The organism is Paenibacillus sp. FSL H8-0283 (assembly GCF_045040675.1).
GTDB classification, from domain to species: domain Bacteria; phylum Bacillota; class Bacilli; order Paenibacillales; family Paenibacillaceae; genus Paenibacillus; species Paenibacillus amylolyticus.
The window spans coordinates 922,742-980,412 of sequence record NZ_CP150295.1 but is presented as its reverse complement, the minus strand read 5'-3'; the positions used below and the strand labels follow the sequence as shown (position 1 = coordinate 980,412).

39 protein-coding genes (2 of these 39 running past the window's edge) are annotated in these 57,671 nt (G+C 46.2%); 14 read left to right on the top strand and 25 right to left on the bottom strand.

The window, feature by feature from the left end; all coding sequences use genetic code 11:
- The 4 genes from MHI52_RS04485 to MHI52_RS04470 form a co-directional block, all read right to left on the bottom strand.
- Positions 1-572 carry the beginning of a sensor histidine kinase gene (locus MHI52_RS04485; RefSeq protein ID WP_339285529.1) on the bottom strand. 1,231 nt of this gene lie to the left of the window's left edge, so only the first 572 of its 1,803 coding nucleotides appear in the window; the start codon lies at positions 570-572; its stop codon lies off the left edge, out of view.
- Between the two features lie 199 nt (positions 573-771).
- Entirely contained in the window at positions 772-1,620 is an 849-nt protein-coding gene (locus tag MHI52_RS04480; RefSeq protein WP_339285527.1) for a GNAT family N-acetyltransferase, read from the bottom strand.
- A gap of 210 nt (positions 1,621-1,830) precedes the next feature.
- Complete coding sequence (gene gnpA / locus MHI52_RS04475; RefSeq protein ID WP_339285526.1) at positions 1,831-4,011, bottom strand: 1,3-beta-galactosyl-N-acetylhexosamine phosphorylase; 2,181 nt, start codon at positions 4,009-4,011, stop codon at positions 1,831-1,833.
- A gap of 13 nt (positions 4,012-4,024) precedes the next feature.
- Positions 4,025-5,044 (bottom strand): glycoside hydrolase family 105 protein, encoded by a 1,020-nt coding sequence (locus MHI52_RS04470; RefSeq protein ID WP_101314774.1) that lies wholly within the window; start codon positions 5,042-5,044, stop codon positions 4,025-4,027.
- Between the two features lie 171 nt (positions 5,045-5,215).
- Between MHI52_RS04470 and MHI52_RS04465 the strand changes: the two genes are divergently transcribed.
- Entirely contained in the window at positions 5,216-6,163 is a 948-nt protein-coding gene (locus MHI52_RS04465) for an AraC family transcriptional regulator (protein ID WP_101314773.1), read from the top strand.
- 107 nt (positions 6,164-6,270) lie between these two features.
- Here MHI52_RS04465 and MHI52_RS04460 read toward each other — a convergent pair whose 3' ends face one another.
- The 3 genes from MHI52_RS04460 to MHI52_RS04450 are packed head-to-tail and all read right to left on the bottom strand — an operon-like array spanning position 6,271 to position 19,903.
- A complete protein-coding gene (locus MHI52_RS04460) occupies positions 6,271-13,962 on the bottom strand; it encodes an S-layer homology domain-containing protein (RefSeq protein WP_405158545.1) in 7,692 nt (2,563 codons plus the stop codon).
- 21 nt (positions 13,963-13,983) lie between these two features.
- Positions 13,984-19,170 carry a hypothetical protein gene (locus MHI52_RS04455; RefSeq protein ID WP_340983458.1) on the bottom strand — a complete coding sequence of 1,729 codons (5,187 nt, stop codon included), beginning with the start codon at positions 19,168-19,170 and terminating at the stop codon, positions 13,984-13,986.
- A gap of 22 nt (positions 19,171-19,192) precedes the next feature.
- A complete protein-coding gene (locus tag MHI52_RS04450) occupies positions 19,193-19,903 on the bottom strand; it encodes a serine protease (protein ID WP_340983459.1) in 711 nt (236 codons plus the stop codon).
- Positions 19,904-20,146: 243 nt separating this feature from the next.
- Between MHI52_RS04450 and MHI52_RS04445 the strand changes: the two genes are divergently transcribed.
- The gene (locus MHI52_RS04445; RefSeq protein ID WP_340983460.1) at positions 20,147-23,278 is read left to right on the top strand and encodes an ATP-binding protein; all 3,132 of its coding nucleotides are present in this window, start codon (positions 20,147-20,149) and stop codon (positions 23,276-23,278) included.
- Positions 23,275-24,396 carry a response regulator gene (locus tag MHI52_RS04440; protein WP_053061355.1) on the top strand — a complete coding sequence of 374 codons (1,122 nt, stop codon included), beginning with the start codon at positions 23,275-23,277 and terminating at the stop codon, positions 24,394-24,396. Before MHI52_RS04445 ends, MHI52_RS04440 begins: the two co-directional genes overlap by 4 nt.
- 175 nt (positions 24,397-24,571) lie before the next feature.
- Here the strand turns inward: MHI52_RS04440 and MHI52_RS04435 are convergent, their stop codons facing one another.
- The 4 genes from MHI52_RS04435 to lpdA all read right to left on the bottom strand — a co-directional run bounded on the left by MHI52_RS04435 (position 24,572) and on the right by lpdA (position 29,340).
- Positions 24,572-25,753, bottom strand: a complete 1,182-nt coding sequence (locus MHI52_RS04435) for a DUF4317 domain-containing protein (protein ID WP_036668338.1) — start codon at positions 25,751-25,753, stop codon at positions 24,572-24,574.
- 363 nt (positions 25,754-26,116) lie between these two features.
- Positions 26,117-27,289 carry an ABC transporter permease gene (locus tag MHI52_RS04430; protein WP_405158544.1) on the bottom strand — a complete coding sequence of 391 codons (1,173 nt, stop codon included), beginning with the start codon at positions 27,287-27,289 and terminating at the stop codon, positions 26,117-26,119.
- Positions 27,273-27,905: an HlyD family efflux transporter periplasmic adaptor subunit gene (locus MHI52_RS04425; RefSeq protein WP_405158543.1), complete on the bottom strand. Its 633-nt coding sequence runs from the start codon at positions 27,903-27,905 to the stop codon at positions 27,273-27,275. The genes MHI52_RS04430 and MHI52_RS04425 overlap by 17 nt, the downstream gene beginning before the upstream one ends.
- Positions 27,906-27,954: 49 nt before the next feature.
- Positions 27,955-29,340 (bottom strand): dihydrolipoyl dehydrogenase, encoded by a 1,386-nt coding sequence (gene lpdA / locus MHI52_RS04420; RefSeq protein ID WP_405158542.1) that lies wholly within the window; start codon positions 29,338-29,340, stop codon positions 27,955-27,957.
- Positions 29,341-29,540: 200 nt separating this feature from the next.
- Between lpdA and MHI52_RS04415 the strand changes: the two genes are divergently transcribed.
- Both MHI52_RS04415 and MHI52_RS04410 read left to right on the top strand, forming a co-directional pair.
- Positions 29,541-30,116, top strand: coding sequence for a TetR/AcrR family transcriptional regulator (locus MHI52_RS04415; RefSeq protein WP_315370434.1), 576 nt, complete (start codon positions 29,541-29,543; stop codon positions 30,114-30,116).
- A 277-nt stretch (positions 30,117-30,393) separates the two neighbouring features.
- The gene (locus MHI52_RS04410) at positions 30,394-30,474 is read left to right on the top strand and encodes a putative holin-like toxin (protein ID WP_353957565.1); all 81 of its coding nucleotides are present in this window, start codon (positions 30,394-30,396) and stop codon (positions 30,472-30,474) included.
- Between the two features lie 220 nt (positions 30,475-30,694).
- Here MHI52_RS04410 and MHI52_RS04405 read toward each other — a convergent pair whose 3' ends face one another.
- Positions 30,695-31,402, bottom strand: coding sequence for a DNA alkylation repair protein (locus MHI52_RS04405; RefSeq protein ID WP_315370435.1), 708 nt, complete (start codon positions 31,400-31,402; stop codon positions 30,695-30,697).
- Between the two features lie 32 nt (positions 31,403-31,434).
- Positions 31,435-32,250 (bottom strand): AAA family ATPase, encoded by an 816-nt coding sequence (locus MHI52_RS04400; protein ID WP_315370436.1) that lies wholly within the window; start codon positions 32,248-32,250, stop codon positions 31,435-31,437.
- 271 nt (positions 32,251-32,521) lie between these two features.
- Between MHI52_RS04400 and MHI52_RS04395 the strand changes: the two genes are divergently transcribed.
- Complete coding sequence (locus MHI52_RS04395) at positions 32,522-33,685, top strand: glycoside hydrolase family 27 protein (protein ID WP_036606020.1); 1,164 nt, start codon at positions 32,522-32,524, stop codon at positions 33,683-33,685.
- A gap of 206 nt (positions 33,686-33,891) precedes the next feature.
- On the opposite strand, the gene MHI52_RS04390 is transcribed toward MHI52_RS04395, so the two are convergent.
- Positions 33,892-34,701 carry an AraC family transcriptional regulator gene (locus MHI52_RS04390; RefSeq protein WP_405158541.1) on the bottom strand — a complete coding sequence of 270 codons (810 nt, stop codon included), beginning with the start codon at positions 34,699-34,701 and terminating at the stop codon, positions 33,892-33,894.
- 112 nt (positions 34,702-34,813) lie between these two features.
- On the opposite strand from MHI52_RS04390, the gene MHI52_RS04385 reads away from it, so the two are divergent.
- On the top strand, positions 34,814-36,349 hold the full coding sequence (locus MHI52_RS04385; protein ID WP_405158540.1) for a carboxylesterase/lipase family protein: 1,536 nt from the start codon (positions 34,814-34,816) through the stop codon (positions 36,347-36,349).
- A 211-nt stretch (positions 36,350-36,560) separates the two neighbouring features.
- On the opposite strand, the gene MHI52_RS04380 is transcribed toward MHI52_RS04385, so the two are convergent.
- The gene (locus tag MHI52_RS04380) at positions 36,561-38,378 is read right to left on the bottom strand and encodes an ABC transporter ATP-binding protein (RefSeq protein WP_405158539.1); all 1,818 of its coding nucleotides are present in this window, start codon (positions 38,376-38,378) and stop codon (positions 36,561-36,563) included.
- A complete protein-coding gene (locus MHI52_RS04375; protein WP_405158538.1) occupies positions 38,371-40,107 on the bottom strand; it encodes an ABC transporter ATP-binding protein in 1,737 nt (578 codons plus the stop codon). The genes MHI52_RS04380 and MHI52_RS04375 overlap by 8 nt, the downstream gene beginning before the upstream one ends.
- Before the next feature lie 131 nt (positions 40,108-40,238).
- Here MHI52_RS04375 and MHI52_RS04370 point away from each other — a divergent pair, with 131 nt between their 5' ends.
- Positions 40,239-41,075 (top strand): MerR family transcriptional regulator, encoded by an 837-nt coding sequence (locus MHI52_RS04370; RefSeq protein WP_405158537.1) that lies wholly within the window; start codon positions 40,239-40,241, stop codon positions 41,073-41,075.
- A gap of 343 nt (positions 41,076-41,418) precedes the next feature.
- Here MHI52_RS04370 and MHI52_RS04365 read toward each other — a convergent pair whose 3' ends face one another.
- Positions 41,419-42,765, bottom strand: coding sequence for a histidine kinase dimerization/phospho-acceptor domain-containing protein (locus MHI52_RS04365; RefSeq protein ID WP_405158536.1), 1,347 nt, complete (start codon positions 42,763-42,765; stop codon positions 41,419-41,421).
- Positions 42,758-43,450 (bottom strand): response regulator transcription factor, encoded by a 693-nt coding sequence (locus MHI52_RS04360; protein WP_339285503.1) that lies wholly within the window; start codon positions 43,448-43,450, stop codon positions 42,758-42,760. Before MHI52_RS04360 ends, MHI52_RS04365 begins: the two co-directional genes overlap by 8 nt.
- A gap of 159 nt (positions 43,451-43,609) precedes the next feature.
- On the opposite strand from MHI52_RS04360, the gene MHI52_RS04355 reads away from it, so the two are divergent.
- On the top strand, positions 43,610-44,377 hold the full coding sequence (locus MHI52_RS04355) for a TVP38/TMEM64 family protein (RefSeq protein ID WP_076253799.1): 768 nt from the start codon (positions 43,610-43,612) through the stop codon (positions 44,375-44,377).
- A 44-nt stretch (positions 44,378-44,421) separates the two neighbouring features.
- The gene (locus MHI52_RS04350) at positions 44,422-45,000 is read left to right on the top strand and encodes a GNAT family N-acetyltransferase (RefSeq protein WP_339285499.1); all 579 of its coding nucleotides are present in this window, start codon (positions 44,422-44,424) and stop codon (positions 44,998-45,000) included.
- 197 nt (positions 45,001-45,197) lie between these two features.
- Here the strand turns inward: MHI52_RS04350 and MHI52_RS04345 are convergent, their stop codons facing one another.
- A complete protein-coding gene (locus tag MHI52_RS04345) occupies positions 45,198-46,364 on the bottom strand; it encodes a cobalamin-independent methionine synthase II family protein (protein ID WP_076253801.1) in 1,167 nt (388 codons plus the stop codon).
- Between the two features lie 170 nt (positions 46,365-46,534).
- A complete protein-coding gene (locus tag MHI52_RS04340; protein WP_036668348.1) occupies positions 46,535-47,104 on the bottom strand; it encodes a hypothetical protein in 570 nt (189 codons plus the stop codon).
- A gap of 252 nt (positions 47,105-47,356) precedes the next feature.
- Here MHI52_RS04340 and MHI52_RS04335 point away from each other — a divergent pair, with 252 nt between their 5' ends.
- Positions 47,357-48,412, top strand: coding sequence for an ankyrin repeat domain-containing protein (locus MHI52_RS04335; RefSeq protein WP_405158535.1), 1,056 nt, complete (start codon positions 47,357-47,359; stop codon positions 48,410-48,412).
- 93 nt (positions 48,413-48,505) lie between these two features.
- Here MHI52_RS04335 and MHI52_RS04330 read toward each other — a convergent pair whose 3' ends face one another.
- Positions 48,506-49,480 (bottom strand): tRNA dihydrouridine synthase, encoded by a 975-nt coding sequence (locus tag MHI52_RS04330; protein WP_405158534.1) that lies wholly within the window; start codon positions 49,478-49,480, stop codon positions 48,506-48,508.
- Between the two features lie 387 nt (positions 49,481-49,867).
- Between MHI52_RS04330 and MHI52_RS04325 the strand changes: the two genes are divergently transcribed.
- From MHI52_RS04325 to MHI52_RS04315, 3 genes are all read left to right on the top strand, one after another.
- Positions 49,868-50,074: a DUF2536 family protein gene (locus MHI52_RS04325; RefSeq protein WP_405158533.1), complete on the top strand. Its 207-nt coding sequence runs from the start codon at positions 49,868-49,870 to the stop codon at positions 50,072-50,074.
- Positions 50,075-50,358: 284 nt separating this feature from the next.
- Entirely contained in the window at positions 50,359-51,240 is an 882-nt protein-coding gene (locus MHI52_RS04320) for a GNAT family N-acetyltransferase (protein WP_405158532.1), read from the top strand.
- Positions 51,241-51,622: 382 nt separating this feature from the next.
- On the top strand, positions 51,623-53,290 hold the full coding sequence (locus MHI52_RS04315) for a leucine-rich repeat domain-containing protein (RefSeq protein ID WP_405158531.1): 1,668 nt from the start codon (positions 51,623-51,625) through the stop codon (positions 53,288-53,290).
- A 250-nt stretch (positions 53,291-53,540) separates the two neighbouring features.
- Here the strand turns inward: MHI52_RS04315 and MHI52_RS04310 are convergent, their stop codons facing one another.
- From MHI52_RS04310 to MHI52_RS04295, 4 genes are all read right to left on the bottom strand, one after another.
- Positions 53,541-53,861, bottom strand: a complete 321-nt coding sequence (locus MHI52_RS04310; protein WP_405158530.1) for a hypothetical protein — start codon at positions 53,859-53,861, stop codon at positions 53,541-53,543.
- Between the two features lie 187 nt (positions 53,862-54,048).
- On the bottom strand, positions 54,049-54,333 hold the full coding sequence (locus MHI52_RS04305) for a hypothetical protein (protein WP_405158529.1): 285 nt from the start codon (positions 54,331-54,333) through the stop codon (positions 54,049-54,051).
- A 604-nt stretch (positions 54,334-54,937) separates the two neighbouring features.
- On the bottom strand, positions 54,938-55,726 hold the full coding sequence (locus tag MHI52_RS04300; RefSeq protein WP_405158528.1) for a hypothetical protein: 789 nt from the start codon (positions 55,724-55,726) through the stop codon (positions 54,938-54,940).
- Between the two features lie 1,424 nt (positions 55,727-57,150).
- A protein-coding gene (locus MHI52_RS04295; protein ID WP_405158527.1) for a hypothetical protein crosses the window boundary here: on the bottom strand, positions 57,151-57,671 show its 3' portion. 514 nt of this gene lie beyond the right edge of the window; 521 of the gene's 1,035 nt are visible here — the last part of the coding sequence; its start codon lies off the right edge, out of view; the stop codon is at positions 57,151-57,153.

The following is a 57,671-nucleotide window of genomic DNA, read 5'->3' as shown; positions in this document are numbered from 1 at the left end:
ATAATGCTTACTTTGCGTCCTCCCTGACTTTGCGACATCTCCGCCTGCTGTTTGTCAAAATACGAATAGATCATGATATGGTCGCTCGTTTTCATCAGCGCTTGATACCAATCACTTTTCTTCACCTCTTCATCCAGCTTAATAAAGTTTCCTCCATTGACGAAGGTATCATTGCCAACATAAAACGTAATTTGATTCACCTGCTGGTAGCTGTAATAGTACCTGACCAGATTGTTGTTGCTAAGCATATCATAGTAGGCAGAGTAATAGTCTTCCTGATCGCGATACTTGAACTCCATGAACCGGTTCAGCGTTCCATCGGTATAGAGAAAATTGGACACATACAAGCTATTGTCTATACTGTTCCGCAGGTTAAACTTGATCCTTTGCTGCATTTCATTGAATCGGCTATGCTCCTTCTCTTCAATGTTACCTTTGATGCTTTGGTAAAACACGGTATTTGTGACCAGGACCGGGACCAGCACACAAAAAATGAACAATATGTACAACTTGGTTTTGAGACTCCAATCATCCAAAAACTGAATACGCTTACAGTATTTCTTGCGGCTCATGTTATGTCTTTGTCTCCTCTAACCATGTCATATATCAACATTATTATAACGAGTACAGGATGGGTTGGATACTGCAATCCAGGATTTCCGGGAAGCCTTTAATCAACCTCCCGTTCAACTGGCCCAACAAGACAGACACTAACACCCCACATATTTTCGTATGAACCCGATCTGATCTTAAGTCGAAACGGGTATCTCGTTATAATTTCAAGAGCATTTCGTACTGGCCCACATGATATGCAAAACCTGATTTGACCAGGAGGAAATCTTGCATCGGTTTCAGATGAGACTCCACATTGAGGACACTGATTCTAGGCGATTCTGTGCGTTGGACCATCTCTGTCAGGATGCTGCTTGCAATACCTTTGCCCCGGTAATTTTGGTTCACTGCAAGCTGTGGAACATCACCTGTTTTTTGATCTATAATGCCATAACCAACAATGCTGTGATCCTGACGTGCTACCACATAGATAAAAGCCTCCGGTACAGCGTAGATGGAATCAATTGAATTTTGCCAGGAGGGCTCCACATCCCAAAATTCCTTAAACTGCTCTACATCGATTCTCTCCACACATTCCACCGTGCAGGTTGATTGCGGTATGAATTGATCTTTTTGCAACTGGAAACATGAAAATTCCCTTTGAATTTTAAAGTTTTGTTTACTGTACAGCTGAACTGCAGATTCGTTGGATTGGATGACTTCCAGCAAATATTGCTCTACATTTTTTTCTTTTAACAGCTTTTGAATATTCAAGAGCAGATCGCTTGTAATGCCTTGCCGCCTGCAATCTTTTACAACGCCTGTACCAAGGTCATATGCAGTTTTCTTTCCATTCCAGCTTCGAAGTCCATTGATAACAAATCCGACCATTCTCTCATCTTTAAAGGCTCCCATAGATATTTCGGGGTGATAGCCCCTTCGTTGGAGCATTTGTTGAAACTTCCAAAAAGGCAAATCCATTTTAACCTGGTAGTCGGAGAACGCATCCACAAACGCCTCGTGAAGTGTCTCCATGCTTATTGTGTCCAACAATTTATAACTGTACATTAGGGCACTCTCTCCTTTAAAAAGATGAAAACAATAATATATTAGGGCTCATGATCCCTATCCTTATTTAAATATTCTACTAAATAGTGTTAACACTATAAAGTAATATCCGTACGATAAAATCTGCTTTCTTCAGAGTTTTCAGACACGTCCTAATAACTAAAATAGACCGCTCCCTGGTTAAGGAATACGGTCTATCGAGTCATTATTCTATGGGGATACCGATTTTGTTAAACCAATTTTGGTGATCACCGTATCGTACGGGTCCAATTCCACGGTCTGTTTTCCATGCTCTGTATTGATCGTCGTGGACTGAACCTGATCGCTATTATTGATCACAACCAATATGTTGCTTTCAGGATAGTAAGCGCACTCGGTATACAAGTTATCCGTGATGTACTTTGTTTCATGGAATTCATTGCCCGCAAATCGAATCAAATTCAGAAGTAGTCTTGTATTTTCCCAGCTGAATTCGAAGGAAGGCAGGTAGATCCCTTTTCCTTTTCCAAAAGCATGTGTGGACAGTGTGATCTGACCATCCGTTTCATTCACTACAGCTGCTGATCCATCAGTAAGATAAATGTTATCTTTCGGAAGTATGCTGGCCCCCTCAGGCACCAAACCATACTCATCATTAACTTCATACGACCATTTTCCATGAACAACCCTTGCACCTGTATCCTCATCTACCCCAAGCACATGAGCCATTCTAAAATAGCTGTCGTACCCGTCCATTGCCGAAGGCTGGTTAATGCCAATAAAGGTACCACCCTCATACACCCATTGTGTCAATAAGTCCACAGACTTGTGGTCACTCCATTGCGCTCCACCGCTCCATGCTGAACCTGCAGAGCCGGCATTGATGACGACATCTATATCCTTCAATGCGCCCTGACGAATATCATCAAAATCAATAAACTGCACGTCAACAGGCAACCCGGCTAATGCCTCATTCACATGAATCAGATCATGCATATGCGTTTCATGAAAATGACCAGACAAGGTCCACGATCTTAACTTGCCCCAGCTATGCAGCACGGCTACCTTTGTCTTGATCTGATAAGGCTTTCCAGCCTGATGTAGCTCTTTCATTTCTCTGAATTCATGGGCAATTTTCTCGATATAATCCACAAAGTCCGGGTAAGGCTCAACCAGATGCAAATATCCACCCAGTCCAATCCGGTCAATCGACTCACGCAGCAGCGCACGCCGGATATTAATCCAGTATTTCTTCGCATCCAGGGTAGGATCTCCTCCCTCTTTGAAGGTAGGAAGCCCGCCTAAGCCAACTGGGAACAAGTAGGGATGCAAGCGAATCTCATGGGTATCAGCCTTAACGCCGGAGCACATTCTTGCCTCGTAACCGGAGAACACACATTTGATCATGCCGTCGAATCCAAATTCCTCAAAGCGATCATTATACGGCTCCATGCCCACCCAGCTGTCATCATAAAAGACATACGCCAGCTTGTCATGTTTGTGTACAATATCAATTAACTTTTTACCGAATTCAATGACAAAATCATTGATAAATGCCATCCAGTCCAGTTTGCGCTGATCCGCAGGCATATGAGTGACCTGATATTTACCGCCATTTACAAAGTCCTCGGCGGAGAGTGAATACCCATATTTTTGAGCAAACAGATCCAGCGCTCTCGAACTTACCGTGAAATCGTATGAACCCCAATCCGAGAACAGATGGCGATTCCGCTCATCACTGCCCCAGATCCAGGCGAAGTTATAAAATAGGGACGTAAAACGTACAACGGTTGTTTCCGGGTGGCCTTGGCACCACTTTTCCATCCAATCCAGCAAATAGGTTTGGGTGTCTGTATAGATCGGGTCAATCTGCATCAGATGCTCTTTGTCCCAATTATTCGTCGTGTGATTGTACATGGAAATCTCTTCCCATATCCGATAAACCATGAAACTCACCGTGTATTTATGCCAAGGAGCAACGCCGGTAATGACAACATTGCCAGATTCCCTTTCATAATTCCACTGTCCTCTAGGAACTTCTTCCCCAGTCGTTCGGTCGTACACCTGCCAATACTTAAACGCTTCTTTCGAATCATTCACCCTGAATTGTTCAGCGAAGAAGTCCTCCATCAGATAGATGGATACATAATCTTGCACAGCAACCTTCGGATTCGTAATGAGAAAACATTGCTGCAACTTATCCAGATTACGGGATGCCCACTCATTATGATCCCGAATAATGCAAATGGTTGAATAGATGCCGTATCCGGCATTGATAATCTCATCGGACAACTTTGTACCGTCACTGTCACGGATCACATCGGCACCCCAGCGGTTGGCAAGTTCAAGCGTCAGTGCTTCATAACCGGATTCTCCCGGTAGTGTAAAGGAGCCTTTGGTTAATTTGGACATTTGGGTTCCCTCCCTATCTCAACATATCGGACAGAAAAGCGAGTGCCAGGCCCTGACCCCAGCCCTGAATCCAGTCTTTTGGAATATTGCGATAGCCATCCCGATCCTTCATTACCGCCGTACCGCCAGATACACCAAGCACGCGCCCATCTTCGCTAATGTTGTTCAGGATGCCTTCCAATGCCTTTTGCACGTATTTGGTATGCAGTGGATTGCCGTTGTTGATCATCGCTGCTGCAATACCCGCGGAAGCTGACACCTCTTCATACGATTCTTCGTCATCCAGAACCGTACGCCACAAGCCATTCTCGGTCTGTACCAGCTTGAGAGCCGCCAATTGATCACGAAGGGCACACTCTACATCCATACATTGCGGATACAAGTACCAGTCGTTCAATTGCGGTTTCACTTGAGACATCGTATAGGCTCCCCAAGCGTTCGCTCTGCCCCAATAAAATCCGGACATGTGGTCCTTGTTGATATTGTTATAACCGTGATACCACAGACTGCTGCTCGGATCTTGCAGGTATTTGATATGCCAGTAATACTGATTCAGCGCATCCTGAATCATGGCTTCGTCTTTTAATTTGCTACCTACGCGAAGCAGGAAAAATGCCGCCATAAACAAGGTATCTGCCCAAGCCTGTTCCGGAAAATCATTGGAAACCGATACCGTATGCTGAAGCACATTGTCTCCAAAACGAAGCGCATGATTCTGGAGATAATCAACCTTGCTGAGGACAATGTCCCAATATTTCTGATCCCCGGTTTCTTCATATAAAGTGATGAGCACATGGCCCATGGCACATGTATTCACCGTCCAACTTGGCAGACCCAGCTCGATATATTCGTCTGCCCATTTCACCAGCCTGTCCAGAATCTCTTGGTTGCCTGTCGTTTGATAGGCTCTGGATACACCATAATAAGCCACTCCACCGGGCCAATCCCATGTCAGATCCATATCCAGTGTTTTCTTGGTAACGTTCTCGATTACGTGTAGAATCTGATCCCTGTCATATTTCACTTGAAGCATTGTTATTCCCCTCTCCCTGTGCACACGCCCCCAAGTGCGCCCTGAGAGGTGTCCGTCCATTTTTGTAAACGCTTTACTTATTCCATTGTACGCAGTAAAATAGTCTCAATCTAAGCATATTCATAACAAAACTGCGCAATTTCAATCATTTATACATAGGAGTCCTCGAAAATGCCCAAACCGAAGAAACCTGTCATTGAATATCGTCACTATAGCCTGCCCATTGATTTCCCTGTCCTGTTACTCAGTGGAGACCGCTGGAGAATATCCGATATCAAGAGTGAGCATCTTCATTTCCATAACCACATGGAGATTGGCATCTGTTATTCAGATGGAGGCATCATGGAGATTAAGGGAGAATCTGTGCCTTTTCGAGCAGGCGACATCTCGTTCATTCCCCGATATCTTCCGCATACCACATACAGTTCACCTAATAACGCCAGCCTGTGGGCTTATATCTTTTTTTCACCGGAAGAACTCTTCCGTCATTCGCTCAAAACAGCACAAACTCACATTGAACCGAATCTATGGGCGATTCAGGGAACCAATTGCATTCTGAATAAGGAACAGCATCCCAAAATTCATATGCTCGCAACTTCAATCGTTGAAGAAATGAAGCAGCAGTCCCCCTACTATCGGGAGAGCGCGTACGGCTTGTTGATGTCTCTATATATCGAACTGCTTCGAATTCATGCGAGCAGCGAACGCTTGTCATCTCAGGATCACGAACGGGAAAGAGACCTCCAAGGTGACTTGGTCATCTCACCCGTGCTGGAGTTTATCACCAAAAACTATATGATGCCTGTGACCATAGATTACCTCGCTGATCTGTGTCATCTGAGTACAACGCATTTTCGCCGCAAGTTCCATGAAATTATGGGAACCACGCCGCTTGATTTTCTGAACAGTACCCGGATTGAAGAGGCATGCAAACGATTAAAAAGCACCGAGGCCTCCATTCTGTCCATCTCTGAGCAGGTCGGCTTCCGATCCATCTCCAGCTTTAACCGCTGCTTCGCCAAACTGATGGGCGAATCGCCTAAAGCCTGGCGCAAAGGCGCTCATACAGAAGCACAGTCTGCAAAAGCCTCAATATTGGAATTCACGGGGTGGGTATGAATTCACGTTAGTATATTGAGATAACCCTGCTCATAAAAAAGATACAAAAAATCCCGAAAGTCATGATGACTCTCGGGATTTTCCAGTTCAAATCAACAACTTCATGTTTACAGCAAATCCAGTTCCACAAGTAATCTGCGGATAAGCGTTGCCATCTCGGCACGAGTTACCGGAGCTTTTGGCTCAAGTGTCGTTGCCGATTTGCCTTGAATCAGACCCAGCTTCACCGCCTGCGCGGCACTATCTTTGGCCCAATCAGACAATGTTGATGTATCGGTATAACCCTCAAGGCTATTAGCTGCACTACTCACAGCTGGTGCAGTATGTCCTGCCATCTCGTATGCACGGATCAGCATGACCATCACTTGCTCACGTGTCATGGCATCCTGTGGACCGAAACGGTTACCGCTGTAGCCCGTCATGAGGCCATAGGCAGTTGCCGTTTGCACCACATCGTTGTACCAATCTGCTGCCTTAACGTCTGTGAATGTTGAACTTGCGCCTGTATCTGGTTTGAGTCCAAAGGCCCTCACCATCAGTGCAGCAAGCTCTGCCCGAGTCATACTACGCGAAGGCTCATAACGAGCAGACGACACGCCATTCACAACCAGACGTGATGCCAGATCATGAACTGCTTCGCTTGCCCAGTGGCCCTTCATGTCGCTAAACGCAGTGTCATATCGAATCGGCAAGTATACGCTGTTGGTCAGACTGCTTGCGATGGCAACCATCCGGCCTTCCCACACTTCGAAGCGAGTAGGCACATGCCGCAAGCTGCCGTCAGACTCAAGAACGACCACGGTCGATACGGAGCGCTCGTCCTCTCCGACCGGCAGGTACAGTTCTTTGGTTGTCATTTTCAAAAGTTTATCAATCTCGATTGACTTGGTACCGTCACTTGCCGTCATGTTGAAGGCAACCGGGGTTCCTCTTGGAATCGTACGTCCCTCACTGGCAAGCTTCGCAGCAAGCCGTTCGTATGCCTGATCCGGTTTACCTACATTTAAGCTTACTTTGATATCCTCGCCCTTTTGCGTCGGGAAAGCTGCTTCAAGTGCGTTCAGATCGATGGCATTCCAATCCAAACGGTAGCTGCCCCAATCGCTTTCCAGATCCATCGAAATGTCTTTGGCAGCGAGTTGTTTAATCAGATCCGCATCCAGTTCGAAGCGTAGTTGCTCCAGTTGGCCTGCAACGTGAAAACGAATTCGCTGACCTTGCTTGACTGCATCCAGCAGCGCTTCTCGCACAGGATGAGCAACCACGGTTGGGCCACTTACGCCTGGCGTAACATCGACCAGCAACAATCCATCCTTCTGCACTGAGTCCAGTTCCAGAGGTACCTTCATGTCTTTACCTCCAACGGCACTATCGATGGCTACGCCACCCACCGTCAACGGACCAACAGGCACATTGGATGCCGGTGGTTTACTGCCACCCGAGCTTGGCGCGCTTGGCTCCACGCTTGAAGAGATCCGCTCATTCACCTTCACCGCAGCAGAGGATGCTGTCGTGAGTTTTGGCTCACTCGTTGTTCGTTTGGCGATAACAACCCACTCGCCTGGTTTTGCTTTGATGACTTTATCGGAAGGCAGCGTGTTCCATCCACTGATATCCTGTTCAAATGTTGGCAGCATCACTTGCAATTGTTCCGTGAAAATCCGGTATGCCAGTTCACTGCCAACCATGTTGCCTTTGTGTCCGGCAGCACTGATCGAGACACGTGTCTCTCCCTTTTTGCCCGTTCCGATCGTGGATGCTTTGATCGTATCCATGTAATCCGGTGGTGCAGCTCCCGTCTTCGGTGCAACAACAGATACAATATCCGTTGTGCTGAGCTCCGTACCTTGCCATGTATAATCGGCCTGGATTAGAGCAGCTCCAACACGTTTTCCGTCGAGAAGGCCATCATCTTGAACGGCTGCGTTCGCTTCACCCATAACCACACTGTAGGTGATGCTGTCGTTGTCTGCGAGTTCACGAGTTCCATCCGTATACTCCACATAAGTCTGAACCGTAGCTCGCTCTCCACCAGCAACAAGTTCTTCCGGCATAACCAGTTTCAGTCTGCGCGGCAGCTTGAAGTCGCCGTTCAGCACCTCAACAATGGCAGAGTTCACATTGCCTGCCGCGTCCTCGGTTTTAATTCGGAGACGGGTCTTCATGCGGTTTGCATCAATCGGCACCTCATATTTAAAGACTCCGTTCTCGTCCGGTTTGAACTGTGCCAATTCTTGATCACTATCGGCATCCGTTACCGTCACTTGGGCGTCGGTCATCGTTGTACCCTGTACGAGCGCAACGCCTCCCTGTGACCGTTCGCCTTGTGAAGGTGAATCCAGATAGATCATCGGAGCCGTCGTATCCATCGTCACGTACAGCATTGTGACTGACGTATCCCCTGTGCTGGTATTACGAGCTTTGAGCTGGACTGCGTATACACCATCTACCTCAAAGTTGAACTTCAGCTTGTCTGTTGTTGCAAGGTTAGTGGTGCCGAGCGAACCATCGTCCGTCGAAGCCTCTACAACCACGTTTGGCTGATTCGAAGCCACGTTCACGGTTACCTGATTCGAACTTGTAACAACCTCGTATTTGTTGTTGACCACTTGTTTGTTATCAAGCGAAAGCACTGGCCCTGTAGGGGCAGGAAGCAGCTTCGACCCGCTATACGTCGTTGTGGATAGACGAAGATTCGCTTGCTCGTCGGAAGTCGGTTTGCGTGCGACCGTAACGCCCATACGATACGATTTGCCCGGCTCCAGTCCGGAATGGCGTACCTCTTTATCCTCCATGGCAATGGTGCCGTCTGCATTGCGCAGTACTTTGCCGTCCGCACCCAGCTTAGGCGTTCCTAGTACATTCCATCCACCTACGGTGACATGATACTTGCCATCCTTGAGCGTGGTTTTCAAGTCGGATTCACTGTATCCTTCTTCGCCGAACGGATCATACAGATGTCCTTGCTCATCCGATGCGGTCAGGATGTAAGTGAACTCCTCCGCTTCTTCTTCGGCTGTTTTGGTGATTGCCGGGAAAGCGACCTCGAACTGCCCGTTACCGATGCTTCTCGTTTCCACCACTGGCACGGCGTTCGGAGCAAACGGATCTACGAGCGTGTACCCTTCTTGTGAAGACAAGACAGAGAATGCCATATTCGTTTTCAGTTCCGTACGCAGATAATATGTCCCTTGTTGCAGCAAACCACGAAGGTCTGCTCCGCCGAGGTACGCAATCTGCTTCACGTCAAAGGTCATCTCGCCTGATGCACGACCGTCAGCACCAATATCGGCACTTTCGATCTCGATGCCTTTGGCAATCATGATCCCTGGATCAATGGATTCGTCCGGTGTAGGTGTGGCCTGCAAACGGTCCGAAGACAGATACAGATCAACCGTATCTCCAGGCGAAGCGTTATCCACGGTCCAGGTTGCTATGAATTGGTCCGCATCCTGTGTATCTATCGCAAGTTCCGTCGAAGACAGTTCCGGAAGTACCGGAATGTTCATCAGCTTGGACTTGACCGATTGACTGGACGTCAGCGTCCAACTTCCCGTTTTTGCGTCTTCCTGTGGAATCGCGACATAGATCCGACGAATATCGGTGCCCTGAAGCTCTTCTTTTTTGGTCACTGTTGTACCGTCGCTCTTCAGATCACCCTCTTTAGGTGCTTTGATAATCTGTTCAAACGCCGTTGCGTTACGATCCGTTGCTTCTCCGTACATGATATCATACGTGCTTCCGTCGTCACGTTTCAGCGTCAGAGTAGGTCTGGTTGTTGTGAAATACTCCAATTCAAGGAGCGCATCCCCTGTCAATCCACTCATCGGGATCACATGTGTTTTCCCTCCATTGGACGTGCGAATGCCGCCAATGCCGAGATTTTGCGAACTATCCTCGATCATATCGATACCGTCCCCAACGGCGGTATATCTAATCTCGTAACGCTCAGGCTCCTCATTTTCCCATGATGTCGCAAGCGTCTCTATACCTGTTCCGATCTGTAACAGGCGCGGTCCCTGCTCCGGATCATTAATTGCCAGATGTGCGAGCGCATCATCGTCCAATGCCGATCCATCCGTCAAGAATGAGATGCCGCCGCCCCAGTAATATTTGATGCCCAGGGTGAGGAATAACAAGGAGATTCCTGCCCACAGTTCATCGTTATTAACGCCTGCACGAGTTCCAAATCCTAAACCGCCGACAACCGGCACTGAACTTGGTATCTGTATTTTGGAGCTGACCATGCCTTCAAAATCGACTCGGCCCTTCTCCAGGTTCTCGCCGATAAACAGGCTGGCACTGCCCACAATGATATCCCAACCACCAACATCAATCTGTGCCCTGGCTCGGATAAACATTGGACTGGCCCATTGAGTTTGAACCAGTGCTTCCGTCAGCATCGGAATGACTTTGCTGCCTTCGCCGAAGCCGAGTTTGCCCACCACTTTGAAGCCGGTAGCTTTGAGTGTCAGGTCTACACCTCCTGAGAAAACAGCTGGCTTCTGTCCCAGCTCCATATCGATGCCTGCCTCCAGCGTCAGTGGCAAGCGCTCGGTACCACCCGCAATTGTCATCGCAAGTTCACGGATTGCGCCGCGAATACTTGAGATTTTGGTAGCTGGATTGATCATGATGCCCGGATCAGGAAGGTCCGATCCAAAAGCAATGACGTCTGGAATAATCCGTCCGTCGGGAACGCGTTTAAAGGCAAGTTCCGCACTAATGGAGAACAAGTTTTCCAGTTTCGCCTCAAAGTTAACGCCGTACGAATTCATGACGCCGTACTTGTTCGGGTCTTTATAGTGCGTAACATTGATACCACCTTTTACGCTATCCTCAGAGTCCGGTTTGAACAAACCAATTCTATTATCCAGTTCAAACGCCAGTGAGGAATCAATACCTATAAAGCCCGATTGGTTGAACATAACGTTGCTTACTTCCCCGTTTACAATAAACATCTTCATTGCACCACCGAAGGACACCCCATCCTGCCGCAGTACAAAGTCATTGAGTTTCAACCCAAAGCCATTCAGCGAGAAGGTAGGTGTTGAAAACAACGTGTGTTTATTAAAGTACACATAGGAGACAAGCAGATTGCGATATGGATTGAGCGCATCGCCCAGCATACCGTTAGCCCAAGTCAGGGTTCCGTTCAGGGTAGGGTCTTCCGGATTGCGTCCTTCCTCCCATGCCTGCTCTTCATCCGTCAGCTTTGATTCCGTTCCGAGTGACTTATCGAATCCGTTGTAGAAATCAACGGTCCATTCGCCGGAATGGAATACGAACCCGCTGTTCGCCACACTTAGGGTACCGTCGCCACCCACAAAGAGGGTTTGCAAAAACGGCGTGTCCGTATTGGCTCTCAAATCTTTGGCGAGCGGGAAGTTCCCTGTTGAAATGGTGAGGTCTTTCCCGCTGTAAGCTACACTCTTGTTGAGAATCGCAGGTTCTGTATCCGATTGAACCGTGTACTGGGCGTTTGCCCCCGTACCGGACTGCACGATCTTACCGCGCACTTCCAGAACAACCTCCTGCTCGGTATCATCATCAAGTCCTTTTTTGAACGTTTCGAATGCCGCTTCATTTTCAAACGTCTGGACCGCATATACCGGCGAAGCCGATGCATCGATGGCTCCAGCTACATCCAGAGCAGGGTCCAGTTTGCGTGATGCTGCTACCATTTCCTGCTTGGCAGCAGTTAGTCTCGCCCGATCCTGATCCAACTTCGTTTTGAACTGCGCGTCCGTCAGGTTACCGTACGTCCATGGCAGCACGCTGGCAAATGTCGCTTTCTCACCAGCACCTGCATTTAGGTCCAGTTTGGTTTTATATACAGCGAGAATGCCGGCTTTGCGAATCCGGTTCTCTTCGTTCTCGGTTATAGAAAAGGTCTGGTCTGTCTTGAAGCTCAGCGCTTCAGCCATCTCGGGAATTGACTTGTCCCGATAGTCCACTTGCACAGCATATTCACCAAGTGGCAAGATCGCGTCGTTCAGCACTTCAAGCGTTGTGCCGTCCGCCTTCACCTTTTCCCCGCCACGATATACCAGCTTCAAATCTCCCGCGAACCCGTTTCCAAGCGGCTGGGATGTTACAGATCGGGTCACCGGCACTTTGTAACGATCCCCGTTCTTCACATTCTCCAGATACATGTCAAAGTTGGCAGCGGTAGACGTTGCTTCATTGCCGACATTGTAGGCAGCGATATTGGACACGTTCAGCGTGATGTACTTCTCGTCCGTGCTGTACGCTTCCTCGGGTGACATGGCGTAGATCAACGTCTCTCTTAATTCACCAACCGGTGGCAGGAAAATAAAACCTGCTCTCGACGATTCATAGATTGCACGAATCTCCGATTCCGGAAGCCCCTCACTCTCTTGAGCAGCCGTCTCCAGCTTTTTCTCTGTCTCCGGGCTGCTCACCGTTACCATATACTGGCGCGTTGAAGGCCAGGCTTTGCCTGTACCCTTCACTCGCCATTTGGCTGCGACGACCTCGCCCGGTTTATACGGAATAAATTCAATGCCCTGTGCAGCTTGTTCCGGCGGAACATCCTTGCGGAAGGTAAGCTTCTGGCTTGTTGCATTGAGTTCCTTCCCATTCTCATCCACAAAGCTCAGACCTTTCTCCAGTGTCAGAGTCACATCGATCTGGCTATGGTTCGTGTTGAACATCTCCAGGTTCTCGATCTCCGTGTTCACTTCGAACACGCCGTCATTAACGTAACCCGTCTCTTCCTCATTGGTCTCCAGCTTCTGCGTTGGATCCAGGAAACGAACATCGAATACCTTCTCCGGGGATACAATCTCGCCCAAACCGTACACCAGTTCATACGAGTGCTGGGCGCCAGCCTGAACCGTATCAGGCTCCCAATAGAAAGCCACGGCCGTATCGGCTGTACCGTAATCATTTGTATCCTGCGTAAAATCAAGATTCTCGTCCGGTTCATATTCCCATTTCGTTCCAGCAAGATTGGCCCAATGGCCTACCACCATTTCATCAACAATGTTAATACCGCCCTCGAACAAGTTGTTGAATCCATAGGCAACGACATTTGTCGCCAGCGGGTTGCTCAGATCAAGCTTGTCCCGCATCACCCAGTAAGGTGGCAGCTTATGCAGATTGTACGCCTGCTCGTCCACGTTTTTGTCATAACCGAGCTTCTCTGGTTCGTGAACCAGTTTGCGCTCCACCGTAAGTGGAACGGAATAATTCTGCCCGATCTGGAAGGCTGGGCCATCATTGCCACCAACCGACGTGTCCAGCAACACACGTGACCCGATCTCTACCTTGGCATTTGTCGTATTTTCCACTACATATTGAACACGCGCATTGCCGCCTTGATCCTTGTCTTCCTTCAACAGCAAAGTGATCACTTGGCTAATGCGAATGCCTTGAACGGTCCATACGGTCACAAGACTTTGGGTGCCGTCATTACCCGTAACGACCTTCGGAGGTGTAACCTCCGAGGTCCAGTTCGGTGCCATTTTGTACGGATTACCAAAGATCAGATCCGTTCCGTTAATACGGAATGTTGTGAACGACGTCTCCGGGTTATCTCCACCAAAGATCATATCCACACCGTTATCCTTTTTGCGGATTGGCTGGCCATCTTCTGTACGAATACTGAAGCGCCCACTTGCATTGTCCACTGTTACCTTGATAAACCCGTTCTTAATGGATGTCGTCCCCGCTGAGGAAACGGCCGCTACCGCGATGTGAATTGGCAAGACGCTGATCAGCATGACCATGGCCATCAACGTTGCGATTATCCGAATGATTTTGTTCCGTCGCATGGGTGAACCCCTTCCGTTTCTCTAATTGGCCCGATTAATAAGCAGCGTGGAGTATACGCGTTCGCGCTCCTGATTTTGCACAATGATGGTGTACCATCCTGCTTTGGGCAGTGTAACCTTGAAGTCTTTGCTGATCAGTTCCGTATAGGTCACTCGGGTGGCGATGTATTTCATCTGTCCTTCGCGCACCAGACCCGGGAAATAATAAATGTCGTACGTGCCGAGTTCGTTCTCCAGCTTGGTTCCGCCAGCGGTCTCGATCGTACGGAAGTTGTTCACATTGAACGTGACCGTACCTGTATTCACGATTGCTGTTTCGGATTCGGTATCCGACAACGGAATGCCATTGGCCGTAACAAACATGCCATCTGTCGAACGAACAAACACCGTTTGGAGCGCGTAGCCTGCATTACCGAGCTGGTCCTTCGCGGTGTAACGAATGGTGTGTTTACCCGTCACCGTCAGGTTCAGAGGTTTCTCCACGTATTGTCCGCCTTCCAGAACATATTCCGCAGCCGTCACCTGAATCTGCTCCGCAGATGTGAGATTGTCACTCACTGTGTATCCACCCAGATCGGTGACCAGATCGAAGCCTGGTTTGTTTTGCAGAACCGTGGTGGAAGCTTTGTTCAGACGGATCGTTGGTGCCGTGTTATCCAGACCCGCAATCGTAAAGTTGACCTGTTTCTTGTTACCAAGTACGTCTGAAAGTAAAATCGAATGCTCGCCATTGCTGGCGTAGTCGGCGCTAAAGTTTGCTACCGGGGTTGCCCCCGCATAGATCGTATTGCCTTCCACTACAGATGATGGCATCACAAGACCTACACGCACTTTGCCTTTGGAGTATGCTTGATCGCCGATCTGCACCAGCTTGCTGTCATCGATGGTCTGTCCGTCATTGTCTACTCGAACCATCGTAATCTCTTCTACAGCCGGGATCGATCCAACGAGTGTTGTAATCGCATCGGACTCCAGCTTTGCATTGTTCCCTGCGGCATCTGCCAATGAGAAGCGTGCTTTACTGCCCGAAGTCATGACCAATGAAGATTGGTTCGTCCCCGAGCTATTGGACACCACCTGGTAATCCTGAACTTGTCCCTGTTTCGGCAGCACTTGCGCCACAATCAGATTAGACACGATCACATTACTTGTTGTCGGTGCTACGAAATGAGTAAATTCTCCGTTTGCATTGTATCCATCACCCGCGCTATCCACGACAGCAGTACCACTACCGTAACGAATCAACGCTTTGAGATCGGGATGATTGTAGTGCATGACAATATCTGCTTCCGGCGGCGTGGTATCAATGTTGCTCACCGTTGCTGTCACACTGCCTGTAAAGCCAACCGCATCTTCGTACTCAAACGTGAATTCTCCGTTCTCGCGGAACGTTTTGGACGACGTTGGCAGATTCGTGATGCGGATCGGTTCACTCGATTGCAGACTTACTTTAACTGTGCTATTCGTTGCCGCAATCGTGGAATACTTCGCATTCACCATTGGCGGAGTATCATCGAAGTTGGAGACCACGATGAACACGGTTGCTGTATTGCTGCCATCCTTCACGGTGAAGGAGTAGCTTCCGTTGCGGTATATTTTGAACCGTTTATTCGCCTCCAGCGTTTCCGGCATTTCCGGGTTGCTGTTTGTTGGCTTCACGGTTTTGCCATCAACGAGGTCGAACAGGATCTCTTGTCCTTCGTTCTGCCCACCATCCTGCAACTTCTCGCCTCCGCGAACCGGCATGATCTGCTCCAATGAAGCAAGCCCATATGCAGGGGCATCCTGAAGCTCAATCTCAGGTGTTACGATATCGCTGATGTTGTCGTAGTAACCTTTGAATTTGACACGAACCTGTGACTTGAGTTGTCCCGAATCATTCGTATCAACAGGAACGCCGACATAGTTCGTATACGGCAGCCAAGTGCTCCAATTGTCTCCGCCGTTGGTGGAAACGGAATAGAAGTACCCTTCCTGTGCTGGCACATCAACCGTCAGTTCCATAATGGCGGTGTACCCGTCATCTCCTGGACCTTCTGTCCGAATCAAACGCGCGCTACCAACAGGTGGTTCACTGCTCAGATAAAACACGGAGAACAGACCACTTGTGTGGTAAAGCTTACTGTTACCCAGGCTATCGCTGGCCTGGACGTACAGACGGTAATTACCGTTGTCCTTTTGGTTGTCTACCTGCAATGTGATCAAACGATCCGCAGGGGACACGCTCCAGCCCTTGCCTTCCGGATCTGGTTCCTTCTCGTCTTGCCCGTCAACCACTTTGATCCATTGGTAACGAATGTTCTTGGCTGCTACGCCGTTAAAGTCCACCAACGTGTCAGACACATCAATCTGTACCGTCTGCTCTGGCATCGGATACAGATAACCCTGCGAACCGAATTTCGTGACAGGTGGCAGATGGTCGAATTTGTACTCCTGATAATAGTAGTAAAAACGTCCGGTATCCTGCTGCTTGATGCGCACATGGGCGTACCAGGTCCCGTTCAACGTTTTGTCGGCAGGGAAGCTGTAGCGCTCGGCGGGTACTTCCCCAAGCTTTGTTTCCTTCGGTGCATTCTCAAAAGCAACCCATTTGCTGTTGCCCACAGGACGTTCAGAGCTTTCACTGTATTGATATTCAATCGTATCGATCGGAACACCGGCTACGGTGAAGTCGGGTCCGTCATTAATCGCATAGGTACCCGGATAGGCTTTGAACTTGGTTGAGATAACAAGCACATCGACCGCTTTGGGATCGGCGGTGGCTGAATGGCCCGCCACATCCTCGGCTTTGGCATGCAGCTCGTATTGTCCGCCTTTGGAGATCGCCGGATCATTCAATGTTGATATCTCAGCCTCACCTTGTGCGTTCAGCTCGGCATCCTGCCACCCGGAAGCGACAGGGCTCTTGCCCGCTGCCACGAACTGGTATTGCACCTTGTTATTTTTAATAGAAGAAGTCGGATCAGCGGCCTTAACCGTAATCTTCACATTGTCGGAGTTATTGTCCACGATGTTTGCAACTTCGACGGTTGGATCGTCATTATCAATTTTCAACAGGCCGACATGGTACGACCAATTGGAATCATCCTGTTTGAAATCGGCCAAAGGCCACTGCATCGTATTGCCGTAATCGGACAGATTCGGCAATATACTTGAGCGATAATATTCCTCTAACTCAGCAGGTGTTGCATCTGGATGTTGGGCAAGGTAAGCTGCACGTTCGTTGCTGCCTTTGTCGTATTGCATCCGCTGACGTGCCGAGTCCCAACTCATATCCGCAGTCCATGTATGCAAGTACCAGTTCCCGTTCAAATCTTTGCCGTCATCAGGTAGTTCTACTGTCACGCCATTCTGTCCGGTAGACAATACAACATCCTGGAAACCAGATGTATACAGTTCATCGGAAGGCTGCTTCTGTGTCAGGGAATACCGTTTCACAGCGGCAAAGTTGTCGTTTTGCCCAGCGAAGGGATCATTCGGACTCTGGTTCAGCACATAATACACGAGCCCTGAACCACTGCCTGGACGGAACAATCCTTTGCTCGTCTGGCCGTTTAAGTCGGGATCGAACGCATTAATCGTGAATGATCCATTTCCCACGTATTGCCCTTCGGGAATGACTTCTCCGTCCTGATTCTCATAAACAAAATTAACTTCAGGTGCCGTGTTGTCCACAGACAATCCAGCCCAATCAATCTTTTTGACCGGCTCAGTAAGCACGTTACCAGCGTAGTCCGTCAGAGCCTTCCCGTCGCCAGGATTACTGGCATGCTCCAAGGCAGCCGTCTCCAGCAATGACGTTTCGATGCTCTTGCCATCTGGAACCGTCATACGGAACGTCCATATATTTGTGTTCTGGCCGCCAACATATGCTGCGGTCAAGCCGTTGGCAAACTTGAGTCGTGTATCCTCGGTCGGAGTAAACGCGCTGATCACCTGTTCGTTAAGGTACACGGTAAAATCAACAACGTCGCCCTTGTTCAGCACAAGTCCCGTAAGTACTTCAGGCTGTACGCCGTTGCGAGATGCTGAGTACTGCGGTACTCGCGCGTCGATAATGGTACGGAACGTACCACTCGGATTCGCGTTATCGGCAAAAGGAACTGTTCCAATGCCGTTAAAAGCTGCAACAGGATTACCCGCGCCATCGATAAAGCCCGCTACATTCATCCGTTCCAGCAATGTTGGACGGTCCTCCTCGGAGGGCGCGATCAGGCGCTTCGGATCAATAGGAATGTTGCCTGTGCTATCATTTAACGCAGCTTGATACCGGAGGTTAAAAGTGGAGCGTGCATGAATGTTCCGATCCAGTCCACCCTGCGAAAAGTCACTGTATCCGCTATCTGCGCTTGTTAGATAATAAACGGAAGGATCGAAGCCGTCTCCACCCGGATTATTGAACAGTTCGGTACGCATGAAGCTGAATTTGCCATCAATTCGGTCAGAGGCAAGCTCTGCAAAATCAGGAAACACCGGCTCGCTGAAGTTCAGCGCCAGGTTGAGGTTGCTCCCTTGCTTTAGGAACAACTCATTCTTTTGTACTGCCGGATCGGCATTGAATCGAACTGCACCGGTATGGGTCAGTGTATTGCCGTTGTATGTAGGGGGTGTGATATCCGCGAAATAGAGTTCAATGTCGTCGATGTTCTCTATCGTAAACCCCGTAATCGAAATTTGAATGGTATCATTAGCGCCAAATGAAATCCATGACGAATTTGCGGAGGCCCCTGATTGCATTGCACCCTGCCTATATTTGGAACCTCCATTAACGGAAACATCCAAACTAGCTGCCATTGTCCAGGATCCTGTAAGACGTTTGATTTTCAATAGCATTTTGGCATCACCGCTTTCAGCCAGGCGCTTCAAGACGGGATTGGATTGAACGTTAATCGTTCCGCTGAATCTTGTATCCATTGCAAAACCCTTTTCAAAAGTCATGTAACTCGGTCCCAATGATTTTACATTCTTCAAATCCGTGGATACGCCCTGTGCCTTGCCAGCAAATATTCCAAAGCTGTTCGCTTCGTCCTTCTTCACGTTGTTATTCCAGGAAGACATGTCTTCCCGATTGATGATTTTGCCGCCGCCATTCGGAATAAGAATATCCGTGTACTCCGCAGCTGCGGAAACGGTCGGCAGGTGTGGCCAGCTCACAGACGTCAACGTCAGCAAGGCAGTAAGCAGGCAGATTGATAACTTTTTGAACATGCGAGATTCCCCTTTTTCCCCGTTATGTATTCGACTTCTTCATCAGCTTGCGAATATCTTCGATCGTTACACAGATATGAATGCCAGTCATTGTCCGAAACGAACCGGAGATTAATCCGATCACGCGACCCTCTTCATTTAACAAAGGACCACCCGACATGCCCGCAGACACCTGCGCGGAAGTCAGCAAGCGAATGACATCGTTCACCTCGGCGGTTGGTGCATTCACGATGCCCTCCGTAATGATCTTGCCATCCTTTAGCGGGTATCCGATTGCAAACGATCGTTGCCCATATCTTGCAGACTGCTTGTCCCCTGAGAGGGTAAGGACCGGACGTTTTTTACTATTCTGCACAGACAGCATAGCCACATCGGTATCCATGTCAGCGCTCAGAACCGTTATCTTTTCAATGGAACCATCTTCAAATACAGCTTCGAAAGAAACCCCGTCCTTCACAACATGGGCTGCTGTAAGTGCTCTACCATTACCGATGAGAAAACCGGTACCTACCGTTTTGAGCGTTCCGTCCTTGCGATACGCTTTCAAGTAAAAGACAGATTGCGCCGCGGACTGATACACTTTTTCAGCTCCCGATACGGCCACTTGTCCGGTTCCAGCGGCTTTGGCAACGGATACACCTGTATATCCATTCAGACATGCCACAGCAATCAGTACAGCCAGCAAGCCAATCATCTGACGCCGCAAACGCCATGATGTGATGCTCCTCTTCATTTCTCTCAACTCCATCAGCCCATAGTCGCGCAAAGATAGGTCTTTCGATGCTTTTTCTGCGTCCGTTCGACATATCTTGCTTCCGCATTATAATGGATCACAATAAACAAGCAATAAACAGAAAAAAAATTGTCGAAATGTGATTGCGCCCCCCAGAGATATTCGCTACAATGCCGATAGAATACAAGAGATTTTGTCCGAAGCTACCAAAGGATTGAACAATCTCTAAAGGAGCAGCATTTCGTGTTATTAAAAATTTCAGGCGTTGTCCTGACTGTTTTACTCGCTATTACAGTACTGCTGCTGTCAACGATCAGAGAACCACAATCTGCTGCGCTTCATGCCCGTCAAGGTGTTCTGGATCTCTCGGCCTGGGACCCTGAACAAGACGAGCGGATCAAGCTGGACGGGGAGTGGGAATTTTACTGGGAGCGATTGCTTCCTGACGAATCTGCAACATCGAATCAGGCTGGTCCAACGAAAGCACCCGACACTTATGCAACCGTTCCCGGCTCCTGGAATCGACTTAAAGTGGATGGTGAACGACTGCCAACCCACGGCTTCGCCACGTATCGACTGGTGCTGCGTAATGCACCTGTTGAAGGAACACTGGCGATCAAAAAAATGAACATCCGTTTTGCTAGCGAAATCTACATCAATGGCAACAAGCTGCTGGAAGACGGGCATGCCGTGGCAAAATCCGCAGGTTACCGACCAGGCAACTCCCCCCAGATTGGCTTTTTCCCCTATCATGGCGGTGACATTGAGATTTTGATCCGGGTGGCTAATTACGATTACACGGACTCTGGCATTCCGGGTCCACTCTTTTTTGGCGAACAAGCAGCCATGCTGAAAAAACATCAATTCAACACAGCTATCGAATTTGGCACGCTTGCTGTCCTGGGTACCATTTCGATCATATTCCTCATCAGTTACCTGGGGTCTGCACTCTACCGAAACAGGGACGACTCCCTGCTGCTGATTGGTCTAATCTGTCTGCTGTATGCACTCTATAACGGCATGATCAGCGAACGTGTGTTATCGATGGCGGGCACGGAAATCTCCTTTAGCACGCTCTATAAATTAAAAGATTTCTGCTCTGTGGCATGTCTGGGTCTGTTAACCTTTTACTTCTACCGATTCAAAACAGGCATCCTGTCCGGTTTGCTCACGGCGGTGATCCTGATCATCTTCGGAGCTTACTTATGTATGGTCACGCTCCTGCCTATTTCCATCTACGGGCTGGCTGCGCCTTACGTCGTCGTTATGTACACGTTGATGTTGCTCTGGTTGCTGTATCAATGTGCAAAACAGTTCCTAACTAGTGAGAAGGGCGAACGGCTGTCTACTTTTCTGTGGTACGCAGCTCTCTTAAGCATCATGCTGTATTGTCTGGACATTAATCTCTTCTCGATCTCGCTCAAGGAAAATATGAATATCGGGCAGGCTTCCATTGTCCTGTTCAGCATCCTGATGCTGTTTCTAGCGGTGCTTCGGTTCTTCGAGGCCTATCGTACGGTCCGCACCCTCAAAGATCAGTTGCTCTTGCTGGACAAGGTGAAGGACGACTTCCTGTCCAATACTTCGCATGAGCTCAAAACACCGCTGAATGCGATTGTTAACATCAGTGAAAGCCTGCTTAAAGGCGCAGAAGGTCCCCTTACTGATGAGCAAGCGCACAATCTGGCGATCGTAACGGGAAGTGGCAGACGATTAACCTATCTGGTCGATGAATTGCTGGATTATTCGAAAATGAAACATGGCGACATCCCGCTCCACCGCTCTTCGACCGATCTCTACTCGTTTGTCGAATCGGTCATGCGTATGCACTCCTTCCTGCTTGGTACAAAAAAGGTCGAGCTTATCAACCGCATCCCGGCGCATTTCCCGCCGATCTATGCAGACGGCAACCGACTGATTCAGATTTTGCATAATCTGATCGGCAATGCCGTTAAGTTCACGGAACGTGGCACGGTAAGTATCAAAGCTGCAATTGTGCAAGGCAAAGCGGAAATACGCATTATCGATACCGGCCGTGGTATCGGTACGGACAAGCTGGAACATATCTTCCTGCCGTTCGAGCAGGAAGCAGATACGGGGCCAGTCGTTGCTGGAGGCACCGGTCTAGGACTGAGCATTACACGCAAGCTGGTCGAGATGCACGGCGGAACCATTCATGCGGAATCGGCACCTGGCATGGGTGCCACGTTCATCCTGACCTTTCCGCTGGCAGAGAAAAAAGGAGAGAAACGTTCCAACGTCATGCCACTTACCATCGCTCCTACAGGTCCTGGTAATCGGCTACTCCGGTTCGAAGAACCAACGATTGTACAAGGGAATAAAGACGAATGGATCATCGTTGTGGATGACGACTCGGCTAATTTGCAGACAATAGTGAATCTCTTGAAGCTGGAAGGATACAGTTACGCGGTAACTGCACGTTCCCCTTCCGTACTGGAACTGCTCGACCAGCTTCCCGCCGTACATCTCGTCATTGCTGATATCATGATGCCCGACATGTCGGGTTACGAATTACTGGAACGAATCAGGGAGCGCTTCTCTCCTTCCGAGTTGCCTGTACTCATGCTGACGGCGAGTAATAAAGCTAATCAATTGAAGCTGGCCTTGGAGAAAGGCGCCAATGATTTTGTATCCAAGCCGTTCGAATCGGAGGAACTGCTGGCACGGATCGGCGGTTTGACTCGGATGAAAACATCCGTGCAAGCTGCGCGAGATGCGGAAATATCTTTTTTGCGGTCTCAGATGAACCCACACTTTCTGTATAACGCCCTGAACGCCATTGCCGAATTGTGTGTGGATGCGCCGAATCGGGCAGAACAATTGATTTTGCAATTATCGAGTTACTTACGGCGGAGTGTGCACTTTAAACATCTGGACTCAAAAACTAGCCTGATGAACGAACTGGAGATGATCGAGGCATATGTAGCGATTGAGCAAGCCCGCTTTGGCTCAAGGTTGGAGGTCATTATCGATGTGGATGCGGATGTGAACCGGAATATGGACATTCCACCGCTCACGTTACAGCCCCTGATCGAAAACGCGATTCGGCATGGGCTGATGTCCAGCATTCGCGGTGGTCGGGTCATGTTGTCTATCCGCAATCTGAATGATACGGAAACACGGTTCACCATCGAGGACAACGGAATCGGCATAACCAAGCAACGGATGGACGAAATTCGGCAATCCACGGACGGCAGTAACGGCGTTGGACTATGGAATATTTCCAGCCGGTTGAACCTGCTGTATGGCAGACACCTTCAGATGGAAAGTCTGGACGGCGAGGGAACGCGGATTACATTTGATCTTCCAAATCAACGTCTAAGCACAGATGGGAACGGAGGTTATGAAACATGAAGATGAAAGTCATCATCGTGGACGATGAGGATTTGTCGCTGAAGCGACTGAATCGCATTTTGACAGAAAGCGGAGAAGTCAAGGTATCTCGTGCGTTTCATGACCCGGAGGAAGCCTGTGAATATGCGGCAGAGAATAGCTTCGATGCGGCATTTCTGGACATTACGATGCCTCGCATCTCGGGTATGCAACTCATTGGTGAACTGCGTAAACATCATCCTTCGCTTCCAATCGTGCTGGTGACCGGTTATGAGGAATATGCGGTGCAGGCCTTTGACAAAGAGGTCATCGATTACGTCATCAAGCCGGTCACGGCTGAGCGACTGAACCGCAGCATCAAACGGTTGCAGGAAAAGCTTCACAAGTCCGTGACAACACCTGAACCAGCGGTGCCTGGACCCAAACTGAACGTTCGTCTGTTCGGTGAATTCACCGTGTTTGGCGGTGCCGGAGCAGACAGTCCCATCAAGCTTAGAACGCCCAAAACCGAAGAGTTACTTGCATTCTTGCTGTATACCAAATCAACCACCCGCGATGCCTTGGCCGATACGTTGTGGAAGGACCTCAGTCCGCAGAAAGCCTGGACCAACATCAATTCCACACTGTACTACGTGCGACGTGCCATCGGTGATAACAGTGACGTGCCGATCATTCTCAAGGACAGAAACGGTATCCGTATCGACCGGGAAGCGATTAACTGTGATCTGTACGAGTTCGAGACTTTGTTCCGGCAGATGCGTCAGGCCTCGGCACATCGCCCCGAGCTCTTCGAGCGGATGGATACGTTGTATACGGGTGAACTTCTGAAAGGAAGGCATTATGAGTGGGCTTTTGCGTGGTCCAGACAGCTGGAACTGGATTTCATCATGACGATGGAAACTGCGGCCCACTATCACGCGAAGGCAGGCGAGCCGTTACGGGCGCTGTATTATTTTGAACGTATCCTCCAGATTGATTCGATTCGGGAAGATATTCATCGCGAGATCATCCTGTTGTATCTGTCGCTTGGACGAAGAACCGAAGCGCAGCGACAGTATCTGGTGTTGGAGGAATTGCTCAAAGAGGAGCTTGGCTCCAGTCCGGCAGCGGATATCAAACAACTGTTGCGACAGTCATGAAACAGCAAAAAAGCCCATGCCTTGGCGATAACGAACTGCTCCCATCGTAGTCTTCTGCGGTCTACTATGACAGGGAGCAGTTCAGTGTTGCTTTTGGCTTGGGCTTTTTTTCAACATAGATGGACGTTCATTCGTCCTTGCAGGATGATTTTACATCATCAATGTCTAGAATCAATTACTCATTTATAAGTTTTTCTGTATTAAGGGTAAACCCTTCTATCACGACATCTTCGTCCACTTCAATCATGATGCAACGTCTGCCTTGATAATTCACCTGTTTCACATATCTCAGGTCTTGCGGGCTAACCGAAATTGTAGCAACCTTGGTCTCAATCTTAATGGACTTGGACGTAAACTTCGGCATAACACTGGTCGCCTTCATCTCATAGTTCTTGTTGTCAACGATCGTTTCGAAGGCACGTTCTACTTTCTCCGTTGTCAGATCCTCTATACCACTTGCGGTCAGTACACGTTCCAGATCTTTATAGTCCAGCTTTGGAGGTTCTTCCTCATGGGACTCTTCGTTAATCTCGATGACTCGGTTGATCTCCTCGTATACATGTGCAATAGTGGCTGAATCTAGCTGTTCACCGGCCACTTCCTTGACGATATCTTCGAAGATCGCCCGTTCTTCCAGTGCGGTAACGGATCTTTCTCCATTCAATACATTTTCAACAAAATGCGGATCCGGGAAATTAGATTTCCCTGTACAATACAGTACACGATTCACATCGGAGTAGTTGTCCGTCACGCTAGGGTACAAGAATCCTTGCTCTGGCGTGCTTAATTTGATAATCGGATCTACAATGATGTTGTATTTGAATTCTCTCTCCACGTAATCAAACAAGAGTGTCTTCCGCTGTTTCTCCGTGGAATTTACGCTGCACAGAATGAACGGATGGGCGAACACCTCATTCTTCTCACTCTCTTCCGTAGCTTCGTTTCTAGCCTTGGTCGGCAAGTAATACTGTCCACGCACGAACGTAGCTACCATGTCCCGCTCAAACTTCGTATCCACCAACATTCGATCCACGAGCAGCAACATCAGATCCTGCCATTCATCCGGGTCACCTGTTACCAGCGCCTGGTGAAGCAATACCTGTGCTGGATCCTCCGCCGCTTCCTGGAACTTCAATTCAAACAACTTCTGATCCAAATCACCTGTCAGCAATTTTTTGAAATTGCCCATGTACAGCTCCTGCTTCTCTCTGTCCACCAGTTCGAACGGGTGACGCTCCCAGTGATAGACCTCATTGGTTTCCTTCGTAATATACACGTTGAGAATATCGTAAATATTCAGTAGATCGTGATCGAGTTTAAACTGCTTGCGTATATGCGCGACTTCTTTTTTATTCATGATTCGTTAGACAACTCCCATAATAAATAATTTTATCTGCGTGCAACTCTATATCCTAAAAATCAGTGCTCCCTTGGAAGTTTTCATCTGAGCAGTAGGTCACAAATAGGGGCAGCTATGGAGTAGCTGGATCAAGCCGTTCTTGCTCTCCATTTCTGTACTCTCAGTGAGAAATTATATCATATAATGATGACGATTAATGAGAAACAATCTATGGTATTTCCCTCTTTATCACGATCCATTTTTGAATATGGAAAATAGCTCGCCGTATGGGAGCACGAATGAGATTTAAAAGAAAACAGAAAGACGCAACAGGAATGACTCCCGTGCGTCTTTTTTCGTTGTTTAACGATTCTTAAAAAATTAATTACTGCTCGGCAATATATCCATATTCAACAGGGGTGCTCTGCTGGAAGAAACTTTCCTTGTTTCCCACAGAAACAGTAATCCCATGAACAAGGACACTCCGCCAATAATAATCAGCAATGCCCCCAACTCCTGACTATAGGCTGTCAGCGCCCCGTCCCTAAACGCCATTCCACGAATCAGACGGTTAAGCCAGTTCATGGGTAATGCCCATGCGAACATTTGGAACGGTTCTGGGAACGCCAGTGGCGTTAGTTGAATTCCCGTAGCCAGAAAGGAGGGATACAATACCAAGCTGGTCCGCAGATTGACTTTGGATAAGTCTTTGGCAGTGTATCCAATCAGCATACCCATGAGTGACAAAGCAAAAGCATAAACAACTAACGGAATGATAAAAAGATAAGGCTCTGCTTCAAACCGCATTCCCCCCACCTGCTTTAATAATCCATAGGATAGAAGCAGCGAAAGTGAACTCAACACAACGTAAGGTATAATCCGAACCCATAGTTGAAAGGGTGACTTTCCGTTTGCAAACAGTTTCCCTTCCTGACGAAGCCGGGGTACAATTGAGCCCGCTGCACTTGTTGTAATCATCAATACTACGATATTCACAAATCCAAGCACCATAAAACCGACATAACTGGAGGTTGGATTAAACAGCATCCGCTGCTGAAGGGATAACGGTGACACGATTCCTTTAGCTGTCTCGGCATCCATCCCTTTTTGGATCAGACGTGTCATGGAAAGGGTCATATTCTCTGTCAGTATGATTTCCTGAATCGCAGTGCGAATACCTGTTAACCCCGAGGGCATCGTGTTATCCATCAAGATGCCGATATTCGTCGATTTCCCTTGTTGTTGACGCAATCCCAACTGATTGGGAAGCATAATGACCGCTACAGCCTGCTCGTTGGCAAGCAATATTTCAGGACTCATTCGGCTCGCATATACGCTTTTGACGCTCATGTATTGAGACGCATTTATTTTGGAGATCAATTGCCGTGAATATTCGCTATGATCCTCATCAATGACCACAACTGGTGATTTACTGAGTTGATTCTGCGAGAACATTAAGCCGAAAAATAAGGCTGCAATCATTGGCCCAATAAAAATTAGCCGTATATACTTACTGCCTACAACGTACTTCCACTCGTCAATCAGTGATTTCATCAAGTTTCACCTCTACCGTCATCCCCGGAAGCAAATCGGTATTTGAATCCATCGATATTCGGACCAGAAACATACTTAAATCCGCTTGCCCTTTTTCACGAGACATCCGCAAGGTTGCAAACTGAGGAGCAGTTGAGATGGAAGTAACGCTCCCCTTCACCTGCGTTGGCTGATCCAAATACGGGAAATGAACATCAATGCTTTGATTCACTTCAAGCTGTTGAATTTCACTTTCCTGTATGTAAAGGTCGATGTAATACGTATTCTTTTGTACAACTGCCAGCGGGACTCCTGCTTGAACTTGATCTCCCTGTATTACAGCAACTCGGTCAACCAATCCGTCATACGGTGCGAGTACCTCCTTATCTCCCTCCCCAGCTGATTTCACTTTGAAAAGTACCTCTCCCTCTTTCAGAGAGTCACCTTCAGACGCACCCGCCTCTGCAATCGTCCCGGGACTATTCTGATAAAATAATGTCGTTTGCTCTGCCTCAAGTATGCCTTGTTTCCGGCTCTCGGCCTGACTTACAGCATCCTTTCCTTTAACAGCCAAAAGTGAACCTCCAACAATGAGCACCATCGCAATTCCGATATACAAACCTGCTTTTAACTTCATCTTTTTATCTCTCCCATTCCCAATCCTCGTGTATGGTTAAATTTGCTGACTATTTCTGCTTTTTCATTTTGGTGACCGCGTTCTCGGCTGCCTCCATGATCACTTCTCCCAAAGTGGGATGAGGTTGAATCGTCATGGCCAGATCTTCCACGGTTGCTCCCATCTCGATCGCAAGTGCGAGCTCCGATATCAGTGTAGATGCCTCCACGCCGACGATTTGCGCGCCAATGACAATTCCTGAAGTCGGGTCAGCCACTATTTTCACAAAACCTTCGGTTTCCCTTAACGCCAATGCTCTTCCGTTGATTCCAAAAGAAGATTTTCCAATAACCACTGGAATGGCCTGTGTTTTGGCTTCCGTCTCACTTACTCCAACACTGGATAGCTCCGGATCAGAAAAGACAACAAGCGGAATCACCTTGTAATCCACTTTGGAGGTGAGACCCGCAATGGCCTCTGCAGCTACTTTGGCTTCATACGATGCCTTGTGAGCAAGTGCCGGACCGGCTGTAATATCTCCAATAGCATAAATGTGAGGGATAACCGTTCTGCACTGTTCATCCGTCTCAACCAGTCCTTTGTTCGTTACGGGCACACCTATGCGTTCCAGTCCTAACTGGCCGTCTGTATTGGGTTTCCTGCCGATTGTAACCAGTACATATTCTGCTGTAACTTGTTGTTGCTCCTGATTTTTTGAATAATGCAGTGTTACGGAATCCGCATTGTGCTCCACCTTTTCGGCAATCGCTCCGTTTACGATCTGGATGCCGTCCGCCTTTAATTGTTTGACTACAGGGGCTGCAAGTTCCGCCTCGAATCCAGGCAATACTTGAGTGCCTCCCTCCAGAATCGTTACCTTGGTTCCGAATTTGGCATACATCTGTCCAAGCTCCACCCCAATATAACCTCCGCCGATCACAATCAGACTACTCGGAACCTCCTGTAGAGATAATGCTTCAGTGGAAGATAAGATGCGACCTCCAACTGGAAATGCTGGCAGCTCAATTGGACGAGACCCCGTTGCCAGTATGAGATTTTTAAAAGAAATGATTTGCTCCTGTCCAGTTTGCTGGATCATGGCTGTGTGCTCATCCACCAGACGGGCCTCTCCTTCCAGAATGTTCACACCCGCAGTCTTTAACAAATAGTGGACGCCACCTGCCTGTTTATTCACAACCCCCTGTTTAAAATCCTGAGCAGTCTTAAATGTCGCTGCCGAGTCAGTTTGATTGAACTGTCTGAACCAATCATAGCGATGCGATTCCGCAATTAAGGCTTTGGATGGTATGCAACCCACATGTGTACAGACCCCGCCGAGCTGTTTACGTTCAACAATCGCCGTCTTCATCCCCAACTGCGAAGAACGAAGCGCCGCCACATATCCCCCTGGACCTGATCCAATAACTAACGTATCCACAGATTCAAGCTTGCTCATATTCTGATACCTCCCGATTTGAAGTTATTTTAAAATATGATGATCGTAATATATTATAACCATCATATTTTAAGACCGTCAACAATCGTATTGTCCCTTTTGAAAATGAACAGATATCCAGTCGCCAAATTGACAGACTTTATTATGATGACTATAATATTTTAGAAAAGCAGAACGATGAAGCTATGGAGTGAGTGATCATGCCCTATCCCAAAGGACATAAGATAAAAGTACGAGGTAAGATTGTTGAGAGTGCTGCTCGGGCTTTTCGCACCAATGGTATCCAGGAGGTGAGTGTCCCGTTTATTATGAAGGGAGCTGGATTAACTCATGGAGGATTCTATTCACACTTTGACAACAAGGAACAATTGGTTGCCGAAGCCTGTGAATATGCCATTAGTGATACCATTACACTTCTAAAGAACGTGGCTGATCAGGAAGAACAGAATTCGAAAATTAATAAAGTAATCGATTATTATTTGAGTCCGTATCACCGCGACCAAACGGAAATGAGCTGTATTTTCCCCGCCCTTTCCAGCGAAATATCCCGTTCGTCCGAAGAGGTTCGGCAGGTATTTACCCATGAATTGGAGCGGATGATCGCTTTTATCTCCAATCTGGCTGAGATTGATGTGTCCAGAGGTCGTGCACTGTTCAGTACAATGGTTGGTTCGCTTGTACTTGCACGCTCTGTTAGTGATCCTGAGCTTAGCGACAGCTTTCTCTCGGCAGGCAGACAGCAAGCCAAAGAAATGGTTAAAAGGAACGATATGTAGCCTCGATGTTGCTATATGCTTATTATCTAGCTGTCAACAAAAAACACGCCTATAAATGGCGTGTTTTTCTTATCTGTTTGCAACTAAATAACTTCCATACTAGCCACCGTAACGCTCTTCTCGTACTCAAAGCACGGGGTCATTAACATTCCCAAACTTTTATAAAAACGAATTATTGTTCATCTATTAGGTCCAAGAAAAATATGGTATACTCACAGAGCAATGGAAAGGCTTATATGGGCGGTCGGCTAATCTCCCGGAAGGGAGGTGATGCCTTGTGACAGTATTTGAAGCAATTATGCTAATGCTTACCTTCGGTTTGCTGATTGTAGCGCTGCTGTCCAATAAACACAAGTAGACCGCCCACCCTTGCAAAGGTTGCGGTCTACTTGATCGTGTATCCTCTTGTTAAGCCCACCGCCCTTAAAAGCGGCTATTGCGTCAGAGAGTCGTGTTACCGCACGGCTCTCTTTGCATTATAAGCTGTTTCTGTCCTCATTATAACATGGAGATTGTGGATTTCAATCCCACGATAACCATATGTTCCATATGTTAAAACTGACGATATGGCGAAAAATTCAGCATCTTACATATTTACGTTTGAACCCCGTACGCCCTTTTTCCACTGCCTTTTGGATATTCTCAGAGGCATTCAGCAACTTGCTCTTGGGCATGTCCTTGTTCACTTCAACGGGGCCAACGACCTGAGCTGCCTCCACCGCCTGATCGTGCAACGGTTGATAGGATGTTGCAACGGTATACAGGAAGTTGTTCATCGAATATTTTGTTCGTTCCGGAGATTCGTGAATCGTCTTTTTGACCTGTTCAAGCATCTCCATCAGTTTATTCTCCGAAAACTCAGCATCCTTTCGACTGCCGAGTAACCAACAGTAACAGCTCCATCCTGCTGACATTTTCAGTTCATCCCCACTCGCGATCCACTTATCCGAAACTTCTTGAGCAATATCCGTCTCTGCCAACGTGACGGCAACGATGAAGTCAGAGATCATGTAAAAATAAGCAGCGTCAATCCAACGGTCAAAATCAGCTTCCGTCATTGCTTGAGGATCGGCAATCACGCCCGCAAAGTACATCGCATCATAATTCCCCGTCGCGTATAGTTGCTCTGCCAAAGGTTGATCCTTTTTGATCCGCTTCGCCATTGGTTTCATCGCTCCGGTTGCCACGCCAAATAGCGGTTCATGCGCACCGTTAGAGATATAGATTTTTTTCGTTCGTTCTTTACCCAGCGCTTCTAGCTCTTGCATCACTTCATCTAGATTCATTTCGCGACACTCCCCATCCTATTTAATTAATTTCATTCCTGATCGAACAGACGCTTATGTTTGTCAAAAAAATGGTAGAAAAACCGCACATTGTCCAGTTCAAACCACTCTGCCGTTTGCAAAATCGTCCTGTCTAGATTGTAAATTTTAGCATGGAGCGTCCCCAGAACAAAGGGCGAGTGCGTCGAAATGATAAATTGACTGTCAAAATATCGTGCCAACTCATTGATTTGCTCAGCCAGTCTGATTTGGTTAACAGGAGAAAGCGATGTTTCCGGTTCATCCAATAAATACAATTGGCCCGGAAGCAGGTACTCTTCGAAAAACTGCATGGAGGTTTCTCCATTGGAGTATTTTTCCTGAGAAAACTGAATGTTATCCAGCTTTTTCTTGAATGCATAGGAATGCGCTAACTCTTCTGTCTCGGCCTTGCTCACTCCTTGTTGAGACTGTTCATACAACAGTCCTTCGCGGAGCACATTTGCTTGCTGAATTTTCTTGATCTCATATAAAATGTCCTCTGACTTGATGTATCGGCTCCCTTCTGGCAGTTGCCGGATGACATGCTCCTGTTCGTCACGCCCAAGCTCATAACTGCTCTTATCCAGAAAACGCTGCACATAGGCGCTATTTCCATACGTTGTCATTCGTTCAGAACCTGTAATTCCCAACTTGTTGGCGATCACGTTCAGCAGGGTGGATTTGCCAGAGCCGTTGCTGCCATAGAGCACAGTGACTCGATCAAAAATAAGGACTTCTCCTGAGATATGTTTGAATACATGATCAGGATATATATTGGGGTTGCCGGAAATTTGCGAAGACAACTTGAAATTGCTTAGATAAATCATTGACACACTCCTTATCCATTGTTTCGCACAGATCCCTGAAAAGATAGATATAACTTCTTCGCAGACAGACATTTTTCCTTTCTTATGCTTCTACCGGCAACTTCTGAATACCTGCCGAGGGCCTGATTGGAAAGAGCTGATTCCCCCAGCACAAGCAGAGCAACATATGTCCATGTCCAAGCAACGTTAAGCTATGGCAAGATACGTCACTCATCGTTTATGTTCAGTTTAGTGTTGTTAACAAAACCGAGATGAGAAAGGATGCGAGAGCATGAGCAACAATCAAGTGTTAGGCTTTGCCCCTGCCCTGGGCTGGAATTCGTGGAATACCTTTACGTGGGATATTAACGAACAATTAATTCGGGATGTCGCTGATGTGTTTGTATCGGAAGGTTATCTGGCCGCTGGTTACGAGTATATTGTCATTGATGATTGCTGGAGCCTGAAGGAACGTGATGCAAGCGGTAATTTGGTGGCTGACCCGGATAAATTCCCGAGCGGAATGAGAGCGCTTTCTGATTATATCCATAGCAAAGGACTAAAGTTCGGCATGTATTCATGCGTGGGTACACATACATGTGCCGGGTATCCAGGCAGCTTTGAGCATGAATTCCAGGATGCTGCCCTTTTTGCCGAATGGGGCGTTGATTATTTGAAGTATGATTACTGCTTCAAGCCGCGCCATATCTCAGGAGAGCTGCTGTACAAACGGATGAGCCTTGCGCTCAAAAACTGCGGACGCGATATCCTGTTCTCCGCCTGCAACTGGGGAGCCGACGACGTATACGATTGGATTCGGGAATCGGGCGCTCATATGTACCGTTCTACCGGCGATATCCGTGACAATTGGGATTCAGTGAAGGAACTTGCCCTGTCTCAATTGGGAAAACAAAGCTACACCGGCTCCTTCTGCCATAACGACATGGATATGCTGATTGTAGGTATGTACGGTGGAAGCAACAATGATTATATTGGCAGCATCGGCGGATGCAACGACATCGAATATAAAACCCACTTCTCTCTCTGGTCCATGATGGGTTCCCCATTAATGATCGGATGTGACGTGCGCAAGGCTAACCAGATTACAAAGGATATTCTCCTGAATCCTGACCTGATCGCTATCAATCAGGATGTAGAAGCGCGCGGAGCTTACCGCATCAAACCAGAACCACAGTGGTTTCACACAGACGATGTATTTATGCTGGTGAAGGTACTCACAGATGGTGATCTAGCTATTGGTTTCTTCAACCTGAGCGACAGCCAGCGGGAATTGTCTTTGCAATTTTGGGATATGGGTCTGCCTTACGCTGCCGGTTATGCCCTTTCCCTGTATGACTGCTGGGAACATCAAGAGCTTGGCGTATTCCGTGAACGCTTCGCTCCCGTTGTCGCAGCACATGATTGCCTCGTCGTCCGGGCCAAACTGGTGAAATAGATGGCTCAACATCGCCTGTGCACCTCCTGTCAGGTTCCGCTCTCTTCAGACGATGTGGGCATCTACCTCAAATTGATCTCGCGCTCTGCCCAGCAATTTCTGTGCATCGATTGTATAGGAGTGAAGTTGAACTGTGGACGTGAGCCTATTGAGAAGTTGATCCGTTATTTCCGAGAGTCCGGGAACTGCGCCCTGTTCCGTTAACGTTATGCCTTGGTCCCGTGTAGCATCATGTACGATGTTGGCGTGTGTGAAGTTGCTTTCTTGAATAATTTGGAAAAATATAACGGATCATTGTAGCCGACAGAATAAGCTACCGATTGAATCGGCAGGCCCGACGTTTTCAACAGTTCACAGGCGCGCTCGATTCGGCAGGATGTAATATACTCCAAAACAGACTTGCCGGTTGCTGCCTTAAACAGACGAAACAAATAACTGCGCTCCAGATTAACTGCCTTTACGATCTCGGTGACGGTCAATGTTGGCTTCCAGTAGTTCTGCTCGATGTACTTTCTCGCCAGCCAGACATAATCCTTGGCGTCCACCTGCGGCTCTTTCGGATAATGCTCCATATAGTAGGAGAGCAGCAGACGCAAACGTGCATCCGCCCGCAGTAATTCATAAGATGATGCACCCGCGTTCCAGGCAAGGTGGAAAAAAGGCTGCAATGTCTCCGGCGAGACCGTCACCACGGGTTGTACCTCTGAGAGCTGTGTCAGCCCCAGCAACCGCCCGGCATCCTCACCGCTAAACTCCACCCAGACGTACTCCCATGGATCTTGCGGGTCTGGATAATAGTAAATCTCCTTTTGCGGAAATATGATAAAGCTTTCCCCCGTAACGAGCCGAAAAACGCGGCCGCCCGTCTCCAGCGTCCCTTGGCCGCGGATAATATAGTGCAGCGCATAAACGTCACGCACGCCTGGCCCCCATTGGTGAGGGTTAGCTGGCTTGTGACCACCGCTGATAAAATACAAATTACTGGCTCTACTGCTCTCATGCCAAATCGGATTCAACCTTGATTCCCCCTTTCTAAGACGCCCTGTTCTGGCGTTAGGTTTATCTTATATATCGTTGATCAGATGCTCGGTAACGCTTACATGCTAAATCCAGAGAGGAGAATGTTGTATGCTTAGAATGGTTACAATAGAACATGGACAAGTGCAAGGACTGCCCGCGGCGGACCCGCGGATTACCAGCTTCAAGGGAATTCCTTTTGCCGCACCTCCTGTAGGTGAGAACCGCTGGCGCGCTCCGCAACCGCAGTCGAACTGGGAAGGTGTACTGCAAGCTTTTGATTTTGCCCCCATCTCCATGCAAGCCCCAACAGTCATCGATGATAACAATATCTATACCCGCGAATGGGCCGTTGATCCCGACCTGCCCATGGACGAGGATTGTCTGTATCTGAATGTCTGGACACCCGCCAAGCGTACGGACGAGAAGTTGCCTGTTTTTGTCTGGTATTTTGGCGGGGGCCTGCAAGTCGGCCATACGGCCGAAATGGAATTTGATGGCGAGCGAATCGCTCGTAGAGGTATTGTCGTTGTGACGATTAATTATCGACTGAATGCCTTTGGCTTCCTGTGCCATCCTGAGATTAGTGCCGAATCCCCACATGCACCCGCCAACTTTGGTCATCTTGATCAACAAGCAGGTACCCAGTGGGTCAAACGCAACATTGCCGCCTTTGGCGGTGATCCAGACCAGATCACCATCGGCGGACAGTCGGCAGGCGGAGGAAGTGTACTCAGCCAGATGACCTCTCCGCAAAATAAAGGCTTGTTCCAGCGAGCCGTCATCATGAGCGGTATAGCTACCGAGTTGTACCCGAAGGTCCGCGTGCCTTCTGTCCGTTCCACACTAAGGGATGCAGAGCAAGCAGGGGTTGAATTTTTCGGCTTCCTAGGCGTATCTTCCCTGGCTGAGGCGAGACAACTGGATGCTGAATATCTCCGTAACAAAGCACTCGAATACAAAAGCTTCTGGGGAACCGTCATCGACGAACAATTCTGCGCAGGCGATCCGTTTACTCGTTTTGTTCAGCAGGAGCGCGAGGCGATACCCGTAATGCTGGGGCATACGTCTTCCGAATTTTGGACCCGTCCCGCCGCAGCCAATCTGGAGGAACTGAAGCAGATGGCTGTGGAGTTGTTTGGCCAGGATGCTCCTGACTTTTTACAGCTATGTGAGGCCGATACCGGCCAATTCGAACATGCTCTTCAACAAGCATCGGTCCGCATGATCCAGCATGCCATTCTGCTCGCCATCCGCGCGAACAGCGGTCATCCGTCTGAAACGCCTCTCTACTATTATAACTTCGACGCCGAGATTCCGGGCTGGGATCAGCCAGGTACTTTTCACTCCGTTGATCTGTGGTTTTTCTTCGAAACACTCGCCAAATGCTGGCGGCCTTTCACAGGCAAGCATTATGATCTGGCTCGCCAGATGTGTAATTATTTATCCAACTTTATTGCTACAGGTGATCCGAACGGCTCGGACTCCACCGGAAAGCTAATGCCTCATTGGACTCCTTGTACTACGGAACAGCCGTATCTAATAGAATTTGGCGATCAGGCTCAATTACAGAAGGCTGAGCCCGGACCGATGCTCGCATTTTTAATTGAACAATATTTCAAGAAACAGAATGCACCTGTTGTTTAAAACATGAGGTTTGCCCTCTCACGATATATGTAAGAGCCATGCTGTCGCATGGCTCTTACCATATACGAAATTGAGATTAGATTACTAAAAGTATACAAGAATATGGAAACCCTCTCAATCCAGGTCAAAACACAAAAATGGCACTTAAATACGATTTAGACCTTTAATGATCCGCGGAAGCCTCTTGCACCATAATAAGATTCTGCTCCATTTAATCCCATTCAAAGGCTCCTGTGTACAATTGATAATAAATTCCTTTGGTCGCGAGCAACTGATGGTGATCGCCGCGCTCCTTGATCCGTCCTTTTTCCATCACCATAATGGCATCGGAATTTCGCACGGTGGATAACCGATGGGCAATAACAAATACCGTTCGACCGTCCATCAGATTATCCATGCCCATTTGTACCAGTGCTTCCGTGCGCGTGTCAATCGAAGACGTTGCCTCATCCAGAATCATTACCGGCGGATTCGCAATCGCTGCCCTGGCAATGGCAAGCAATTGACTCTGTCCCTGCGAAAGCCCATTGCCGTTCCCATCAAGGCGGGTATCATATCCATCAGGCAAACGTTCAATGAAGCTATCTGCGTATGACAGCTTAGCAGCTTGAATGACTTCCTCATTACTGGCCTCCAACCTTCCGTAACGAATATTGTCAGCTACAGTACCGGAGAACAGATGGGTATCTTGCAAAACAATCCCCAGGGAACGGCGCAAATCGGCTTTTTGAATACGTTGAATATTAATACCGTCATAGATGATCTCGCCGTCCGCAATATCATAGAAACGATTCAGCAGATTCGCCACGGTTGTCTTGCCTGCACCAGTTGCACCTACGAAGGCAAGTTTCTGCCCGGGCATCGCATATAACGTAATATTCTGCAGCACCTGCTTTTTCCCATCATACGTAAAACATACGTCCTTAAACTCCACTTTCCCTTTCAGAACCACGGTAGAACCATCCTCCAGCTTCCAGAACCACCCACCACCATGCCGGTTTTTCTCCAGCGTCACGCGGCCTTCATTCTCTTCAGCATGTTCATCCATCATATTGAATATCCGTTGTGCTCCCGCAAGGGCCACCACAAACATGCTCACCTGCGAGGAAATTTCGGCAATCGGCATCGTGAAATTTCTGGACAAGCTCAGAAACGCTGCGATACTCCCCAAGGTCAGGCCTGTATTCCAGCCAGAGATCGCCATAGCTCCACCAACAATAGCAACGAGAACATAAATTAATGTTGCAAGATTGGCATTAACAGGCATCAGGATATTGGAATATTTGTTGGCTGTTGCTGAATGCTCAAACAATTCATCGTTCAGACGTGCAAATTGTTCAATAGCTTTCTCCTCACGGCTGAACACCTGTACCACCTTTTGACCATAAATCATTTCCTCAATATATCCGTCCACCACACCAATCGATTCCTGCTGCCGGAAAAAGTGCTGTGTCGCCTTAGTACCAACTGTTTTGGTAATCCAAAGCATCGCAAGTGCACCCAATACAACTACAATGGTTAACGGCACATCCAGATATAACATCGTACCGAGGACCACGATAACCGTCACGGCAGTAGATAACAACTGTGGCAACCCATCCGTAAGCATCATGTTAAGGGTATCCACATCGTTGGTGTAGTGACTCATAATATCCCCATGGGCTTTGCGGTCAAAATATTTAATCGGAAGCTTCTGCATATGCCCGAATAAACGGTCGCGAATTTTCTTCATAATCTGTTGCGAGATCGTAATCATCAGCCGCTTCGAGACAAATGTACTAACAACTCCCGCAGCGTAGATTACAGCCAGGATAATCAATGTCTGCAACAAGGCGTCAAACACCGGATGCTGATCGCCCAACAATGGTACAATAAAATCATCGATGAGCAGTCGCAGAAAGGCTGCGGAAGCTACAGAGACGGCAGAGCTAACCAGTACAAGCAGCAGCACCAGTGCTGTTCTAAACTTGTAATATTTGAAGTAGGCCAGCAAACGTTTAATGGTTTGGCTATAATTTGTGTTATCCATCCAATTCTTCACCACCCTTAGTTTGTGTATGGTAAGCCTCTTGATAAATTGTACTTCTGTCCAAAAGCTCCTGATGTGTTCCGATATCCACCATTTTGCCTTCGTCCAGCAGCACAATCTGGTCTGCATCTTCGACGGATGCGACCCGCTGGGCAATAATAATTTTAGTCGTATCCGGGATACTTTCCTTGAAAACGTTCCTGATCAATGCATCTGTGCGTGTATCCACAGCGCTGGTCGAATCATCCAGAATCAGAATCTTCGGCTTTTTGAGCAAGGCTCTTGCAATACACAGCCTCTGTTTCTGACCTCCGGAAACGTTAGTGCCACCTTGCGCCAGGTGGGTATCATATCCATCAGAAAAAGTGGAAATAAATTCATGCGCCTGTGCCGCTTTGCAGGCTTCGATTAGCTCTTCATCGGTCGCCGATTCATTCCCCCAACGCAGGTTCTCCTTGATGGAGCCTTCAAACAGAATGTTTTTTTGCAGTACCATCGCAACCTGATTGCGAAGCACATTCAGATCATAGTCCTTCACATTGGTTCCGCTAACGAGCACTTCGCCCTCACTGGCATCATAGAGACGCGGAATCAATTGCACCAATGTGGATTTCGCGCTACCGGCTGCCCCGATAATCCCAATCGTCTGTCCTGAAGCAATGCGAAGGTTGATGCCGGATAGTGCATAGTTCTCGGCTTTGTCAGAGTAACGGAAGGAGACGTTGCGAAACTCCACCTCTCCCGTAAGCATTTCCATTACCGATGATTCTGGACTTGTAATGTCCGGTTTCTCGCTTAATAGGTCGTTAATACGTCCAGCGGAAGCACGAGCAATAGCGACCATAATAACGACGATCCCCAACGTCATCAGACTCATCAGAATTTGCATGGAATAAGCAAATACACTGGTCAGTTCTCCTGTTGTCATGCTACCACCCACCACCAGTTTGGCTCCAACCCAGGAAATAAGCAGCATCACAGCATACAGCACAATTTGCATCAGGGGCAGTTCATACGACAAAATGCGTTCTGCCTTAACCATTTGTGCAAATATCTTTTGGGATACCACTTGAAACTTGGATACCTCATGTTCTTCCCGAACATAGGATTTGACGACCCGAATGCCGCGAACATTTTCCTGAACCACTTTATTCAGGTCATCATAACTATCGAAGGCACGTTCAAAGATGGGAAACGAATACTTCATAATGAGGATCATGCCCACAGCCAGAACAGGAATGACGATCACAAACCACATGGCGATGTTAGGGCTGATCCGATACGTCATTATCGTTGCAAAAATCATCATCACTGGACTGCGGAATGCAATCCGTATGATCATCAGAAAGGCATTTTGCACATGCGTAATATCTGTAGTCAGCCTTGTGACGATCCCTGAGGTCGAGAATTTGTCCATATTGGAGTACGACAGTTGCTGAACATGACGGAACAGGTCGTAACGCAAATTTTTTCCAAAGCCTGATGTGGCGATTGCAGAGTGTTTACCCGCCAGTGCGCCAAAGACTAGGGATACCAGCGCAAACAGTACCAGGATCAAGCCATATTTAACAACCTGATTCATTTGGCCTCCGGTGATGCCCTGATCAATCAACTCGGCCATAAACAACGGGATGATGACTTCCATTGCAACTTCACCAAGCAAAAACAAGGGAGTTAACCATGTATCTTTTTTATACTCCCTCACACTTTGCAGTAATTTTCCCAACATATGCATTCTCCTCTTTAGTAATAAATCCGTCTGAATTACGGTTCAGATGTAGATCAATGGTAAGAACAGAAGCTATTATAAACTGTATAGTTACTATACAGTCAATCTACTTTTTCGATCTGGAGGTACTCATGCATCCAAACGACATGTTGTCCATTACTGCTTTTTCCAAACTGTCTGATGTTACACGCAAAACACTCATTTATTATGATCGTATCGGGTTATTCAAGCCTGCCTTTGTTGCGGACAATGGTTACCGTTTTTACAGTCGCAGCCAGCTCGATACTATCGGAGTAATTCATATTTTCAAAGAGCTGGGCATGTCCCTGGAGAAAATCCAGGAGCATCTCGGCCAGCGTTCCCCTGGCAGTACTCTTAAGCTTCTGCGAAAGCAGGAGGAGATTCTGCAACTGCAGATCAAAAAACTTGCGCAGGCCAAACAGATGATCATCCAGCGTGCGGAAAATATAGAGCATTCCTTGAATATTGATACGAGCCGAATGTATGTCATCTGGCAAGCCAAGATGCCGTTGCTGCTGAGCCGCCGGGTCTACTCATCCAAAAGCCAATTTCCCGAAGAGCTCTGGAAGGATTTTCAGGTACGTCTGAACAATGAACATGCACCGATTGGATATCCGAGTGGCGTGATTATTCCCAAAGAGGATCTGCTGAAGAAGGATGGAGATATGATCTCCCATATGTACAGCTTCATGACCACACAGCATCATGAACAGGAGTATATGCCGGAGGGTTTCTATCTCGTGTCTTATGCCAGAGCAGACTATGGTGATACTGAGAAAATTTTTCCGCGAATCTTTGATTATATGGAAAGAAATCATTACGCCGTTAAGGGTGATGCTTACGAGGATTACATGCAGGATGAGATCGTTCTGCAAGATTCGGAGGATTATCTGGTCCGGGTCATGGTGCATATTGAGGAACCGAACGGTGGTGATCATCTTGGGTAATAGGCATCAAGCAATCTTCCTGATCACATTAATAATTCCATAAGGGATTATACTTTTGAAAACATATGTTTATAAACATAAGCGACCTTTCCTTTGGTAAATTCCAGGAAAGGTCGCATTGAAGTGACGGTATATAATCCAGCAGCCGATATTGTTTCGCCTTCTGCTGGCCTTAATCGAACTCCGCCCATTGCTTGGTTTCGCTTAATTCCTTACAGCGATCAAAGGATGCAGTGTCCGCATTAATCGAGAAGTCCATTTCATATCTGGATGACGGTTCATGTTTTTTTCAAAACGCTTTTTCAGGGTTTCGAGCAGTCCCTCACGTTGAGAGAGCAACTCATTATCCGTGAGTCTGTGTTGGTTTGTTGATGATGACAGGTAGCATAATCTGTAGTGAAAAGATATCCTTTTCCTGCGACACCGTCAACGTCCCGTTGTGCTGCTGGATCATTTTCTGACAACTAACGAGTCCAATTTCGTTGCTATCTTCTTTCTTTTTGCCAACACGTTTAATCTTATTCTCCACCTCAAGAATAACCCATTGTTGCCTCAAAGAAATCTGGATATGAACGGGATGCCCTGGATCGGCGTATTTTCGAATATTTGAAAATATATTATCCATTACGCGACGCATGGCGACCAGATTGATTTCCAGCAAAAACTCCTCATGATGTGCATCTGTCTGAACCTGCACGTCTATATCGTCCAAAACCACTAATTGCTCATCTATGAGTTGATCGATAAGCGCTCTGCCCTCATACATCTCAAATTCTACTTCCTCTTCTTCAGCGGCCGATGATACCGTAAAATATTCGAATAGTTTGTCCGACAGCACTTTGATCTGATAGGCCTTCTCCCGGCTATTATGAATATACTGCAACAGATCCTCATGTGTCTTATATTTGTTGAGCTCTATGATATCCATATATCCTAATAGAATCGTGAGTGGCGTTCGCAAATCATGGGAAATCGCCGTGATCAATTCACGGTTGGCCATCCTGACCCTCTCCTCGCTGCCCAGCCGCTCCACAAATGATTTCCTCATCTCATCAATACTCTGGGCCAGAGATGACAGTTCATCCTTTCCCGATATCGTAATCGAATAGTCCAAATTTCCACCTTCGAGTATTTTGATCTCTTGTTCAAGCACGCCAATATAAGATGTTTTCTTATTAATCATCAGTAGAAAGGAAACAATAAACACAATGGCCGCTATGAAAACACCAATAATCAGAATGAGGTTGTAGTATTGATACTCATAAAAGCTAACCAAGTATATCTGGGCATCCTGATCCGCAAAATGGATGGTGGTGATGGGTATTTTCGATGGCACGATTTGAGTTAACAGCTCTTCATTAATGGCAGGATCAATCTCCGTGTTGGAGGAAAATATCAATTTGTCTTTTGCAAAAATATACAGATTTAAGTAGCGCTCATGTCTTATCCAAGCAGACAATTGCTCATGATCACGGGTTGACACGTTCTGGCTATCCACAAATGCTTCGAATCGATCAAGCGCATCTTGCTGCCTGTTCTCTACAAAAGTGGATTTGCTTAAATAACTATCCAATACAGTCTCGCCAACAACTTGTAAAATAACGAGTGCACTTATGGAAATGACCAAAGAAATGACAACCGCCAGAACCAGTTTAATCTTCAGCTTTTTTCCGATTAATAATCTATTCAATTTTGTACCCCTTCCCCCAAACGGTCTTCACATATTTAGGGTTCTGCGGGTCATCCTCCAGTTTGCCTCTCAAGTTACGAATATGAACCATCACTGTGTTATTACACGTATAAAAGTAGGGTTGCCCCCAAACACTCTCATATATATTTTCTGCCGAGAACACCTTTCGTCGCTTCTTAGCCAACAGCAGCAAAATCTGGTATTCAATTTCAGTTAGAGCAATCTCCTTGTCTCCAACAAACACGGTTTTTGAATCCTGATGGACGGTAAGATCCTTAACGATAATTTGGTCCTGTTCTTCGGTCTTCTCCTTGCCCCGATAAACATAATACCTCCGCAGTAAGGCCTTCACCCGCGAAACAAGTTCTGTATAGGAAAAGGGTTTGGACAAAAAGTCATCACTGCCTGAGGAAAATGCCAATTGTTTGTCAGAATCCTGCGTTTTCGCTGTGAGAAACAGGATCGGTGCGCTTGTTTTTTCACGAATCTCCAGACACGCCTTCAGCCCCGATTTATTGGGCATCATCATATCCAAAATAATGAGATCCGTCTCTTCGTTCACTTTATCAATCGCATCTTGACCATCTATCGCTTCAATCACTTCATAATTCTCACTCTCTAACAAAATCCTTACAATTTCACGAATTTCACTGTTATCATCAGCAATTAGAATTTTCTTGCTCATCTGATCCCTCCGTCTAATTTCAGTATAATATGCGTTATTAGCGACTACCAGCAAATACAATCGACTTAAGAATTCTTCAGAAGTTATGTAGGTATCTCTTAATAATTTCGTCTTATACTGTAAATATGTAGAAGTTATTAGACAAAGGGGTCGTCAGGTATGCCACAAACTTCGAAAAAAGTAATGATTAACATATTGTTGGGTCTGTTCATCATGTTGTCCATTGGTCTACTGGTGTATTATTCTCCTGCCCTTATTAAAATCATGTCTTCCATGGACAACTTCAGAGCGTATATTCATTCAACAGGCCATTGGGGTCCGGTCATGTTTATTTTATTCCAGATTCTTCAGATCGTGGTTGCACCTATTCCAGGAGAAGTGGTACAGATTGCAGGCGGTTATATCTATGGGGTTACACTTGGGTCCTTGTATACTACAATAGGTTTGATTATAGGCTCAGCGATTGCTTTTTATTTCACTCGTTTTATCGGTCGCGCTTATATTTCACGGCTAATGCAAAAGAAAAATAATAAGTGGATGTCGTTAATTCATGATGAGAAGAAGTTCTCCGCTTTTTTATTCATCTTTTTCGTAATTCCCGGCTTGCCCAAAGACATGCTTGTATTTGTCGCCGCACTTACATCGATTAGTTCGTTTAGATTCTTCACGATCCTTATCGTCGGTCGTCTGCCGTGGATCATCGCATCTACCGTTGTAGGGTCCACAATTCATATGCAACAATACACAATCGCCATTATTATTTCTGTTATCGCTGTAATCGGGTTTGTACTCGGTTATATCTATAGGGAGAAATTGGTGGGATTGTTCTCCCGGTCAGACAGTACCAAAGCCAAAGCCAAACCCAAGGCTATACCCAGTTATAGTACGAATAGGGAGTCTCGTAAAATAAAAAGAGATACAACATGAACAAAGCCAATCTATTGATATGAAAACCGGAGGTATATCATCTTATGCAAATACTTAAAACCAATCGATTAATCCTGAGAAATTTCACCGTAACGGACGCAGCCGGACTGTTGGAATACACAGCAAATCCCAGAGTGAATTGTTTTATGGATCAACGAATTTCAACGTTGGAAGACGCTGCGGCAGAGGTCGCAAAAAGAAGCAGTGACGATTCCCACATCGCAGTCTGTCTGAAAGACAGTAACGAGTTGATCGGTGAGCTGTTTGGTATGAGGGAAGATCGGGATTCCGATACGGATAAAGATTCGAATTCAGATACGTATAGTATAGGTTGGAATTTTAATGGCAGATTTGAAGGGAAAGGGTACGCCAGTGAGAGCGCCAATGCTTTCATCGAAAATCTCTTTATGGAACAGGGAATAAGAAGATTGTACGCTTATGTCGAGGATGATAACTTCCGTTCTCAGAAACTGTGTGAGAAGCTGGGCATGCGCCGGGAGGGTCTTTTTTTGGAGTTCATTTCATTTGTCAAAAATGAGGACGGCACACCGAAATACGAGAATACGTATCAATATGCTTTGTTGAAAAAGGAATGGCTGGCACAGCGTGAATCTCAGAAATAAAGAATGACAAGCCCCATCATTAGTTAAAAAAAGTTATGGAAATGAGAACGTACCTATACGTATAGGTACGTTCCACAACAAATACGGCGGCTTCTCCCTGGATAGATTCCAGAGGAAAAGTCGCCGTTTCATTATCGTGCATAACACTATTGATCGAGCAATGTATTTATAAGGTCACAATACATTTAGCTTGAACTCTAGACGGTGCTGCCCCAATATTGCTTTGCAATCTTCTGCCCTTGATCAATCTTCGCCCATTGCTGAGCTTCGCTTAATTCGTTACCGCCATCACAAGATGCAAAGCCGCATTGGTGAGACAACAACAGCCGATCCTTATCAATGATTTTGGAAGCTTCGTCCAGCAAACGGACAACACGTGCTTCATCATCGAGTGTACTCGTTTTGGATGACAACAGACCCAGTACAATTTCCGTTTCAGGTCTGTCCTTGAACACTTCCAGAGCTTCAATTGAACCCGCACGATCATCATCCCACTCCAGGAAGAAACGGTCATACTTCAATTGCTTCAGGAACAGATTCGCAATTTTGGCATACGATCCACCACCCATGTTGCGGGAATCATAATTGCCCCGGCAGTTATGTGTCCACATTTTCAAGCCAAGGCTATGACCAAAGTCAATCACAGTATTATTAATATCAATGAATTCGGTAGCAAGTCCCTTTACTTCATCTTGATTAATATTTTCCCCTGTAAAAGGAGAGTTCGGGTTGTCGTCTGCAAACAGTTCCCACAAGCAATCATCGAATTGCAGAATTTTACCGCCCACTGCAGCGAATTCCTCCACGAATTCCTTATACGCGATCACAAGACCCTCTTTGAGCTCCTGTATGTTTTGATATACAGCATCCGTACCACCAATGTTATCTGACCAGGAAAGCTCACCGAAAATATGGGAAGGAGACGGTACGCAAAGTTTCGTTTGTTGCTCGCCAGCCGTGTCTTGCAGTTGTTGGAACAGTTGAATGAAATGATGGTTCTTTCCACTCAATTTATCAGTGATGCGCAGTCCAATATCTTTGCGTGTTTCATACTTCGAAGTTCCGTCCACATCTCTGAAAAAATAGCCGTGATCCGCGATGTAACGCTTCACTCCGCCAAATCCCCATACAAAGTCCAGATGCCACATCGATTTGGAGAATTCGCCATCGGTAACCACGGACAAGTTATGTTCGATTTCCTTAGCGACAACTTGTTTGATTGCCTCCGTCTCACACTTTTCATATCCTTCGTAGTTTTCATAGAACGGATATTGGATATCATCATTATGTTCAATTTGCGTTTTATATTTCAGCAGCTCATCCGGCCGCAATAAACTTCCTACGATCTGGAACTTATCAGTCATGTAAAAAACCCCCTCGTTGTATACAATGATCATATCACGCTGAGAGCAGTTAGAAGGGATACTAAAAAACCATAACTGGTTATAGTTAAAAGCTATATCCACTTATTAGACAGATTTCAGTGAAACCGTCACCGACACAGTGTACCTCTATCCGTGAACGTTATTCAATTTCACACCGTACGACGACGCAGTTCATAAAAATACTGAACGGCTGGATGCTTTAATTTGACCTGCTCCGACATATTTAGAATTCGCTTTTTGCCAACTCGTCTGTCCATTAAAGCCAGAATATTAAACAAGATATCCTTGCTCTCCAGATTATCCTCTATAGAAGTGGATAAATACGTCGTAGCTGCAACGGTAAAATTCGATTTACTAAGTGCGGTCTGAGCCAACAAAAGCTCTTTGGCATGTACGGAGATTTTTCTACTTCTTGCCATGACTTGAAGACGATCCTCGGGAATGGGTCCTTTGGAATCTTTTCGGATAGCTTCAATCTCTTCATCGCTCACAGGAATCATGATTTCCGGGTCGCTCTTGATCTCCTGCTCTGACTGATACCATCGAATTGGGGTTGTAGTATCACTCATGTTGAGTACATTCTTTTTATCTACAGTAATATAACAATTGCCTGATTTATCAGGTGAATAGCTATAGCTGGTGGCACGGTACTCCACCCTTCCAACTAACGCAGGACTAAGAAAACTCTCCAGTTGTTGCTTCAATTTACTCCAGGACATAGATCCTCCTATTATCAAAAGCCTACCGCATGAATTACGGCGATCATTTCAAATATTTATCAATCCGTCTCCAGTATCAACATTCATCTAAATTATAACATAGCAAACCAAATGGATGATGGAAGAAACCCAGTTATTGGTTTTAAAATTCCCTATGTGATAAAATTGCAGAAAATTATCTACTTACTATTAAATCGTCATAGCCTACCATTGGAACATACGTTGTTATTCACAAAGGAGAGGAAGAGTGTAATGGCTACGAAGAAAGCAACCTTACCTGCTCATATGGAAAAACTCGTTAAAGATAATGATATCGCTACTGTAAAAGAAATTTTCGAGCAATGCGAATGGGATGCACGTGGGGGCTACAGCAAAGGTACGGCCCTCAGCTTTCGTCAAATATCGGATGAAGTGGTCCGCTGGCTGGTAGCGCAAGGGGCAGATATTAATGCACGTGACAAATATCAACGCACGCCTTTACATTCCCATGCCTCACACTGGTCAGGAAATGTACCCCTGTTCCTTGAATTAGGTGCGGATGTGGACGCTGTGGATTACCAAAATGAAACACCGTTACATGCAGCGGTCAATGGGTATCGAACCAAAGTGGTTCAAGAGTTGGTAAACCAAGGCGCTACTATTAACGTAGAAAATAAACAGGGAAATACGCCATTAGCTAAGGGGTTAGCCAATTGCAGGAATAGCGATATAGTCAGTCTGGCAGAGATTGCCGCAATTCTGCTGAATGCCGGAGCATCGGTCACCCCCGATATGAAAGAATCGGTGAAGCGGATCGGTAAGGATTTTGAATTCGTCCGTGAGAAGTTCAATAAGGACAAGGTCGATGAAGTTTCAGATGCGCTGATCAAACTGTACCAGTTATTTGATGTCGAGCCGGTAGCGAATCGGATCATGCACGATGGGACTACTCCCATTCAGGTAAAGGCAACCACCTGGACCAAACAGCACCAAGAGCTGTGGGAATATCTCATTCCGGCCCAAGGCCACGCTCAAACGGTGCAGGGAGAGGTCATCCGCATCACAGGACGTGTATCCCATGAAGTATTGGATAATGGCGGTGGAAACTGGGATGCGGAGTATCGCAAGATGCTGGATGCACTGATTCGTCACCTGGGCTCTGGTGCGCCACTCGCCCCCGCACTTCTCCAAGAGGCAGCAGACTTGGTCAGCAGACTTCACAATGGATACGATTTTGATGCGCCTGCCAGATTATCCGAGTTAGCGGTATTATGGGTGCTTGCCAATCCTCAGCCGGTCGCTATGGAGAAACCTGCGTATACGCGTTAAACAGCAAAGCAAAAAAGAAGCGGAAAAGTTACCGCTTCTTTTTTCTATTAAATCTATCTGAATCATACTCCGTATCCATGATTACGTCTTACTCTACTCTACCTGTTCATTGCTTTCAAACTCATTGAGCAATTCACGTACTTTAGAAGTGGTTTTGGCGTTCATCAAGCTGTTTCTCAGCTCACTAGCACCGCGGAAGCCACGAACATAGATTTTGAAAAAACGGGCCAGCGGGCTGAACGAACGCGTTTCAAGCTCGGAATATTGATCATGGAGATCTAAATGCAGCCGTAGTAGATGAAGGAACTCTTCTGTGTTATGCTCCCTTGGCTCCTTTTCAAAAGCAAATGGATTCTGGAAAATACCCCGTCCAATCATAATACCATCCACACCATATTGCTCCACGAGCCTGAGGCCTGTTTCACGGTCAGGAATATCCCCATTAATCGTCAGCAGTGTATTAGGCGCTATCTCATCACGAAGTTTTTTAATCTCCGGAATCAGTTCCCAGTGAGCATCTACTTTGCTCATTTCTTCTCTCGTCCGCAGATGAATGGACAGGTTCACAATGTCCTGTTGCAAAATATGGGTCAACCAGTCGCGCCATTCATCGACCTCAGTAAATCCAAGACGCGTTTTTACACTGACCGGTAGCCCCCCGGCTTTCGCTGCCTGAATAATCTCCGCCGCAAGGGCTGGCCGGCAGATCAATCCACTTCCTTTTCCATTCTCGGCTACATTCGCTACCGGACAACCCATATTGATATCGATGCCTTTAAAGCCTTCTTTCGCCATACCGATACTCATCTCACGAAAGAATTCAGGTTTATCTCCCCAGATATGAGCCACAATCGGCTGTTCGTCCGCTGTAAAAGTCAGACGCCCTCGCACACTATGGTGCCCCTCAGGGTGACAATAACTCTCTGTGTTCGCAAATTCGGTAAAAAACACATCCGGTCTGCCCGCCTCACCTACGACATGCCGAAACACAACATCCGTCACATCTTCCATGGGTGCCAGTATAAAAAATGGTCGTGGCAATTCACGCCAAAAGTTTTCCTTTGTCATCTCAAAAGCTCCTCTATACATTCCAGGACAGTCTCTGTCCTCATTAATAGTTAAAATAGTAAAACTCGTAACTCATACATCTGCTTGCTATCATTTACATGATCATTCGCAGTTTCGTTACGATTCACATTATGGTGTCCTAGCTTCTTCTTCACTTATACCATGCAAATGTAACTTTGTTCAAACAGCAGTATCTGTTATTACTTCCATTAGATCTTCAGATTATTGAACGTTCGATGATCTCGAAATTGCCCTTTCCCGATTTTATCACGTCTTTATTAGATTTTCAGCCCGATTGCTCTTGCCGAACTGGATAAGCTCCTCTAAAATGAAGCTCGACAGGCTTTTAACCTGCAAATCAAGATTTTAAGGAGGCCTGAATGATATATGGAAATTTCACTGGATATGATCAAAGACAAAGTCGAATGCTTGCAGGCTTATGACTTCCGTGAACTGGAACGAGCGATCGAAGAACGAATCGGAATGAACAAAGCATTAATGCTACGCGTGAAGCAAGTTCAGCATCAAGTAACGTTTGACCCTTTTCGCAACAAGATGTTATATAGTGCAATCGTGCATTTTGCCGTATATTAATGGACCAAGATTTTCAATAGTGAAAAACAGTTCACTGACGCAATTGCATTTAAGCATATCCTATAAAGCATGCAAAAAAGAAGACGCGAATTCGCTCGCGTCTCTTTCCATATCAAACTCCATTTTCTCTTATTAAAACTCCTGCTTAAATAACATCGCCAAGTTTGTTTAAAACGCGGTGTTAAAAGAGGATTTTTGTCACCTGTAATCATATTTTACATAGTTAAATACGGGATCGTACCACTATACAAACAGTCACTTTTGAGGATTAAGGGGGTAATACCATGCAAGAATTAATATTTATGAAGAATTATAAAAACAATGAAGTACTGCGCAAGAGTTTTTTCGAGCTTGCTGTCAACACGTTTGAGATCAATTTTGAAGATTGGTATCAACAAGGATACTGGGGCGAGCGTTACATCCCTTATTCATATGTCGATGGGGACCAGGTTATTGCCAACGTTTCTGTTAACATCCTTGAGCTCATCATTCACGGGGAGAAGAAAAAAGCGATTCAAATCGGCACGGTGATGACACATCCTGATTATCGGGGGAAAGGACTCTCTACACGTTTAATGAATAAAGTTTTAGAGGAATACGAGAACAAGTACGATTACATGTACCTTTTTGCCAATGAATCGGTGCTTGATTTTTATCCCAAGTTTGGGTTTGAACCTGTGGAAGAACATCTTTTTTCAATGAATTATACGGCAAAAAAATCACCTGAGCCTGCGAACATCCGAAAACTAAATGTAACTAACGCGGATGATTTACGTCTTATTCAAAAATTGGCATCGGAAAGATTGCCTGTTTCTCAGCATTTCGCAACCCATCATGCTCAAGGAATACTCATGTTTTATTGCCTGAATGTCTTTAGTGATGATATTTATTACTTGGAAAACGAAAACGTCATTGTTATTTATCAGAAAGAAGACAATCATATTGAGCTTTTCGACGTTGTTAGCTTAAACGAAATGAATATGAAAGATATCTTGGATAAGATTGCAGATGAAGATACAGAGAAAGTAACCTTTCATTTCACTCCAGATGCAACAGATGATATCGTTCTAAAAAGTTCGATCACCAATGAAGGTTTATTTGTAAGAACCCATGGTGAACATCTCTACCCTCTGCACGTTAAACATCCGATTACATCTATTGCTTGATGATTTATTTAATAAGACCTACCACCAGACCATACTTAAAAAAGATCAAAAAGGAGCAGGATTCCCTGCTCCTTCGTTATGTGAAACTTCTTTCTCTCATCAAACGTAAATTCACAAGGTATAATGAAATCAGATGACCGTTCAGCATGATCTTATGACCATCATAATGAAGGAGGGGACATTCGTGGCGTTTATCCCGCTAAACTGCCCCAATTGCAACGGAAGAATTGAATACAAGAAGGATGAGGTTTTAAAGTGTCCCTATTGTGAAACAGAACTTTTATTGAAGCAAAATCATGTCTATTACGTAGACCAGACTATTAATCATTACCATGGAACGTCCCCTAAAGTACCACCGAAGCAGACTGCCTCCGTAAAGGTAATGCTGATACTGATGTTAGTCCTAACTGGCGCGATCGGTACATATTTTTATTATAGCAATAGCTCCACCTATCCAAAAACAGAAGCCAATCTGCCTGTACGAAAGATGCCTGAAAGCGAGGTTCTGCTCTCATTTTTGCGAGATATCTTCGATAAAGGGTCCGCTTTGCCAACAGAGGAGGAATTGGCTCGTATTCGCTATTTAACCGTAGAGCATTCGGAGAATGATCAGTGGAAGTTTACATATAGCCTCTCCGATCCCTTCAGCGATGAACAGGCCGAGAAGATCACTTATATTACTCAGGACAAAAAACTGAATAGCCAGCGGATTGATCAGCGAGATTTTGAAGCTTTTAAGGGACTGACGGCATTGGACCTGACGAATACCTATGAAATATCCCAGACGGACCAAACCACTTTGGCCCATATGCCCGGATTAAAAAGTTATGGTGGCGCTTTTAACGAATCCTTTAGTACATTTTCGGGCTACTTTGGCGACAAGTCTAAAATTACGGAGCTTACCACTCAGCTTCGCAGCAATCAGGAATTGGCTATGTTGCTGGAATTCCCCAATCTGAACTCTTTATCCATTACCTATGTGGATGAGTCCGTAACAGATTTTCACTTGTTAAACCAATTGCCAATCAAGTCCCTGTCGCTCACCTTTGTCGATGAACTCGGATGGTTGTCGTCCATGACCGGGTTATCATCCTTGTCTATACAGTACAGTGAAACCACAGACCTGCAGCCGCTGTATGCCTTGACCCAGCTTCAGGAGCTTCAGTTGTCCTATTTAACGAATGTAAAGTCCATCGACTTTGTGCAAAATATGCCTGCTCTACAAACGTTAGATATTGAAAATGTAAACTTCTCCAGTCTGGAGCGCTTGACCGGCAAAAACTCTATTACCACACTACGCCTGGCTTCTCTAAGTGAGCTTGGCTCCGTAAAGGCCATAAACAGTCTGCCCTCTTTGCGGGAATTAACGTTGTCCGGCTACTACGAGAATGCAGAAGCGCTGACACTGCCTAAAGTAGAGCGAGTGGAAATTCCAAGCTCCTTTCTCCCCGGGCTAAAGGCCCCGGTTACAACCAGTCTGACGCTCCGTGGCGGAAGTGGGGAATCGAACTTGGCTGCGCTGGGGAAATTCCCGAAACTGGAGCAACTCTCGCTCTGGGAGATCGATGAAATAACCCGTCTTGCCGCCCTGGACGGCTTGTCCCGCCTAGAGACCTTAAACATTTACGACTCGTCACTGTTCAAGGAAAGCGACGCCTTATTTCGTTTGAAGCAGATGAAATCTCTGGTGTGCTACGAGTGTAGGCTGAACTTTGAACAAAAGGCGGCCGCGGAGAACAGCGTACTTGAACATTTGACCTTAAACCAGTCATATTTTAGCATGAACAATACCTCTGTTACTGAAATTGATCAAATGATGCCTTACTTTGCCAACATGTCCGCTCTACGTTCCTTCACCATGCAGGATAGCAATTTGGATTCTTTAGAATTCATGAGTAACTGGCAGGCCATAGAAGAGCTTCATCTCGAGAACAATGCCATTTCCAATATCGAGACCCTAAGCCAGCTGCCTAATCTGCAAAAGGTATATCTATCCGGTAATTCCGTGCAAAACAAATCCGTGCTTGGTGCGGGTGTGCACGTATATTAATTCCCGCTTGGGATAAGGGGATTTTTAGACTACTGTAGTTAATGGATGGTATTGAAACAAAGACAAGAAGGGGTTCGAGAATCATGTATCAATTCTCGAACCCCTTCTGTTTATGCTTAGCTTTCTAACCATCATCGCAACACTTTCCACATGGGATGAGTGGACAGTTAAAACACATTACAGGAATAGCATTTGCTCCGTAAAAGAGCGGTGACAAAGTTACCGCTTATTACTTTTATATTAGTATCAACTAGTTAGGTAACTCTTGTTTTGCCGTTTCTAATTTCTGTATCAGATTAAAATCATCTTTTATGGATTTACATATAATGTATCTATCTACACCCAAGAAGATGCATAACTCATAAGCATAAGCTAAAATACTCGCTAATTTACTTCTAAAACCCCGCTCAATATTCGCTGGAATGGATTCCAGCATAATACCTTTTATTGGTTCATAATCTGTATCACTTAAAAATTTCCCAGTACCACCTGAGGTTTCTCTATGATAGCGCACAATTACCTTAGCATAATTTAAAAACTTTGTTTCCCAATCTGCTCCAGCATCGTACATGAAGCCCGTGGGTGTAGACCGAAGCGAAGCTTAGGGCTACCCCACCATTAATAAAAATTCAATCCTGTAATGATGTGGAATCTCTCGCTATGCTCGGTCTTCCCCATAGGCTTCGCTACGCTCGCCTTCTATAAAGTTAAAAAGTTAACGAGGGTATATCAAAATTTGCCCCAGCCCCATCATTATTTTATTTCCTCTTAGCAGGTCTCCACTTGAAGCCACAGTTCATACAGCCGTTGACAATTTCACTTCTTCCAACGAAACCGACTAATATGCTTACTGGCAAGCACAAGCTAATTGAAATCCCACAAATAATGCCGATGAAAGTTACTAGACCTCCAAAAGCTTCACTTCCTGTGCTACTTACACCACTTCCGACTTCTACATTTTGATTATAATAGAAAGCACCCATCGTACCTGCCAACACTAATACGAGAGGAAGTAATCCCATCCACCCCAGTGTTTTGAACATGTTTGCGAAGTTGTACCCTCTTTTGTTGGCTACCACCTGCTGTGACTTGCACTTACGGCAAGTTACGGCATTTACACTATTTGTAGTTTTTGAGTGACTCCCTGTTCCTTCTACTTGTCCGACTGTCCTGTTTATTTGGGGGTTAGCCCCCTTAGATTGACCCCTCGCAGTCATGTTAGCTTGGGCAGGCGTTGTCTTGTTGGGCTGATTATATGTAGTTCTAGTACCACGTTGCACTTCTTTTGACTCCCTTCTGATGTTCTCTTGTAGGCATGTAGAACTATTCGACAAAACTTTCCAAGACCCTCTTTTACTGCCTTCCTATTGTGTTCGCCCCTTTTCACCTTCATGGAGTGACCAACGTCGTCCTTTCGCTTCCGATCGAAAAAACGATAAGATAAGTATAGCCGGGCATGTCACAATATGGAACATGACATTTCGAAAAAATTGCGCGTGAATTAAGTACGCCTTTTGTGGCACTGACATACACCCGTTCCTCCGGTGTACCCCCTCGCGATTACGGTAAATTTCTGATTCAAAAAGGAATAGACGCCGATCATTTAGACCGACGCCAATTATTTTTTCTAAAATCGGTAACCCTCCTTTATTTCGTCACAATAAAGTTAGGTAAATTTTTTTCAAGATACTTAATTCTTTCCGAATAATCTTGTTCTGCATGAGTTTCCGTAAGTATATTGTTGGACACTAACAAGTCATAAAATGATTTCAGCATCTGGGCTGATATAGCGGAAGTAATCATCATTCTTTGAGCGTCGATCAGAACAGAAGCTATCTTTTCAGGCTGTACAAGTTCAATCTGTACGCCGTTCCTGTCGATTATGAAATACATCTCCTTCACATTTTCAAACACTAAATGTTTTACTTGTGCCCCATTCGCCAAGCGAGTCTGAACTTCTTCTATTGAATAGCCCGGATTCGGATCATTTATCAGCAGCCATTTTGCAAAATCTTTTGCATCGACTTCATCTGTATCATATTTTTTCCAAACCGTGCCATTATCCTTGCTTATCTGTATTGTGTTATCCATCATGACACGAAGATATATTTCGTTGTCCATATAAACTCCACGATACTTTGAATCCATAAGGCTGGCTATCAACTTCGGTACATCATATTTCTTGTTGAATGTTAAATCGTGCGGCATTAAATCGGTAATGGTGGCACCTTGAGATAATGCGGGCACTAGATCTGTAGTGATGGGACCATGAGATAATGCGGGCACTGCTTCAGCTGAAGGTTCGGCTTTAGGATTGTCGACATGCGTAACAGCTTCCGTTTTGTCCAATGCAGAAGTCGCGAAGATGATAACGACACTGGCTACAAGCCCAATAGCGAGCAGCATCGTGGCGATCGTGATTTTCTTGGTTTTCATAATCGATTAAATCCCTTTCTTCGGTTGAGTTTTTGAAAAAGCTACTAATCATCAGCGACAAACCGATTTTCTTTTCTTCCAAGCGTACAAGTGCCCTAGCATAAGTAGGTTTCGAGTTTTCTCCGAATTTCCGTATGACTGTTTCATCACAGAATAGCTCGATATCACGGTTGGTAAGAGTACAACAGGCCGAAAAATACCGTAGGTACGCGGAGTTGAAATATTATCTAGTTGCCTAATTTGAACATCTCGCCATAACAAATTTGAATGCTGCCATCTTCTTATAAAATCGTTTCTAATAGGCACAGCCATTTTGTAGATTTTGCGATACCGATTACCTTCATTATGATTATACTGTAAGTAAGTTGTTTTGTTGTTCCATAATTCTGTCAATCTCAGTAGCATAAATCAACGGCATAAGCAGACCTAAGAAGGAATCATGTCCATTAAAGGTTCTTTCAACTTTCATTATTATCATCTCCCCTGCTATCAGTGGTCGCTCCATGTCTTTAAAGAGGTGCAAGGGGAGAGTATTATTCTCTTGCTTCTATAACAAAAGGCATTCACCCTTAGCTGAAGGTGAATGCCCTTAGTTACTAAATATACTGGCTTTGCGGTTAGTTCTCAGTAGCTTTAGCCGCTGACTTCTTTTTGTTAACTAATTCTCTATGCCCCCCATAACTCATTAGGGTAAAGATAATCCCTACAACGGCAAAGAAAATATGCCCAGAATCAAGTTCAAACCTTGAAATAAAAGCAATCAAGGATGAAAAGAGTTGAAAAACCATCAATGGTTGAATGGTTTTTCAGCTAAGTGCTGTATGAATGCGTTTCTTTTCTTCATCAAGTCATCCTGTTGTGCATTCATTAAAAAGTCGTGTTACGCCACCCTCCCCCACCAAATCGCCGAAAACCCTTGCCCCACTTGGCTTGAACGCCTCTCGCCCTATTTTAGCACGAGCAAATAAAGTCGTATTAAAAATCGGATTGGAAATTGGAGAAAGATATTGAGAAAAAGCTTGATAGAAACAAGGGATTCGGTTAGTTTAAGAACTTCCCTTCCTCCTGACCTCCCCCTGCTCCAAAAGAAAAAAAGCCGAGGAATACAGGATTGGATACCTGAATTTCGCTCGGCTTTGTGATACGACTTTTTAGGCTTTAGGTCGACTTTAATTCGAATCTACAATTAACCCGCTCCGTTGATGCATACGCCAATACATCTCAACTATTAGTCTTTCCTGACCAACAGTGAGTAACACTCCACATGACTAGTGTGCTGTAACAAAATCAAAACAAAAAAACGGCATCTCTGCCGTTTGTGTTTAAAGTGTTGATGCAGACAGCGGCGGTTTTCATACGATGAAAAGACACATGCACAGTATGCCTGTTGATGCGGCTCATTTCTAGAAATATTAGATGTGATTTTACCTGAAAGCCTTTAACATTAAAAATAATTGATTATGAAAATGTACTTCATTCGTATATATTTTTGTAAATAAACCAATGCACTTGTCTATGATTTCCCCAGTGAATTTTTGGGACATGATGGCTTTATTCGAATAGATCCTTACTGTCTTCCAGTCATGAATAATTTGGTCCAATAACGGGTCAAGCGTATGTTTTGCATTGATATGATCAATGTTGTACTTATAGAGAGTATTTAACCTGTATTTCTCAGAACATTTTCTATAAATAGTACTGCTCAATGTTTCTATAATCGTTTCATTTTTTATAATGAGCTCGTAATTTTCTGCCAACAACAGTATATTATTCAAACTTTCCGTTATTTCATTTTGATACCTGCACATATTTTCTACGAATGCATTGATGGTTGTGTGTGCTAAATTCTTATTGTTCAAGATTTCATGATTACCGGGGGGCACTAGCGCATATTCCCAAAAGTAGTCTGGCATCTTTACGTGTTCCGAAGTCATACATGACCATT

What these genes read in the sequence shown, in the direction of transcription:
- MHI52_RS04480 (WP_339285527.1), bottom strand. Translation starts at nt 1,620, where the DNA reads ATGTACAGTTATAAATTGTTGGACACAATAAGCATGGAGACACTTCAC.
- gnpA (WP_339285526.1), bottom strand. Translation starts at nt 4,011, where the DNA reads ATGTCCAAATTAACCAAAGGCTCCTTTACACTACCGGGAGAATCCGGT.
- MHI52_RS04470 (WP_101314774.1), bottom strand. Translation starts at nt 5,044, where the DNA reads ATGCTTCAAGTGAAATATGACAGGGATCAGATTCTACACGTAATCGAG.
- MHI52_RS04465 (WP_101314773.1), top strand. Translation starts at nt 5,216, where the DNA reads ATGCCCAAACCGAAGAAACCTGTCATTGAATATCGTCACTATAGCCTG.
- MHI52_RS04460 (WP_405158545.1), bottom strand. Translation starts at nt 13,962, where the DNA reads ATGCGACGGAACAAAATCATTCGGATAATCGCAACGTTGATGGCCATG.
- MHI52_RS04455 (WP_340983458.1), bottom strand. Translation starts at nt 19,170, where the DNA reads ATGTTCAAAAAGTTATCAATCTGCCTGCTTACTGCCTTGCTGACGTTG.
- MHI52_RS04450 (WP_340983459.1), bottom strand. Translation starts at nt 19,903, where the DNA reads ATGAAGAGGAGCATCACATCATGGCGTTTGCGGCGTCAGATGATTGGC.
- MHI52_RS04440 (WP_053061355.1), top strand. Translation starts at nt 23,275, where the DNA reads ATGAAGATGAAAGTCATCATCGTGGACGATGAGGATTTGTCGCTGAAG.
- MHI52_RS04435 (WP_036668338.1), bottom strand. Translation starts at nt 25,753, where the DNA reads ATGAATAAAAAAGAAGTCGCGCATATACGCAAGCAGTTTAAACTCGAT.
- MHI52_RS04430 (WP_405158544.1), bottom strand. Translation starts at nt 27,289, where the DNA reads ATGAAATCACTGATTGACGAGTGGAAGTACGTTGTAGGCAGTAAGTAT.
- MHI52_RS04425 (WP_405158543.1), bottom strand. Translation starts at nt 27,905, where the DNA reads ATGAAGTTAAAAGCAGGTTTGTATATCGGAATTGCGATGGTGCTCATT.
- lpdA (WP_405158542.1), bottom strand. Translation starts at nt 29,340, where the DNA reads ATGAGCAAGCTTGAATCTGTGGATACGTTAGTTATTGGATCAGGTCCA.
- MHI52_RS04415 (WP_315370434.1), top strand. Translation starts at nt 29,541, where the DNA reads ATGCCCTATCCCAAAGGACATAAGATAAAAGTACGAGGTAAGATTGTT.
- MHI52_RS04405 (WP_315370435.1), bottom strand. Translation starts at nt 31,402, where the DNA reads ATGAATCTAGATGAAGTGATGCAAGAGCTAGAAGCGCTGGGTAAAGAA.
- MHI52_RS04400 (WP_315370436.1), bottom strand. Translation starts at nt 32,250, where the DNA reads ATGATTTATCTAAGCAATTTCAAGTTGTCTTCGCAAATTTCCGGCAAC.
- MHI52_RS04395 (WP_036606020.1), top strand. Translation starts at nt 32,522, where the DNA reads ATGAGCAACAATCAAGTGTTAGGCTTTGCCCCTGCCCTGGGCTGGAAT.
- MHI52_RS04385 (WP_405158540.1), top strand. Translation starts at nt 34,814, where the DNA reads ATGCTTAGAATGGTTACAATAGAACATGGACAAGTGCAAGGACTGCCC.
- MHI52_RS04380 (WP_405158539.1), bottom strand. Translation starts at nt 38,378, where the DNA reads ATGGATAACACAAATTATAGCCAAACCATTAAACGTTTGCTGGCCTAC.
- MHI52_RS04375 (WP_405158538.1), bottom strand. Translation starts at nt 40,107, where the DNA reads ATGTTGGGAAAATTACTGCAAAGTGTGAGGGAGTATAAAAAAGATACA.
- MHI52_RS04370 (WP_405158537.1), top strand. Translation starts at nt 40,239, where the DNA reads ATGCATCCAAACGACATGTTGTCCATTACTGCTTTTTCCAAACTGTCT.
- MHI52_RS04360 (WP_339285503.1), bottom strand. Translation starts at nt 43,450, where the DNA reads ATGAGCAAGAAAATTCTAATTGCTGATGATAACAGTGAAATTCGTGAA.
- MHI52_RS04355 (WP_076253799.1), top strand. Translation starts at nt 43,610, where the DNA reads ATGCCACAAACTTCGAAAAAAGTAATGATTAACATATTGTTGGGTCTG.
- MHI52_RS04350 (WP_339285499.1), top strand. Translation starts at nt 44,422, where the DNA reads ATGCAAATACTTAAAACCAATCGATTAATCCTGAGAAATTTCACCGTA.
- MHI52_RS04345 (WP_076253801.1), bottom strand. Translation starts at nt 46,364, where the DNA reads ATGACTGATAAGTTCCAGATCGTAGGAAGTTTATTGCGGCCGGATGAG.
- MHI52_RS04340 (WP_036668348.1), bottom strand. Translation starts at nt 47,104, where the DNA reads ATGTCCTGGAGTAAATTGAAGCAACAACTGGAGAGTTTTCTTAGTCCT.
- MHI52_RS04335 (WP_405158535.1), top strand. Translation starts at nt 47,357, where the DNA reads ATGGCTACGAAGAAAGCAACCTTACCTGCTCATATGGAAAAACTCGTT.
- MHI52_RS04330 (WP_405158534.1), bottom strand. Translation starts at nt 49,480, where the DNA reads ATGACAAAGGAAAACTTTTGGCGTGAATTGCCACGACCATTTTTTATA.
- MHI52_RS04325 (WP_405158533.1), top strand. Translation starts at nt 49,868, where the DNA reads ATGGAAATTTCACTGGATATGATCAAAGACAAAGTCGAATGCTTGCAG.
- MHI52_RS04320 (WP_405158532.1), top strand. Translation starts at nt 50,359, where the DNA reads ATGCAAGAATTAATATTTATGAAGAATTATAAAAACAATGAAGTACTG.
- MHI52_RS04315 (WP_405158531.1), top strand. Translation starts at nt 51,623, where the DNA reads ATGCTGATACTGATGTTAGTCCTAACTGGCGCGATCGGTACATATTTT.
- MHI52_RS04310 (WP_405158530.1), bottom strand. Translation starts at nt 53,861, where the DNA reads ATGTACGATGCTGGAGCAGATTGGGAAACAAAGTTTTTAAATTATGCT.
- MHI52_RS04305 (WP_405158529.1), bottom strand. Translation starts at nt 54,333, where the DNA reads ATGTTCAAAACACTGGGGTGGATGGGATTACTTCCTCTCGTATTAGTG.
- MHI52_RS04300 (WP_405158528.1), bottom strand. Translation starts at nt 55,726, where the DNA reads ATGAAAACCAAGAAAATCACGATCGCCACGATGCTGCTCGCTATTGGG.